This is a genomic window from Pedobacter sp. FW305-3-2-15-E-R2A2, from assembly GCF_038446955.1.
Classification (GTDB): Bacteria; Bacteroidota; Bacteroidia; order Sphingobacteriales; family Sphingobacteriaceae; genus Pedobacter.
This window is the reverse complement of the sequence record NZ_CP151803.1, coordinates 2,652,114-2,709,784: the sequence shown is the minus strand read 5'-3', so window position 1 is coordinate 2,709,784 and position 57,671 is coordinate 2,652,114. Positions and strand designations below refer to the sequence as shown.

The window sequence follows — 57,671 nt, the reverse complement described above, 5'->3', positions numbered from 1 at the left end:
AAAAGCAGCAAAGCATTTGATCGAACAGAAACATCAAAAGCCATCGGCCATTTATTTAGATCTCGGCTTCGAAAGTCTGCCCCATTTTTCGCGCTCGTTCAAACAAAAATTCGGTAAAGCACCGTCGATGATTTGAAGCGAGGTTAAGCTTATCAAATAGTCTCTCTAAGTTATTTTATAATAGCTAATGGCTTTCTCAACCCGCCTCCTATTTGATTTACGTTTAAGCGCGAACTTGACCTGCCCCCCATAAACTTGGATCAAGTCTGTTTCGGAAAATGAATAGATTGAACAAAATGATATAAAATTGCGCATTAAAAAAATATAAACGTCGTTCTTTAGTTAAAGAACAACTCTTTTTAAGTTTTATTTATAAAAATGTGATGTCGACCAAAAATCCAGTCACTTAATCTTTATAGTTACTATCATTATATTCGTTTCAGCGTTGGCCAACCTGGGCGTCTCCTGAAAAGCCTTAAATAGAGTAAGGATTTTAAATTAAAAAATCCCTAATTATGAAAAGTTTAGAATTAAAAAACCTTGGTGTTCAGGAAATGAACGATATAGAGATGAAATACGTTGAAGGCGGTGGATTAACTGAAATTATTGGCTCTGTTGGTGGAATTATAAAGCCTGTCGTTGGCACTGTTAATGCGGTAGTTGATAAGCTTAAGGATACTGCCAGTAATATAGGTGCTATAATTGGTGGCATCGTTGGATTTTAATCCAGGAGTAACTATAATAACCGGAGCTTAAAGTAACGGTTATTATTTTTAAAATAAGCTGTAGAATATCTGTTGTAGCGTATGAGGTTCCTTATATTATGCTCATTAAGCTGTCGACTGTGCTGTACTTTTCCTGCAATTACCTGATGCTCATGGTTGATTATTTTAAAGGCTGTATGGAAGAACATGATATCGACAGGTGGTCATTTTTTGCTGAGGAATATATTGAATCCAGAATAAATGTGATTCTTATGAGAATGTATACATACGCGATCTGGATCGTTTAAGATAAGTTTGGGCGTAAAGAATTCGACCTGATATTTAATCTCATTCGTAATATGGATGTATGGGGAATATTTATGAATGACCATCTTTCTGTATGGAAGGAAATAGAGGATAAAGATTCAGGCAATTGGATTATTATAAAATGCCGGCAAACAGGAGTACAATTTAGGGAGGTTTATGCCGAACAATTTAAGCAAACACTAGATCAAACATATTTGGTCATCAATAAACTCAATCTGATAGATCTGACACATCATACAGATATCGGAAAGAATGTGCTCCATTTCATTGCCGGACTTTATATCTGGACCAAGTACAGCAAGCGATATAGGGAAAGTTAGCAATTGTTATTCCCCGTCTTTATTGCGTCTTTGTCTCTGCTATTTATCAACATGCTAAAGTAGCAAAACAACATACTGACCAATGGGTGGTTCAATTTGGTTTGTTTAAAGGAGCACATTTTAAGATAAAAATCATCCTTAATCCTTAAAAAAACATTATGAAAAACCTTAAAACCATCCTCCTTAACCCATTCCCATCAAGGGTAAGTCCATACCTAACATTAATGAGAGAAAAAAGCGAGCAATGGATCAATGAAGATTATGGTACGCTGCCCGAGCCCTTTCTCAAAATGATGAAAAGACTTGATGGCGCTTCCTGGGCTGCACATTCCTGGCCGGATGCCCCCCTTCCTTTATCCATCTCGTTTACCAGAGCATTGCTTTGGGGTATTGCACAGGATGATTATTATGCCCCTTACCAGGCAGATGAATTGTCTAAGGTAACCTGCCGGATGATGGAGGTCGCAAGGGGTTCAGTACCTGATCCGGAAGAAAATCCAATCATTCATCAGTTCTCCATCCTGATGAGGGAATTCGAAGCTATTGCTACAGAAGACTGGATAAAAAGATATATATGCGATGTGTCTGAATATCTTGAAGGCATAGAAATAGATTCTTCTATCAGTTACCGTAAAAACATTAACTATCCTTCCATTCAGGAATACATCCCGATCCGCAGGAAAAATGTCGCCATGGCCACTGTAAACGATAAGATAGAACTGGTGACCGGCATTTTGCCTGATTATATCGTAGCACACCCCTTTGTCCAGCAAGCCAGAAACATTGGAGGAGACTTATTTGCATGGAGTAATGATCTGATTTCATTTGAAAAGGAAATGCGTGATGAAGAAGCTCTGAACCTGGTCCTTGTCATTCAAAATGAGCGAAAATGCCCAATGGAAGATGCTTTTGATGAAGCAGTGCAAATGTATAATTCACGCGTAGAGGAGTTTATGACTTTATATCATAATCTTCCGGATTTCGGTGTATATACACCAGTGGTGAAAAAATTTCTCGAAGGCCAGGGTTTATGGATCAGTGGTTATCTGAAATGGTTTGAGGATACAAAAAGATACAGCATGCAGGACTAGCTCCTGAAAACCAAATTCAATTGATGTTGTTATATTCATAATGAAAACAATATTTTATTCTCTGATGGCGATCCTGCTATTTAGCTCCGCAACATGCAGAAGATCCCCGTCGGGCTCTTCACTGGATAAACAGTTGATTGGTGCATGGAAGTATACCAAAAAAAGTGGTGGTTATGCCGGTAAATCTGAGAATGCTGATCCGGCAATAAATCATGTCCTTGAGTTTAAAATCGGATTTAATTATATCAGAAAAACAAACGATCAGGTTTCAGAACAGGGATCCTATGAACTGTATAAGACTAAAAGCATCTATTCGGGTAAAGAAGATCATGCAATACGGTTCAGTTCGACGTTGGATCATCCAAATCAGAACAGCGTTATTTCATTGCGAAATGACACCCTAATTATTGCTGATAATGTTAATGATGGCTTTAAGATCGAATACATCAGAATAAAATAAGGCTCAATATACAGCACCTTAAAATATCTACCAGCATCCTTCAACCCGTCCTCAAACAACAATCAACAATCTGATTTTCAGATATTTAAACTATTTGCCGATACGCAAATCACAAAATCATGAATACAAGACACTTAACTACAATAAACAACAAATAAGAATCATAAATTATCATCAATGGTTATCTCACTTGTTATGTGGAAAACCAACAACTAATTAGGTAAGAGTTGTTTAAACATTACATTTTCTTCTCCATAATGTGGTTACTACATTGATATAAACCATTCCACTTTAAACACCTAGGCATGTTCACATGGCAAATTTCCAGGATTTAAAACCGGCGGTATAATGGTAAGGCTATTAGCTTTAAATGACTTTTTTATAATGTTATTTACGCCTATCATACTTACTTTCCCAACCTTCTTTATGCCCCTAATTGTTATCGGCTTATCGGGCCATTTTGTACAGATTACATACAGTTGATTTTGATTCGTCATAAAAAACACAGACTTGTCGCTTGACTGGGGCGTTTTTCCCATGCAGAACTACCATAAATGGCCTCTCCATTCAGATTTAACCACTCGCCAATATTGAGAAGGCTCTCCTGCATTACTACTGGTATAAGGCCATTGGCATCAAGACCAATATTCAACAGTAAATTACCGCGGTTCCCAACTTTATTGATCAGTAAATCAATTATTTTTTTTGAGCTGGAATAGTCATCAGCTGTTTCAAATTTATTATATCCATAAGACATCCCGATGCCGCGGCTTTCTTTCCAAGGATATTCACTCTTTTCATCTATTCCTTTTCCATTGTGTACCATATCATATTCTGTCGTATAATAACCTCCATGTTTACTTCTGGTTTGTTGTCCATATACCGATCCTGGTAATCTGTGTAAATTTCATGCTTCAAATACAGTCCGTTAATTCCCCCGCACTCTGGTTAAACAGCAATTTGACATAACAGCAACAACTTGGTTTCAGTTTTCATAATTAACTATATCCTCCTCACGCTCTAACAATCTAAAGGTCTGTGATTTGATTTTTTCATAAAAATGGATAAAGCACCTAAAGGCGCTTTATCCATAAATCATCGACGACCAGTTATAATTGGGCTTTGTACTGTTTCAACTTAGCTTCGTAATCAGTAACTGTGTAGTCCATTATACTTCCTACCATCGTACCATCCTTTAAAGCTATTCTGGCTAATTTCAATGCCATTTCCTGGCAATTTATAGCATTTTTAAAGTCGCCGCCTTTAAAAAAACAAGTTGCCAATGCATCCAGCAACATTGGATTCGTTAAGGTATCAATATTCCCAAAACTATTCGCTGTCCACAGATAGGTATCTTTGGATAAACCATCCCTATTGTAAACATCACCGAGCACAATTGAAGAAGCTGAATTTAGTTCTTTATGCCAGTGCCTGGCAAAATTCATTGCTTTTTGTTCATCCATTTCCAACAAAACTTTGAATTTCATGCCATCCATCATCGTTTTATAATCGGGTTGCGATAGTTTTAACTGTTCAATCAACTCAAGTGCTTTTGAATATTCCTTAGCTTTCATTGCATCCTGCAGAGGGGTAAAAGCAGCCATCAATTCGGCATTCTGTTTTCTTGCAGATGCTGCACTTTTTGTAAATCTGGTTTTAAACGCTTCCATATCGTACTTACCTGCCAGCATTTCTGGCAAAATGCTATCCAGTGAATTTGGATGGCCGATCCATATAATTTTACCATCCTTTACAATAAATGTAGATGGGATGCCATTCTCTCCTGCTGCTTTCATCCAATTGTTCCCCATAAACTGCTCATTGTTATCTGCAATAACAGAATAGCCCATATTGGCATCATTGCCTTTTACAAATTTCTCTACAGCAGGCAATGAGGATTCATAGGGCTTGCCCTCAGGCACCTTCTCCCATATTCCTACGCCAATAAACGAAATTTCACCTTTGTATTGCTGCTGCAGCTTAGTTAAGTGTGGCATTGCTTGCTTACAGGGTCCACACCATGTGGCCCAAAATTCCAGCACGTACAATTGTTCTCCATTTAAGGAATTAACCGGCTCACCTTTAATCCATTTGGAATATTTTAGCGGAGGCGCCTGATCTCCTATATTTAATACACTATTTTGCTGCGCAGCTGCATTCCCAAAAATTAAGAATGTACAGATGGAAATGACCAATATACAAATGGCGTTAGTGTTCTTTTTCATAATTATAATTATTAGTAATTCTGGGTTAAGGTCTCATTAAATTGTGTTGCACTTTGAGGAAAAGGGAATATGTACAACTTAGAATCAGTCGGTAAAGTATATGTTTTGCCGTTTACTGTTCTTGTAATAGTTTGCTGGTACTTACCTTCCCTGTTCCACCTTTTGATATTGATAAAATTCCTGATCGTAAAAATAAATTCTACCCTTGAGGTTTTTTGTAGATAAGCCATCGCCTGTGCTTCTGTAGTAGCATAAAGCGTAGTATAATTAGCAGGATCTATACGACGCACACGAATTTTGTTCAGCTCAATCATGCCTTCATCAATTTTATTTGTTCTGATCAGGCACTCAGCTTTCATCAAAATCAAATCGGAAGTTGTCATTCCGGCAGAGTTTCCCTGATAATTAATTGCCAGCCAGGCGGGACTGTCAGGCAAACCGACAAACAACTGACCATACTGGTAATTGTATGTTTCAGTCCGGTCTTTAATGATGTTCCCGGTTTCGTAATTTGTCAATACCTCTGGTGATGCGGTTAGAATGGATGGATCAATGCTACTTCCATAGGCATATAACACATTATCTGAAGCACTAACACCAACTCGATTAAGAGAGCGGGCAGCTATAGGATTTATGGCTAGCAAAGGTCGGTGGTCTTCCAATGTACTATTGTATTTCAAAGCTTCATTTGCTGCATCAAGGGCAGCTGAATAGTTCCTCATAGATAGCAGGACCTGTGCTTTTACACCGTAAGCAAAGCCTTTTGCAATACGCATACTATTCTTTGGTGTGTTGAGCAGCGCTCCAGAAGAAATTCCAGCATCAAGATCACTTAATAGGTTGTCGTAAACTTCTTTTACGGTCTTCTTCTCATTAATTCTATCAAAATTAATATCTGTTACATAAGGTATACCCCCATCACTTGCCGCTGTTGCCGGATCATATGCTTTAGCATATATATTGACCAGTCGGTAATGTAAAAATGCCCTTAAAATATAAGCTTCTGCTTTCAACTGTTTGATCAGCTGAGCATCTCCAGTTGCCTGATCTCCCATGATGATGACAATGTTTGCTACTTTTGAGATGGTTCCATAAAGCCCCTCGTAGATATCATCAGTGGCAGCCAGACTTGCTCTATCTCCAGTCTCATCGTAAGTCAGCAGAATTTTACTCATGCGCTGGACTCCAGAAATCACATTTGGTACATTATCAGCGAGCAGATAATTATCGTTGATCAGCATAGTCTGCCTGATGTAATCATAAGCCGATCCGGAATAATTGATATTCATCAACAGATCGAGGTCATTTATACGGTTCAGTAAATTTTGTCCCTTAGGGGTGATATCTGTATATTTTGCACACCCAGACAACAAGGCCATGATGATCACGGCTACAAAGGATAATATTTTTTTCATGTTCATCATCATTAAAAATTAGCATTGAGACCTAAAACAAAAGAAGTTGGAATCCTTGCCCCAGCCGTCTCCGCATCGATACGGATGTCCTTCTGCTTATACCACGCAATGTTTGGATTGTCAATCTGCAAACGTAATCGTAGGTTAGAAGCTTTAATTTTCGACGCCATTTCGCGAGGGATTGCATAACCTAAGACAATGTTCCTGATTTTGAAAAAATCCGCCCTGCGTACCAGGTTATCAGATAAGTAGTATTGATTATTAAGCGGAACCTGGTAAAATTGACCACTAGCAGGTACATCTGTATTGGTATTGGTTGGTGACCATCCATCTAAAACGTAAGAAGGGGTTTGATTGTAGCCCGGACCAGGATATCCAATTGGCACCTGCCTTGCTCTAAAATAATTCCCTCCCTGGTAAATTGCAAAAACACTCAGGGTAAAACCTTTATAACTAAAATCATTATTGACTGAAAGGTTATACTTAGGGTCTTCATTTCCCATATAGGCTATAGCATCTGCATCACTTGGTCCAAGTGTGCCAGTTGTTGGCTGGCCAGCTGCATTAAAGAATTGAGGTACACCTGTAGCACTCAAACCAGCGAACCGGAATGCAAAAATGGATGCAACAGGGTAACCTACTTTGAAGGAACCGCCGGCGGCCAAAGTGAAGGGATCTTTTGTTAGTTCGTCAACGCTAGTTACCTTATTGTTGTTCAAAGACCCCGTAACATTTGAAGACCATCCAAATCCATCACGAATTTCAGGCCTGAACCAATCATATGCTAAGCTCAATTCCAAACCTTTATTCACCATACTTGCATTATTAATGGTCATTTCAGTAAACCCTTCAGAGGGATCCATACGTTTAAATGCAAACAAATCAGTCCCCACACGTCTGTACCCGTCAATTGCTCCTCTCAAGCGATTTTCAAGAAGGGAAAAATCGGTTCCAATATTAATCGTTGCAGTTTTTTCCCAACGCAGTTGCGGATTAGGTGGATTTGATACATTTGCATTTGGCAATTGGGTGATAGGATTGGTTGATGTTGTGGCAGCAAGAAATGCAGTAACATTCCTTGTATTTCCGGTGAACCCATAGGAAGCTCTTAATTTCAGATAGTTGATGGCCTTAATATCTTTCAGAAAGCCCTCTTTCGAGGCTATCCATGAAGCACCGGCAGACCACAGTGGCCTTCCCCGATATTTTTCATCACCTCCAAACAAATCAGCATAATCTTTTCTTGCAGAGCCAAAAATGTTGTACTTATGATCATAGGTATAAGTAATGTTTGCATATCCAGAACCATATCGGTGTTTTGTTTCATCTGGGTTTATTGAAGATGTGGAATTTGAAATTTGATCGAAAGAGATCTGATTGAAATGGTATTGACGGGTCGGATAGTTTACGTCCCAGATCGCTCCTTTGTTGATCGCATATAATGATTCATAATTGACCATATTTGTTCCTGTCTGCAATTGGTCTTCATAGCCTAACAAAATCCCTCTTGTTCCAGTGTGGACTAATGTCTGACGAAACTCGCTACCAATCAGCGCAATTACCCCATGCTTTCCGAACGTTTTATTGTAATTGGCCTGTACTCTTGCGGTATAATTTGTGCCTCTAAGCTGAGAAGTTCCCAGTTTACCTCCTTGTGGCAGTAGATTATCATACACATAATTCCCCGCTGTACCTGTACGGGTAGTATATGCATTTTGGATAATTCGCATCGTATAACTCTCTGGTTCTGAATAAGTCGACGATGTGCTGCGGCCATCTTCCACCTGAAACATAGGTGATATGGTAAAGCCTTGAAAAGGTTTAATGTTCAGGTTTACATAATACCTTGTATTTAACGTCGAGTTAGTATTGAAATCGCGTTCCAGCTCATCCAGGTGATTAAACATAAATGAGGCTAAGGCAGGATTTCGTTCTTTGTTAATCTCATTATAACCATTAAAACGGCTGGTATAATAATAGGCTCTTGAACCATCATCATTCAACAGCTTATAATAAGCAGGCACGTTACTCGGATCATTCGCCCACTCACTGTTATGTGTTCTTATTTTTCCAATAATACTATTTATCCCATAATCCAGATCTAACCATTTCCCAACGTTATAGGTTCCTTTGTAAAAGAGATTCAGTGTTTTATTAAAGGAATTGATGAGTGCCAGATTACTCCCGGTAGTAACACCACCTGTTGTGTTATTGTTACCCCCATTATTAAAAGTCGTGTAATTTACAACCAGGCTATTTTGATTTTTTCCATTATTGGTCCTTAACGCAAAATTATACTGTTGTGTAAGTCCGGTTTGAATAGCGTTATCTTTATATTGAGCAAGAAAATCGTTTTTCTTCAGATTATTCAACACCTCATCAACCTGAGCCTGGTTAATCGTTCCTTTTTTTTGCTGATAATAAGCGTATGCAATAGGGGTAATGAAATTCGATGTGGAGATTCTGCTTTCGAAATCGCCGATAGGGTCGTCTACAGTCGCCCCTCCGTTTCCGCCACCATTGAACCACCATTTATAATAATTGCTTTCATAATCAACCTGCTGAGCCGGGCTCATCCAGTTTTGATAGCTATAATCCGGTTTTTCAGTAATACTGACGTTACCGGAAACTTCCACCACCGTCTTACCAACTTCTTTGGCTCTTTTTGTGGTGATGACAATTACCCCATTAGAAGCCCTGGCACCATAAATTGCAGCAGCGGCAGCATCTTTAAGTACGCTCACACTCTCCACATCGTATGGGTTAATTTGATTGATCCCCCCTTCTATCGGCAGTCCGTCCACTACATAAAGAATTCCACGCATGCTATCATCTAAAGTACTTACACCTCTGATCGTTGTACGTAGACGAGTTTGTACAAGTCCAGGGATTAAGCCCTCAAGGTTCTGCATAATATTGGTACTGTTTCTTTTTTCAAGTTCAGCACTCCCAACTGTGGTTACTGAACCCGTTATTTTCTCCCTACTCAGCTTTTGATACCCTGTGTTTACTATACTTACTTCTGCTAAGCTTGCGGCAGTAGGTTTTAAATTAATTCCTAAAACGCCTTTACGAAGCAATTCTTCAGTAAGCGTAACCTCAAAATTTTCATAACCAACATACGATACCTGCAATACTTCTCCAGGCACAACACCCTGAAGAATAAAGGCCCCGCGTCCATTTGACTTTACACTTCTGTCTTGACCTTTTAATTTGACATTTGCTCCTGGCAAGGGAAGTCCTTTCTCGTCGAGCACAATGCCATTGATATCCTGCGCAGTAAATTCGCTGATTATTTTTTTCAGAAGTGAAGGTGATTTCTTCGCTAAAACAATGACCTTATCTCTTATTTCAAATGAGAGATTTTGTCCATCCAGAATTAGGGACAAGGCATTTTCCAGATCCATATTCCTTATCTCCAAACTCACTTTTTTATTGAAGTCAATAAGTTTTGAATCATAAACGAAGTCGTATCCTGTCTGTAACCTTATTTTTTTGAAGGTAGATTCCAACATAGCGTTCTTTTCATTCAATGAGACCTTTTGAGCAAACCCGACAGCAGAAACCTGCATTAGGGAGGCAATGAGAATAATTATGACTAGTTTCATAATTAGTAATAGTTTTTGAGGTAGACACAGCGGTGCCCTACCTTGGTTAAAAGCATATAATTCCATACTTTTGAATGGTTTGAGTTGATACTTGTTGTAGACTAAACATTTATTTTCCCGACTTTTCGGGACGGTCGCTCAAGCTTTGCCGGGAAGTGTTGACAGCACTTTTCGGCTCTTTTTCAACGACCTACTCTGCTTTTAACTTCTTTGTCGTAAATGTCTTTTCATGTTGTGGTTTGGTTTAGGTGTATTTAATATTTAATTCCCGAGTTGATTCTTTTTTATTGTGGCATCGCAGTAACATTACGTCCATCTATTTTAAAGCGCATTTTTCCAGCTGCTCCTAGCGTTTCCAGTACAATAGAAATTGGTTTAGTACGAGATATAATACCGCTTATGGTTATTGATTTTAACCGGGGATCACTGTATTCTACCTCGATGTTATACCATCTTGCAATTTGTTTCATGACATTCTCCATAGCCGTTTCTCTGAAATAAAAATCATTGTTCTTCCAGGCTAGTTCCAAATCTATATCCGCTGGCATAACATCCCATTTACCATCACTATTGATAGCCAGTTCCCCTGGTTTAAGTATATACTTATTATTTATCAGCACACTTCCTTCTATTAAAGTAGTTTTTGTAGCGCGCTCATTACCATAGCTATTTATATTAAAATGAGTCCCTAAAACTTTAACATCCTGATGATTCGATTTTATTATAAAAGGATGATTTTTATCCTTCGAGATCTCGAAGTAGGCCTCGCCAGAAAGTTCAACCCGTCTTTCTTTTAAATGAGAAAAAGATGAGGGATACTTTATGGAAGATCCTGCATTTAAAAAAACTTTAGAATTGTCAGGCAGGATGATCTGACTCTGTTGACCGTTGCTCGTCTCTAAGGTATTGTATTCGGTAACATCACCATATGAAGACTTCACCTTGTAAACAATCATCCCATTATCGGTTTTGGTAATCGTGATATCGGGGTCGTCAACTAACAGTCCAACCGATGCCTCAGAAATAGCTATCTTTTTTCCATTTCCCAATGTTAAAGTAGCCCCGTCTTTACCCGCAGGAATGTCTCTTGTGTAGGAAACCAGATTTGTTCCCCCTAAACTTGAACTGGTATAGTAATAAAGACCAGCTGCGAATATAATTGTGGCAACTGCAGCAGCGGCATAATTCCGAAACCACCTGAAATGATTGGGTCTGCTACTCCGATTGATTACTTCCCACATCTCGGATTCAGCCTTAAAAAATTCATCATCCGTTAAACCGGTAGAACTATCCGAATTGAACTTATGGATATACATAAGCGCCTGTTGCTCTTCTTTGGCATTAAAGCTCTCTAACGCTAGTTTATCCAATAAATCATTAATTTGACGATTATCCATCTTGTGTAGTCAGTTGTTTGATAATTTACCTGTTATATGGCATAGACAACTCAGAGGGCAGGATCAACCACAAGCATTTACTTTTTTTTTAAAAAAACTTAATTCAATGAATAAAAGTCATCTCTGTAGGATGTGAATGACAAAAATTAACAAACCCAGCTTATTCTTCAAATGCGCAGAAGCGCGCTGTAGCTGGGTAGCGACAGTATTCTCGGATATGTTCAATTCTGTTGCGATCTGTTTTACTGACAAGTATTGCTTATATTTCAAACCATAAATCTCTCGCATCCGTGGTGGCATAGCAGCAATTTCCTTTTCTACCAGGGCTGCAATATCCTTTTCCCGGATAAGAAAATCAGTTTCGACAGAATCCACATCAAGTTGCAACGCCTGGCTAAGTACATGATGCCGGATTACTCGTTTGTGTTTCCAAATATTGAGTATTTTGTTTAGAACGGATTTATAGAGAAATCCAGACAGGTAGGTTTTTAGAATGAAATGCTCCCGATTTTCCCAAAGCCCAATAAAAACTTCCTGAATCACATCCTTCGCCTCATCTTTTACTTGTAACCTCTTGAACGCGTAGGCAAACAGCAGGCCGTTATAACGATTATAGATCTCTTTAAAAGCATTTTGATTACTGTCTTTCAATAAATCAACAAGCGCTTTATCTATATGTTCGGTATAACTTGGCATCTGTAATTTTTCTTCTAAGTCAGATTGGTGTACGCTTTAATAAAATCTATTTTTTTATTAAAGTTCGCGCTAAAGCTACAAAAAAAGCAATTCAAACTATTTCATGAAGAAAAGCTACCGCCTGATGCATTTTTAAGAATACACAGATCTTAGATGATCAGCATTGAATACATTACGTCTGTAACTCACTATTTTTTTTTGTTACTTACAATGTTATTTGTAACCAACCTCGCAATAACCACGGCAGGATATAGGATACCAACTGCAGAGAGCAAAACTGAAAGCATACGTGAGGCCATTCCATCGGGGTAAATATCGCCATAGCCCACAGTAGTTAACGATACCAGGCTATAATAAACATAAGCGGCATAATCCGTATCGTTATTTTGCAAACTAATATTACCAGCTATTGATTTACCGGTTTGAATTTTTAAAATCTCAAAAGCAAAGGCACCCATTAAGGCAAATAAGAGGTAGACATTTACGGCTCCTATTACTCTAAAAATATTGCGTTCTGCATTTCGAAATAATAATCTAACATTAATAAAAATGAACAAACTCATATTAATAAGCCCAACTAAACGCTCTATCAAATAGTATTCTTTGGGCGTATCGTCAAATCTAATCATCAGCAAAATCAAATGCGCTAAGAACAGAAATGATGATAAATATATATTCCACTTGTCTTCGCTTGAAAAAATCCCAATAAAGTAGAGCGCCAGGAATAAAATATTTAAAAACAAGATGTCTACTACAGCTCCCTCTAACAAAATTGGCATAATGAATACCATAAAAAAGAGCATTACCAATAATGTGATAAAGCTGGTATCTGAGTGCCAATAATCCTTTACTTTATTGATGATCCGTTTCAATGGCAGTATAATTTAGATTAAATGAACTTAATTTTTTGTATCTCCATTAAAAGGCACCATTAAAGATACAAAAAATCTTGAAGCCAACTTATACGCTTTTAAGTCATCAATAATTACAACAGCATTGGTAAAATAATAAAACAACTGGTATCCGTAATAATGATATTAAGGAAAACTTCCCGGACTCATATAATTTAAATCATTGTTGGACTCATTAGCAATAAGTCACTTACTCAGCATTATTATGTGGTAATTACCATCGGTTATTTCCCGATACAAAATAAACTAACCACTGACTATCAATCGTTTACACAAAAACAAACACTCGAAAAGTACGTAAATTAGAAATACATAAATTACTGATTATCAGTATTTTGTAATATTTTTCCATCACTTTTCTAATTTAATATATAACATTGATATTCAGTTTTTTAAGTGAATTTAAAAATACAAATCTATCATACTTAACCTCAATATATTTTAGCCCCAGGCATCTTGTCTCAAAAAAAAATTATACTGATTTCACAGCAGCATTTATTAAAGAGGTTAAAGCCGATAAATTTGATTTCCTTGAAATAGTAGACGAAACGAAAAGCCTCTTCCATATTAAAAGCCTTCCAGACTTGAAAACATTGTGGGAATTTGATATTTATTTTACACACTTGTTATGGGTGTGGAAGTATTTACCAAAAAAAATCGATTTCTAATATTTACCCAATTACTAACTAAGTTTATTTACTTACATAACTAATTACTTGACATTTCAATCATAGTTTTAATTTCAGGAATTGCTTCATCCAGGCCAATATATCCTATGTTTTTAAATCTTATTATTCCTTCTTTATCAATAACCAGCTTTGTGGGTAAACTGGATACTTTAAAAATTGAAGCCACAGGATTCCTACCTGACTCTTTATCTTTTAAGTCCATGAAAACATCGAATGAATACTTTTTGCTTGCAATAATTTTCTTAGCATCTTCAACAGCATTTAAATTTTTCTCTGCGGTATGGATGAACATAAATACTACAGAACTGTCGTTTTTATAATAATCTACAGCTTTCTGCATGCCAGGAAATGAGCCTACACAAGGAATACACCAGGTTGCCCAAAAATCCAGGAAAACAGTTTTTCCTCTCAGGCTTTTTAAAGAAACGCTCTTGCCGTTTACATCTTTAATTTCAAAGTCTGGGGCAGGTTCATTCACCTTCATTTTGACCACTCTTTCGCGCATACGCCTATCTTGATCCATTACTACAGAATCCATTAATACCCGAAACCGCTCTTCATTCCCATACTTCTTAATGAACAATTCTTTTGCAGCAGACTTAAATTCTTCATCATGATAACCAGGTTTACGGAGTAGTTTGTTCAGCTCATCAAAAGCGAGGATTGTATCACCGGAATGAATCAAAGCAAGTACATAAATTGAAGAACCCTCCCTTTTTTGTTTTTCGGTTACAGGAGTCAGGTAAACCAAAGCTTCTTTATATTTTCTTTGTTTGTAAAGGACAACTCCATACTGATAAGCAAATTGTTGTTTTTCGGCAGCAGAAAACAGGGCTCCGCCCCCCTTTAATTCTGGGGCATTAATAATGGGCTTAATTATCCCTTCTACATCTGCAAGGCGCCCCTTTTCGATGAGTGTTCTCACAATAGCCAGACAGGTTGAATTTTTCCATTCTTTTTCTTTAATTTGATTTGCCCAATACTGGGCTTTGGCCAGATTTCCTACTTCAGCAAATGTAATTGCAGTGTTCTGGGCACTGGCATCCAATAAGTTTTCGTTTTCAGTACTCAAAGGCTTAGCGAGCATCATGTTCAACATCAATTCCATTCGCAGAGGGTCTACCTCAGACTTAATGGAATTAAAAAGCCCGGTAAAGGAAGTATCCACAGCTAAGGACTGAGCAGTAGCATTTCCTGTCAATAGAAACACAGAACAGATGCTCATGATCAATAAATTAATTCTCTTCATTTTTTTAGTTTTAAACTGCTTAAGTGTTTTGAAATTCAGGGACCATTAACTTTTTAGCGCCTGTTTGATGAATTTTGAAATCACATCAACGGGCATAATAATCGTTGATGTTCTGCTGTGTCTGGCGATATTAATTCCATAAAACTGACCCTTTATATTGAATACCGGGCCCCCACATTTTTCAGGTACGATAGCCGCATCCTGAACTAGTACACGATTAAATCCATCCGATCTTGCACTTCTGCCACCTTCAAATTGACTGGCGACATGATTCTCGCCAGGGTAAGCGGGCAGGAACATTTTCAAATGAATTTCCTGACCATCCCTTATGGCATCGATAGAAATAGAATCTCCAGCAAGATATTTTGATAATTCGGCGCCATATTCCGCGGGTTTACTAATAGGTACACCATTCACACCGATCACCTGATCGTTAAGTTTAAGATTAACAGCCGCTGCGCTTCCCTCACTGATATCAGTAATGGTAATTTTCTTATTAATGAAATTTGCATTTGCTCCAAAATACCCTACACTAAAACGCATCAGCATATTGGTATAAACAGTACTCAATACACCCACTTTTTTAAGGCCGTTACCCAAAGAGGAAACTAGAAAATTTCCAAGATTTTCATTGCTCAACTCCAAAGGCTTTAAATCAGCTTTCAATCTTATGCCAGATGGTAATTTTTCTAGAACCTTAAGTAGAATCAGGTCATTCTCATTATCCCTACTGATTACAGTTAATGGAATCTTCTTTCCATGCAACATCACACCTGGTTGGTCTGCAACCATGGAGCTTTTACTGAGGATATAGGTATCATTTGTGGAAGCGAAATCGTAGGTGATGATGGTACCTAGAATATCAAGTTGCTCTTGCCCCCTACTACTATGAATAGCAAGTGTGCTTTTGCTAAATTGCCCGGGAATTTCCGCCAATTCTTGTATTGGCGGAATAGCTGAAATGCTTACTGCAGTTGGTATAGATATTATGGTATCTGCTTGAGGAAGCTCTTTATAGTTTTTGGCCACATTTAAGGCAGACCAGTATTTTCGGTATAGATCTACAGGAACTTCAAAATTAAAATCTTCATTAGCCTCCACCCAGCTGTGAAGCCCTATTACCCTACCGGTAGCATCGAAAACTGGGCCACCTGAATCTCCTGGTTCCATTTTACAGGTAGACACGAAATAGCCCTCAGTATAATCTACCTTAGACAACACACCAACTCGTACATTCGGTTGTTTGCGGTCGAAAGACCCGGGATAAGAAATACTGACGGCTGGTTGGTTGACTTTCATTTCAGTATTCCATGCCATTTTGGAAAAAGGCCATTTCCCTGGCTTTATGATCTTGATCATCGCTAAATCTAAATCACGACCCTCCTGAGCTACAGCTATACGACCTAATCCCTCAGCAAGGTGTGTAACACCATCCGGGAAGGTAATAAGATACACCTCCTTTGGCCTTGTGGCATGGGCTACAGTGAGGATATGCCCCTCGGCAGAAACCACAACTCCGCTAAACACAGAATTGTCGGCAACCTGCTTTAGGGTATCGTAAGCGGATATCAGTACACTCGACCGAAAGCCGGAGTCTATTACGTTTGTAATCAGTTTTTCAATTTTCCTAGTCTGAGTAACTTTCTGAGCATCAGCATCAGCCGAAAAAAAGCATAGTACAGCCAGAATTATAATTAATCGTTTCATATGATCTATCTGATTTGACTAACGTGACAATTCAATCATTGCTGAAAGTTCAGCAACAGCAACCTCATTCGTTCCGCCAAAGCCACTCATCTTAAATCGGATATGACCTTCAGTATCGATCACAAATTTTGCAGGAATTCCATCCACACCAAATAAAGAGACTGCAGGATTTTTTTCCGTTTTTACATCTCTTAAATCCATATAAAGTGGTAGATTAAATTTATTATCTGCAAGATATTTCATGGCATCAGCTTGTGGATTAGGCACTGATTCCCAGGTATGAATAAATAGAAATTTCACATTAGGATCATCCTTGTATTTATCAACTGCCATTTGCATAGCTGGTAATGACCGTTTGCAGGGACCACACCAGGTAGCCCAAAAATCAAGAACAATGGTTTTACCTTTAAAATCAGTTAATGAAACTATTTTACCATTTACATCTGTCACCTTGAAATTTGGGGAGCGCTCATTTACCATCTGTGAACGCATCTCATTTTTTAATTTCTCCTCCAATCTCCGGTTAATAGAAAGCAGATAAGCATCTGCATCTTTTCCAGGATTTAATTTTGCAAATGATTTTTTGAGTTCTTCCTTGAGCTTTGCATCAGCCAAACCCTCCGTTGTGGCCTTTTCCAACTCGGGAAACGCCGTTTGATAATCCCCTGATTTACTAAGCAGATAAAAGTAATAAGCACTCAGCTCAGGGCTCTTCTTTGTGGTATGCTCATAATACTCCTTGATGGCAGCAAAAGCTTTTTGATCTTCTCCCATTTTTGACAAAATCTGACTATGTATATTTAATAGCGTCATGCGGTCTTCATTTGTAAGACCTGCGGTAGCCATTTCTTGCACAACAATGGATTCCGCTACTTTTGGGTCAAAGTCCATTATCATCCCTGGAATAGTACCCATTGCTATAGAACGTGACCTGCCCTTTAGTACAGCTAGATATTGAGAGGCTTTCCCTGAGTTCTTAGCCTTGGCAAAATTATAGGCCAAAGCAAAATTCATCTGCTCGAAATTCCCTTTTGGAAAATCACTTTTTAATTTCCCCAGTAAGCGCTCCTGAACTGTCGGATCCTGCTCTGTTCCTACCGCTCTTAACTTTAAGCCCAGCGCAATCTGACCCTTTGGGAACTTCCTGATGGCCAGTTGCGCAATAGAATCGCTAGATTTTTTTGAACCCCTGTAATAGCTCAGTAACAACCCAAAATCAGCTTCAGAACCTGAGCCTAATGTCTTTAGCTTATGACGAAGCGTTAAAGGATCTTTGATATTCATTAATGAATCTAATGCAGGATTAGATCTTGATTGTTGACTATATGCTGTAAATCCTAATAAAAGGCTAGCAGTAGTGACCATTATTTTTTTCATTTGTTTATAAATTATTTTTCATTGATACAATAAAACCGCCCCAATATTTATTTCCTATAACTCAGTTGAACGATTTCTCCAAAACCTTCGAACTTTTTAACATAGGTATTGCCCACAAAATCCCCAACGTTGCTGAGGTCAAAATAAAACACCTCACCTACAGCACCTTTATTAACTGCGACAACGATACGCTTACTGGTGGAGCGCAACATTTTGATATCCTTGATGAGTACATCGGCAGGAAACGAATAAATTAATCGGGATAAATTGGCCGTGATGTCATATAAATAAATCTTATTTCCGGCCGAATAATAAAGCTGTTTTGTAACGCTGGATGTTGCGAAAGCATTAGCAATATTGATGTCCGGACTATTATTTATGAATTGATTTATTCCGGGAAGATCCCCTTCCAGTGAATACAGGTATCGGGCGCCTGCATTATTTTGCATCACAAAATATAATTCATCATCAAAAAACACACTCTGTACGCCATAATCACAAGCGATCATGGTCATGCCCACATCAGCCATATTAAAACTATGCTGAGACTCCGAAGTTGCAGCGGCAGGCCATATGGACCTGCCAAAAAACTCAGACTGCATAAACCGCTTGTTTTTGTTGTCATAAAAATACGTTGAATTTGAAGAGCTGGAAATGATGGCTGGAAACAAGGAATAATCTCCAGTAAATCTCTCAGAAAAAGGAGTCAATACCTGAGCAGGATAAAAAGCAGGGCCAATTCCTCCATAAAGACCGCCATCCATTACAATGTATTGGTCATAAGCCCCTTTATTAAGGCCATAAGCAGCAGTAGATACGACTGCTTTTCTTTCTGAAAAAATACTGCTGGCAGTACCATTTTCTATAAAATCATTTGCATTGAATCTGTATATACCCTGATCGGTAAAAAGTAGGGTTAAAGCGATATTACGATCAATGGCGGAATAGCTGGCAATGACCTTTCCCGGGTAGGTCTTATTGTTTATATTTTCTGCCGGTGATAGGAATAGAACATCATCTGTGCGTATAAATGACAACTTGGCCTGACCATCTTTATTGTTGGAAACCATCCATCCTTGATAAAATGCACCATTTACAATTAAGCCATACAGCTGGAATGATGATACCCCCGTCTTTTTACTTGTTACTTTGTAGCGTATAGAATAATTCCCCGGAGCCAGATTAATTTTGGATTTGAGATTTTTATCAACTGATAATAACGATGCTTTGTCATCAGCGCCCTGAAGATAAACGATCCATTCATAACTAAGCCCCTCTTCTGAAGGAATAGTTTCTGTGATTTGCGGGTTGATTTTTAATGAATCAAGCTGGGTAAGTACAAATGATGTTGCCGTTGTTGTGATGGAAACCTCATTTAATTTTTCGTATGTAAAATTTTGTTCGTCCTTTTGACATGCTGAACAGATCATCAGCACCAGGATCAAAAGGTTTCTAAAAATAGATTTATGCATAAACTTTATTCTAATGTGAATTAAAAAGTTACTGGATTACCAAACTCATCCATCAATGGCCCATTATTAAGCTCATACTGTTCAAGGGCATTTCTCAATTTAACAGGAAGGTTATAATAGCCATCAAGTCCGAGTGCCTCATAAGAAAAGTCTGTTAAACCTGTTACTTGTATCATGAATTTGAATTTAACGACGCTGAAATCTCCAAATGCACTTTCCATGTCAGCCCAGTAGCTAGGTTTTAGCAACTGATTGCTCACATCTATTTTCATTTCTTTCAGGCTAATGGACTCAGCTATTTCTGTTCCTGTAGCACCAGGTTCCAAATCTTTACTTTTTGCAACTTCTACCACTAACCGGAAAGTAGTCGATAGCATTTCAGGAGAATTCAGGAAAACCACCGGATACCGCACGGTTAAAGCACCCGCAGGAAGCATAATTTCAGGAAGTTCGTAGTCTAATCCCTGACGGGCAGTAGTACCCACCCCTGCTTTCACCTTGATAAGCCGATCATGATCAGCGGCAGCCCCCACCACTCTCATTTTTAGGAAAACAGTATCTCTTAGTTTTGGATTAACAGAGAAGGCAAAGGAATAACTCAGGCTATCAGGTTCAAATTTATCAATATAGAAAGAGATACCCGGCGCGCCTGTATAGGTAGGAACCTCTTGCTTTTTACAGGCAAGCGTTAGGCATAATAGGCTAAAAATTAATAGATACTTCATCATATAAATTCATCATTAGTAGTTAGGATTAAACTCCAGTTCAGTTTGTGGGATGGGCAAAACGTATTTACTGAGCGACAGATCTGTGTTCATAAACTGCGGACGAAGGATCTTTTTACGTTTGTAATAAAAAAACAGTTGCCCTTCAGCATAAAATTCCTTCTGGTACTCTTTCGTAATTTCAGTAGTCAGCGCAGCCGGGCTAAGATCTAGTGGTAATGCCTGTAAACCGCGATTCGCTTTCAACATATTCAGGTATCCAATTCCATCTACCACTGATGGTGCCGCTTCAGCCAGGATGTAATACATCTCAGACAAACGGATAAGTGGCACATATTGGTCAAGTCGGTTTGAATCCATTGTATCATATTGATATGACTGCCAGAATTTAGAAGGAAAGGGTGTGCCTCTATCCTGTTCAATTCTATAAAGAAGTCTGAAATCTGTAGTCTCGTAAAGCGTATTAAAATTTGCCTGAGAACGCGTCAATTTTGAGCTGGTGCTACCATTTGCTTTAAAATACTCATCTTCTGCCCAGGTCTTTATATCTCTGACACGAATACAAAAGACCTGCTCGGTAAGATATAAACGGTCTCGAAAACCAGCACTTGCAGAAGCGGCGGCAGTAGTTACAAAAGGAAATTTTCCAGATCCCACCACAATTTGTGCAGCCCTTAATGCAGCTGGTTTATCCCCAGCATACAAGCGAATCCTTGCTTCTAACCCTTTCAGCGCATAGTAATTCATCTTGATTTGTCTTCCTAATGAATTGGACAGAATGGGATCTTTATCTTTCAATAAAGCTTCTGCTTCAGTCAGATCGGCAAGTGCTAAAGTCAACACCTGCGCTGTGGTAGAAGGAACAATGGCGTATTGGTCTACTGTAGTTTTATAGGGTATAGCTTTCAAATTCATACCTGTGGTATATTCGGGACCAAACATCCGCAGAAGTTCGAAATGGAGGTAAGCACGTAAACCTATGGCTTCGGCACGAATCAGTGCGTAATTCATGTCAGAGAGTACTGCTCTGTTTTTTTCTGTATTCAGAATGATTTTGTTTGCCCCGGCAATTGCAGAATAACTTGTATTCCAAATTTTGTTGGTGATACCGATCACCTCAGCCGAACTATAGTTAAGCGCCCTGGTTTCAACAAATTTCACTCCCGATCCTGATACGGCATAATTCTGGGCAAGGGCAGATACAAAACCCATGCTCAGGTTATCGCCAAATAAATCCCGTGATGCCATTTGAGAATATACGCCTGATAAGGCTTGTTGAAAACCAACCTCTGATTCGAACAACTGCTTTTCAGAAAGGCTGGATTTAGGATTTACTTCCAGGTACTTTTTACAGGAAGGTAGCAAGGCTGAAACAATCAGACACAATACAATCAATATCTTATTACTCATATTTTTAAATTTTAGAAGCCAACTCTTAGGGATAAGGAATAGGTACGGGCAAAAGGATTACTTGTTCCCCTTTCAATTTCAATGGAACTCACACGAAAAAGATCGTTGGTAATGGCGGTAAGCTGCAAACTCCTCATACCTAACCTCTTCACAAACGCATTGCGATAAAAATTGTAACCTACTGATGCAGAACTCAATGTCAAACTGTTGTCGTCCTGAACGAAGCGAGAACTGAGTTTGGTTTTCTCAGTGCCAGGTTTAATACTGGTATATTGACTGATATCTCCAGGGCCTGACCAGCCCAGATCGTAGGCTCTACGATCTACATTATAATTTGGATCCACTGATTCAACCCTGTCGATCAGCGTTTGATTGTAAAGCTGACCACCAAATTGATAATTAAAAATGAAGTTAAAATCAAAGCCTTTATACATAAAGTTAGTTCCAAAGTTCCCATTCCATTTAGGCAGACTGATGCCATAAGGCACTTTATCAGCCGCATTCCAAACAAATGTTTTCTGACCGTCTTTGCTGAGGAAAACTTCTGAGCCTGTAGTCGGATCAACACCAAGAGACCTTACTACATAGATCGTATTAATAGCCTGTCCTTCTTCTAATAAAATATTTGGCAATACCTGATCATCGTTTCCATTGTTCAATTTCTCATTAGACGCTTTTAGCTTATTAGAAAGTGATTTCAGGATATTCTTATTGGTAAATCCGTTCACATTTACAGACCATAGCAATCCCTTCGAAGAATTTTCCAGGATTTTGTATCGGGCAGAAAACTCGAATCCTGTATTTTGTATTTTCCCAAGATTCTCTGAGTAATTAGAAAACCCGGTTGATGGTGCCAGGGTAATTTGAGTAAGTGAATTTTTCGTGTTTTCACGATAGAAGTCTAATCGGATATCCAGCTTTTCCTTGAACATGATCACATCCATCCCGATGTTAGCTTTTAGTACATTTTGCCAACTCAGAAATTCATTCCCCAAACCAATGAGTGTTGCCCCTAACTCCCCGTAGTAACTGGTACTGGTACCAAAATTATAACGTGACTGAGCACTATATGCTGGGATGTTGAGAGAACCTGTAGAACCGTAACTTCCTCTAATTTTAAGCCTGTTCACCACATCGCTTTTTCTAAAAAAAGCTTCGTTATGAACATTCCATCCTAAACCTGCAGACCAGAAAGCACCAAACCTCTTTTCTGTTCCATATTGAGAGGAACCATCCCTACGAAGGGATACATTAACTAAAAAACGGTTGTCATAAGTATAGCTTCCACTATACACCAATCCAAGCCTCCGTACGGTACTTTCATCCCCTGCTGGTCGGCCATTAGCCTGGTATTGGGCAGCAAAAAGTAGGTTATCGAGGCGATCAAATGGAAAACCTTCTGTGATGATGGAGTAATAATCAGTTTTATTGCTCGATAGGTTAAAACCAAGATTTGAAAATAATTGATGAGGACCTCTACTTAGGTTGAAATTAGCAGTAGTTAAACTTTCATAACTAAAAACATTCTCATTACGCACGCTATAAGTACCTTTTCTATTCAGGTCCGTGATGTCAACAAAGCGGCTGTCCTGGGCAGAATAAAACTCATCAGAAGATCCGTTTTGTTTATTCAGACTTAAGCTGGTTTCTAAATATAAGGTAGGCGCCACATTATATCTCATTTGAAAATTATTAGAGATACCGAAGTACTGACTACGGTTGACAGAATGCAAAGTAGCATCATACACGGGATTAGTTTCCCGGAAAATGGTATTGTCAATTCTATAATCTTCTAGCATCTGTCTGGCCTTACCATTCTCGTCGTATGGTGCCCAATAAGGATTCATTTTTACATATTCACTAAAATCTCCATAAGGTGATTCATTGGAATGATTCTGAAAAATGCGGATGGAATTTTTAAATTGTATCTTTTTAACGAGGTAATTCAGGTCAAACTGTCCGGAGTAATTTTTCCTGTTCTGTCCTTTCATAACGCCTGAAGCCAGATCTCCTGAAAATTGGAGCCCATAGCGAATAGCTTCATCTCCGCCCTGTAAATACAAAGAGCTGCGATTGCTATAGCCATTTTGCGTAGGGATGGCGAGCCAGTCCGTATTGACCCCACTTTTCATTGCCTTATACCTTTCATTATACAAAACATCCTGCTTGTATTGTCCCTGGTTACTCCCCGCTTTATATACGCCTGCTCTTTGTTCAAAATTGAGTTTATCTACAGCATCTAAAAGATTATACACAGATAAATCTGGAGTAGTCAATCTAAAGTCATTGTTAAATGTGATTTGTATCTTTCCTGGCTGAGGACTGATCGTGGTAACCACCATTACGCCATTGGCACCACGTGAACCATATATTGCAGTAGCCGAAGCATCCTTTAAAAGAGTGATACTGGAAATCAGGTTCATATCCAGGTCTACAATACGCTGAAGATTGACTTCGAATCCGTCCAGGATAAACAAAGGCGCATTTGGATTGGCAGAGAGTTCCCCACTAAGATTAGGAAAAGAGTTGGATCCCCTCATCTGGATTTCCGGAAGTTTATTAATATTACCCCCAGCAATATTGTTAGGAACAATCCGGATAGAAGGATCCAATGCAGCAATAGCAGCAAAAACATTATTAGCACTTACCTGCTTCAATTCTGCTCCGGTTAGCGTTCTGGAAGCTCCGGTAAAGTTTCCTGCTTTTTGTTCAAAAATCCCTGTTATGACCGTTTCATTTAAAGTCTGCTCGTCTTCCTCCAGGTAAATGGTATAATCCGAATTTGGTTCAATTGGCATTTCAGCTGTTTTATACCCAAGATATCTGAATGACAATGATTTTGCGCCTGGGGGAACACTAATAGTGAAACGACCGTCTTTGTTGGTTTGCACAGCAGAGTTAGTCCCTTTTATCACTACAGTTACCATGGGAATTGGCTTTCTATCTTTTTTATCTCCTACAAATCCTTCTATAATGTTTTGTTTTTTTGATTTGTTCTCAGTAATGACGATTGTTTTATTCTGAATCATATAACTGATTTGCAGGTCTTCAAAGACCTCATCAAGAAGGTTTGGCAGTGCCGAATTCTTAGATTTTACCGTCACTTTTTTGGCCATATTAACCTGGGGAGTCGTAAAAACAAAGTCGTAACCTATTTGCTTCCTGACCTCAGAGAACAACTCGTTTAAGGTAAATTCATTTTTTGTTAGCGTTATATTTTGTGCATGTGCGGGTGCCTTTAAGAACAAAAGTAGCCCGACCGTAAAAATCATGCAGAGCAGGATCTTTTTTACAGATAGCTTCATTAAAGTTGGTTTTAGTTTGTTGACTGGTCTAGGTTGTTGATTTTTATTTTCCTTTTAAGGACTATGTAGATTTATGGCATAACTATTACCTTCCTTCCTTCAATTTTAAAATGGACACCATTAGTTTGCTCGAGTACATCCAGCACCTCGGATAGTTTTTTCCGCCTGGAAATTTGAGCCCAAAAACCGATTTTAGGGACCGCAGCAGCATAACTGACCTCTATGTTGTACCACCTGCTTAACTGACGCATTACATTTTCAATAGGTTGATCAACCATATAAAAAACATCGTTCTTCCAGGCCAGGGCCGCATTGATATCCCCATCAGAAATCTTTACCTGTTGCTCGTCAACCTTTGCCTGTTGTCCTGGTTTAAGGATTTTTCCATCACGAGCACCTAAAACAGAAAGCTTTACACTTCCCTCGAGGAGGGTAGTCACATAAGCATCATCATCTGCGTAAGCACTGATGTTAAAATGGGTGCCAAGTACTTGAATTTCCTGGCCGGGAATATTTCTGATCCCTGGAGTACTGACAAAGAATGGCCGATGCTGATCTTTGGCAACTTCAAAATAAGCCTCACCTTTTAACGTGACTCTTCTGCTATCCTTTTTAAAAGCTAAAGGATAAGTAACTGATGATCCAGAATTAAGTAACACCCGGGTTCCGTCCTGTAGTAAGACCTCATATTTCCCACCTAAGGGTGTCGTTATGGTATTGTATCCTTCAGAATGCTCCATTTCCTGATGACTCATTTCATACAATAATTGACCATCGGCCTTTTTTGTAATGACCAAACCATACTGATTGGCAATAGTTCCCTTTGATGCATCCGTCAATGAAATTTCAGAACCATCTGCAAGGGTCAGGGTTGCCCGGTTACCACCTGGAGCGATATCATTCTGATGTTTTGCCATAGATTGAACCACCACAGGCTGATCATTACGGCTTATGATGAAAAATACAGCAAAAAGGGAGATAAATGCAATAACCGCGGCGATAGCCCATTTCTGAACTCCAGTTGGAAAAGCAACTTTCGACCTATATGTTCCAGGGTCGGATTTTAATACCGCTTCCAGTATTTGGTTTCTTGTAGATGCGCTTACATCCTCCAAGGGCTTAGGGCGCTGAAAAGCATCAAACAAAAGTTGTTTCACACCCTCTTCCTGACTGGGGTCTTCCATCAAATTCAGCATCTCCATACGCTCCTCATCAGAGATTTCATCTTCAATAGCTTTCTGTAATAAATAAGCTAGTCTGGCATTTTCCATTATTGTATATTAAAAATCTTATCATTTGTATGCATTACTTTCTACACTGATTTTCCACCAGTATAGTTTTATAGCTGAAGTAAATACCAAACAATTCCAAAATTGCCTGGCCTACTTTAGCCGCCGCTGCTTAGCGCGTAATGGTTTTCCATATAGACTACGGAAAAAGTGATTTGGGGGGTATGAATTAGAAATATTTTGAAAAGAAATGTATGATAAAAATCAGAGGTAGGTCTTTTAAATTTGCAAGACAGTAAGCACGAACACTTCTCATCGCCTGATCCAAATTCCATTTTACAGTTTCTGCCGATACGTTGAGCTCGGCTGCAGCTTGTTCTCTTTTAAAATTTTGCTGCTTTATTAATCGAAAAGTCTCTTGTTGTTTAGGGGGTAAGCGCTTTATTGCCATCTCAAGTATTCCCTGAAACTGTTCCTCTTTATCGTTATAGGCTTCTGGATAAAAAAGGGAAATAGAGTCCTGAGCCATCCGATTGAAGTTCTGCTTTTCCTTAAATGACCTCTTGAGTGCAGTGTAAGTGACATTTCTTGCAATCTTATGCAACCAGTTCTCAATGTTCTCGATATATACTAAAGTATCTCTATTGATCCAAATTTTAACAAAAGTATCCTGTAATATCTCTTCTGTAATCCATTCATCTTTAGTAATTCGAATCACTGTGGTATAGATGTTCGGCCTATAAAGATCAAAAAAACGACTAAATGCCATTTCATCGCCTTCAGCAATGCTTTGCAACAAAGAATGGACTTTATTTTCAATGACTGACCCCATCTATTTAATTATTTCTGCGAGTAAAGGTAGTTTTTTCATTAAAAAAACCTTAAAAAAGATAAAAAATAGAGATTCCATTGTTAGGATGTAGCAAAAAAAAAGGATATTTCCATTTATATCAGCCATAATAATTAAAAAAAAACTCGGAGTACAACTAAATACAGAAGAATTACATTGAAGACACACAATTTAACCGGCTCATATTCTAAAAAACTCAACACGAATCGCATACATGCAAGTTAATTGCAATAAATCGATCTATCAGGTGGCTGTATTTATTTGCCGCGTGATTGATCGAGTTGAGGTTACAGCTCCATTTCAAGAAAAGCGGAACTTAGGGTTTTACCATGGGCATCAAGCACCAATGAAGTAGTTACCCCGCCGGAAAGCGCATCATGAAATATAAATTGCAAGGCCGAAATATTGTCTAACTCGTACCTTTCCACTTTACCTTTAGCAATCTCGATAAAATGTTCTTTCGCTTTTTGAATGGTAATTCTATCACATAATAAACGGTAATCTTCTTCCTTAATTATGCTGGGTTCATTTGATCAGGATCTTCGTGTTTTTGATCCAGGAACTACATCAGCAAAAGCAATTGAAATACGCAAATTCATTAAAAAATCCAAATTGATCCCAGCGACTTTATACCAGGATTCTTTCGGGGATGTGTGGATTGGAACAATTTCAAATGGCTTATTCCGATATAAATATCAAACAAAACAAATGGAAACTATGCCTGGTACTTACTGCAACGATATATCCAGTATCGAGGAAGATCTTCAAGGAAACGTATGGGTCAGTACACTTTATGGCCTAAGTAAATACGATAGAACAGTAAATAAATTTACCAACTATTATTCAGCTGATGGGATTGGTGGAAACCAATTCAATCCATTTAGTTCTTGCCGGCTACCGGATGGCACTATTATCTTTGGTGCTACCCATGGCTTAACTTTTTTTAATCCTGTAAATGTAGCAGTCAAGAGAAGTTTCCCACTTTATTTTGAAAACCTGAGAATTCATAGCAAAATAATTAAACCTTATCAAGGCAAGACCATCATTCAACATTTGACCTATAACCTTGATATTCAACTAAATTACGATCAAAACAATTTTACCATTTCATTCTCGGCCCTTGACTATAGTGATTTCGAGCGGGTTCAATATTCCTATATGATGGAGGGATACGATAAATATTGGATTGATGCCAATAAAAATCGGGAAGCCTATTACTCCTATTTACCAGCAGGGAGCTATAAGTTTAAGGTGAAAATGACAAACAATGATAAATCAATTATTGATGCAGAGAATTCGATAGAAGTAAGAGTATCTCCAGCACCTTGGTTGAGCTGGTGGGCATTCACAATTTATTTTCTATTGTCCAGTTGCGTCATTCTATTATTTATCCAGGCAACAAAAAGGATAAAAACTACAAAAAAGCTTGCGCTTATGGCCAAATACGAGAAGGAAAAAGAGCAAAGTATTAACAAAATGAACATGACATTTTTCGCAAATGTCTCTCACGAATTTAGAACACCCTTAACCATGGTTTCTGGCCCTATTGCAACCTTATATAATGATCATGCCATTACAGTCGAAAACAAGCAGTTACTTCAGATCGTCAATAGAAGCGTTAATAGAATGTTGAAACTGATCAATCAGCTGATGGATTTTAATAAACTGGAAAACTATAGCTTAAAGTTAAACGTCAAAAAAACAGACCTCATGTCTGAGTTGAATCAAATAGTGGATATTTTCAAAATTAATGCAGCAAACAAGCATATCATCCTCAATACGCATGGCTTTGAAGATTCATTTTTTATGTTTCTTGATGCTGACAAACTGGATAAATAATGTCCAATCTAATTTCTAATGCACTAAAATTCACAAAATCAGGAGGAAAAATAGACATTATATTTAATGTTATTAAAGGAAATGATCTTGAACAGCATTATAAATTAACTGATTCAACACAAACCCTGGACTATATCCACCTCATTGTAAAAGATACCGGCATAGGGATTCCAGAAGATAAATTAGAGAAGGTCTTTGAACGCTATTATCAGATAGATGAAGGAAATGGGGGAAACTACAATTGGGGTACGGGCATCGGTCTTTATTATGCCCAATGTCTTGTTAGCTTGCACCATGGTGCTATCAAGGCTGAGAATAATCCGGAGGGTGGAACAATATTTTCATTTATCCTACCAGTAAATGACCAGGCATACCTTCCAACAGAGCGTAGTAACAGAACTATGGAGAAAGAAGGTGAATTCAAGGAAATTCAATTAACGGAATCAGAAAATAATGAAAATTCAATTCAAAAAACGCTTTTAATAGTTGATGATGACCCGGAAATTGTTCATTATATCAAAACATTGCTATCTCCCTATTATAGAATTCTGTGTAGATTTGATGCCAGAAGTGCTTTTGAAAGTATTAGAGAAGAGGCTCCAGATCTGGTACTGAGTGATGTGGTCATGCCAGGCATAAACGGATATGAATTTTGTCAGATGATCAAACAGGACATTCAATTATCCCATATCCCGGTTATTCTGGTCACCTCAAAAGCGACGGTTGAGGAACAAATTGGTGGCCTGAATATTGGCGCAGACGCTTACGTTACAAAACCATTTGATCCTCAATATTTATTAGCAATCATCAATTCTCAGTTGAAAAATCGTGAGAACATTCGTCAGCTATTGGGGCAAACCACGCAAACTCCAGATATTGAACAAAATCTACTTTCAGCTCAAGACAGTGCATTCATGACAAACTTATACCGTTTAATGGAGAATGAATTATCAAATACGGAGTTAAATATCACCAGGATGACCGAGGTATTGCATATATCAAGAACCAAGTTTTATTACAAGGTAAAGGGGCTTACAGGTGAAAATCCGAATGTATTTTTCAAAATATATAAACTCAACAGAGCCGTTGAACTCTTAAAGCTAGGTAAATACAATATTTCGGAAATAGCAGATCTAACTGGTTTTAGTACACTCGCTCATTTCTCCACCAGTTTTAAAAAACACTTTGGTACATCTCCTTCTGAATACTATCATGGAAAAGAGCGAAAGGCGTTCAGAAACCACTAAGCCTATTGAAAAAGAATGATTTACTAACCAATTCAATAATATTTTTCTTTATGAATACAGGATATTTAGCAGACTCTTCCAAAAGCAAGTTTATTCTGAAATACTATCCAGCATACAGCAGTCAAGGAAAAATTTCCCATGTGGGACAACCTACATTTTAAATTGACAAATATTGTGTTAGGAACAATTAGGACGCTAACAATAAAAGGGACGTAATCTGCCTATGGAACCATTTAGTTTTGAAAAACTTCCTGAAGTAATCAGAATCCTATTTGAGAAAGTAGAGCGCATTGAAGAATTACTCCTGGAACTACGTCCAAAAGATCCCAATGAAAACGATATTTTAACAATCCAGGAGGCTGCTAATTTCCTCAAGATCTCTGTAGCAGCCATATACACAAAAGTAAGCAGACAGGAGATCCCAGTAAGCAAGCCAGGAAAAAGGTTATACTTCAACAAGTCCGACCTAAAAAAATGGATCATTGCTTCGAGAAAAAAAACAGTTCTAGAAATTAGAAAAGAAGCAGAAGAGCGTATGAAGATCTTAAATAAGCATAAGAACTTTGTTTGATATTCTTAGACCTATAATATTGTTTACAACCTATATCGAAGTTTGATGTTTCTCCCTATTGCTTTTAGTAGTTCAGGATGATCATTTATTGTAGCATCAGTAGCATACCAATCCCCATCTGAGTTGCAAGACAGTAAATACTCCATACCATGGAGATTAATTTGGATTTCAGTAGTAAGTTTAGTGATACCCTTGGTGATAATGATGTAAGTATAGTCTTTATCATCAAAGTTGATTCGCATGGGTAAATTCATGTCGCAAATATAGCATCAGATTAGGATTCTAATCAACAAACAATTGCACTTTCCTGATAGATCAGACTTCAAAACGTAACTAAACTTGCCGTCACGATATTTCGGAATGTTATTCCTCTTTAACAGATCCCATAATGCTTTCTCAGAAAAATTAAGTACCTCTTGCGCCTCAGTCATAGAGTAACAATACTTTGGATGTGGGTTCTTTTTACGTGCCTTCAGAACAGGCACTTGATATTCAGAAAGTACAAGCATCAAATCAATATCCACTCTTTTAATCAAAGTTTTTCGGGGAGTTAATCTTACCGCTTTTATCCTACCTGTCTGAATAATGTTATAAATACTTCTGATGGAAATATTCAACAACCTGGCAGCTTCACTGACCGTTAAAAATTCAGCGGCGACTACATCTTTAGCAGTAGCAGCTACAGTAGCTACAACTTGTTTTTCAGAAGCCTGAATCTTGAGTTCCCGGACCTTTCGTTTGCCATACCTGCTGTTACAAATATGACTGCAGAATCTGGTCACAGTCGTTCTTGCCATGAAGCTATTACCGCAGAATTCACAAATTCTTTTGACCTTAATATTCGAACTCATTCTAAGCTTGTTTAACGCAGATGCAACAGCTTTTTTGATCAAATCCACCAATAACACCTGTAGTTAACTCGCCCTTTTTAAGTGTCATTAGGCGTCAATAGGTGTTATTAAGTGTCATTAGATGTCCTTAGTCGCCATCATTTACCAGGTGAATTTTTCACAAGATTTTTAGATGAGAAAAGCTACAAATGCGCTACAAAAGTCAGAAAAACAAAAGCATATATCCAAAAATATGGACAAAAGAAATACACATAACTTATTAACAATAAGCTACTTACTTGTCATTGCTTGTCGTAACTATGTGGTATTTATCCTCGATTATTTACCGATACAGAACTTACTAAAAATATTCTCTAGCAAATCATCAGTTGTCACCTGGCCTGTGATCTCTCCTAGGTAATAAAGCGCCTGCTTGATATCCATGGCCAGAAAATCCGAAGTTACCGGATTCAACAATCCGTTCGCCACACTGCTCAATGCCACCTGCGTTTTCTGCAAGGCCTCCACGTGTCTGATGTTCGTTACCATTGTATGATTCGCTGATAACTTATCACCTACTGCCGTATTATAAATCAATTCCTTCAATTCCTCAATCCCCTGATTCTCTTTTGCAGAGATCGAAATAAAATTGATATCAGCAGGGAGATTTAATTCTTTAAGCCTGTCATTATAAGAAAGGTCCATTTTATTCGCTACCGCAACAAAAGATACGCCAGGCTTATGCAAACTTGCGATATCCTCTTTAATCTCTGAAGCAGAAAGGTTCAGTACATCAAACAAATACACCAATACCGCAGACTGACTAATCTTCTGCATCGTCTTCTCCACTCCTATCGCCTCAATCGTATCTGTAGCCTCTCTGATTCCCGCTGTATCGATCAACCTGAAGTTAATCCCATTGATATTTAAAACCTCTTCAATCGTATCCCTTGTTGTCCCCGCAATCTCACTCACAATTGCCCGGTCTTCATTTAACAGCGCATTTAACAACGTTGATTTACCGGCATTTGGTCTACCCGCAATTACCGTATTGATTCCTTCCTTAATCACGTTCCCCAATTCAAACGAACGGATCAGTTTATTGATCACCAAAGTGATCTTATTGATCAGATCCTGTAACTGGTCTCTGTTTGCAAACTCCACATCCTCTTCAGAAAAATCAAGCTCCAGTTCTATCATGGAAGCAAAATGAATCAATTGCTCCCTTAGCAAATTAAGCTCGGTACTAAAACCTCCTCTTAACTGGTTCATCGCTACGCTATGCGCTGCCTGGGAATCCGAGGAAATCAAATCTGCAACTGCTTCTGCCTGGGAAAGGTCTAATCCACCATTTAAAAATGCCCTTAAAGTAAATTCCCCTGGCTTAGCCGCCGATGCTCCTCTTCTGATCAATAAAGAAATGATCTGTTGAATGATGTAATTCGACCCATGACAGGAAATCTCTACCACATTCTCTTTCGTATAAGATTTCGGGGCGACAAACAAACTCACCACCACCTCATCAATCACCATATCTCCATCCTTTATCAACCCAAAATGTAGTGTATGAGAATCCTGCTTCAGCAGGTCTTTTCCACTAAAAACTGAATTTGTGATAGTGATTGCGTCCTTACCCGAAAGGCGGATCACACCTATAGCCCCGATTCCTGGAGGTGTAGATAAGGCAACTATGGTTTCGTTACTGATCATAAAAAGAAATATACTGTGTTTTGATTATTTACAAAACTAGCCAAACATTTCATACCTTACCGTGTTTACCTTTTGAAAAAACAAATAAACTACAATTCAAGCCGTATTATCGCTCTAAAAGCCCCATCTCCTTATGAAAGAAATGCCCCTAACCGTAAAAAGATCCATTGAACTTCTCGGAATCGTCCTCGTTGGCGCGCTGATGGTTATTGGAAAAGACATCATCATGCCCGTAATCATGGCATTTTTCATCAGCATTGTGCTTCTTCCTATATTTCGCTTTTTAAGGAAATACAAGTTTCCGGAAATTGCCGCAATTATCCTGCCCATCCTCCTTGTCGTGATTTTTGTAGGTGCCATTGTATGGTTCTTCTCCGCGCAAATCGGTGTTTTGGCGGCAGATTTTCCTCAGATCAAAAGCAATGTAAATTCGCACCTGAAATCACTCAGCGAGTGGTTCAGTACCATCAGTCACGTTTCTACCACTGAACAGATGAAATTCATTACCGAAAAGAGTGATGACCTGTTGGGAATGGCTGGAAAAGCGGCAAGTGGTGCGGCAGTAACACTGAGCTCCATTTTTGTATTTGTGGGATTACTTCCCATATATATCTACCTGATGTTGTTTTACAAAGACATTTTACTGCGTTTCATTTTCATGTGGTTTAAACCTGATCACCATCCAAAGGTAAAAGAAGCCATTTACGAGACAGAGGCCATCATCAAAAACTACCTGATAGGATTGTTGATTCAGGTGACCTATATGACCATCTTATTGGGAGGGATCTTATTGCTGATCGGCATCAAACACGCCTTGTTGATCGGTGTGATTTTCGCGATCTTAAACCTGATCCCTTATGTAGGTGCTTTAATCGGAAACATCATCGGTGTATTGCTTACCCTAACCTCCTCTACGGAATTATGGCCGGTAATTACGGTACTAGGAGTAATTGCAGTCGTACAATTTCTGGACAACAATATCCTGATGCCAAAAATTGTAGGCTCCAAAGTGAAGATCAATGCCCTCTTTGCGATTCTCGGGGTAATTATCGGAGGAAGTATTGCCGGTGTTTCCGGAATGTTTCTCTCCATGCCAATCATTGCGGTACTGAAAGTAATCTTCGATAGAACAGAGACATTCAGGCAATGGGGCGTGTTATTGGGTGATGAAAGACCTGCCAAAAGCCCGATGACTTTTGCAGCTTTCAGAAAGAAAAAACCGGTACCCACAGACCCCGGTGTAAGTAAATAAATCAACTGAATAACAATTATTTTATTATATTAACATCGAAAATTAACAAATCGAATCTATGGAAACAAACTTTAACTCATCAACAGACGATGGAAAGACGGCGGCAATTGTCAGCTACATCACCCTTATAGGATGGCTGGTGGCCTACTTTGCCATGCACAAAGACAAGAAAACAGAGCTGGGTAGTTTTCACCTCAGACAAACGCTGTTACTCTTTCTTATTGTACTTGGTTTAAATATTGGACTCAGCATTTTTGTTGCCATCATGCCTTTCGATGCAGGTCTGATCTATAAATTGGTCTATCTCGGAATATTTATCTTATGGGTAATCGGTTTTATCGGTGCGATCCAGGGAGAGAAAAAAGAAATGCCTTTGATTGGAAAAACGGCGCAAACCATGTTTCCAAATCTCTAGAATTATTAAATTCTCAAAAAAAAGCAGGGCTTAAATTAAGTCCTGCTTTTTTTATGTGTTATAAAAAGTAAACAAAAAAGGTGCACCTCTGCACCTTTCAAATAGGATAAACGGAATTTACATTCTTTCCGGAACGGTGATTCCTAAAATCCTCATTCCGGATTTAAGAATTCCTGCAGTTACCGCACTGATGTTTAAACGGTGATGTTTCAATTCCTCATCTTCTTCCTTCACAATTGGCGGAACCTCATGATAGAACTTGTTGAATAGCTTAGCCACTTCATACAGATAATTGGCCAGACTTGCAGGGCTATACACCTTTGCAGCAGCAATCAGCTCTGCAGGATATTTTGCCAGTAACATGATCATCTCACGTTCTGTAGCTGTCAGCATCACCTTTTCCGCACCACCTCTGGCCGTATCATATCCTGCCTTATTCAACAACGATTTGATACGTGCATGAGTATACTGGATAAACGGACCTGTGTTCCCCTGGAAGTCAATAGATTCCGCAGGATCAAATAACAAGCGTTTCTTAGGCTCTACCTTCAACAGGAAGTATTTTAACGCTCCCAATCCGATATTCTGGTATAAGTTTTCTTTTTCTTCTTCAGAGAAGTCGTTCACCTTTCCTAAGGCTTCGGTTTTCTGTTTGGCGGTTTCCACCATTTCTGCCATCAAATCATCGGCATCAACCACAGTACCTTCTCTTGATTTCATTTTTCCGCTTGGAAGATCCACCATGCCGTACGACAAATGGTGTAATCCTTTAGCCCAGGTTTTACCCAGTTTCTCCAGAATCAGGAACAACACTTTAAAGTGATAATCCTGCTCATTTCCAACCACATATAAGGAATCATCCATCTGGAAATCATCGTGTTTCATTTGAGCAGTTCCCAGATCCTGAGTGATGTATACGGAAGTACCATCCGCTCGTAAAACCAGTTTCTGATCTAAACCATCCGCAGTTAAATCAATCCATACAGAGCCATCCGGTTTCTTAAAGAACACGCCTTTTTCCAGGCCTTCTTCTACCGTTCCCTTACCTAAGAGGTAAGTATTGCTCTCATAATAATATTTATCGAAGTCGACACCCATGGTTTTGTAAGTCACGGCAAAGCCGTCATATACCCAACCATTCATGGTTTTCCATAAAGACATCACCGCTTCATCTCCATTCTCCCAATCCAGCAACATTTTCTGCGCTTCTTTGATTAGTGGCGCATTCTTTTTCGCTTCCTCTTCTGTCTGTCCTTCTGCTTTTAAAGCCTCAATTTCTTTTTTGTACTCTTTATCAAAGATGACATAGTATTTTCCTACCAGGTGATCACCTTTCAACAAGGAACTTTCAGGAGTTTCGCCATTTCCCCATTTCTGCCATGCCAGCATGGATTTACAGATATGGATTCCCCTGTCGTTCACCAGATTTACTTTATACACTTCATGACCGCTTGCTTTCAGCAATTCCGCCACAGAATATCCCAGCAGGTTGTTCCTTACGTGTCCAAGGTGTAATGGCTTATTGGTATTTGGCGAAGAATATTCCACCATCACCTTTTTACCATTGGCCGGTACCGCGCCAAAATCAGGGCTCAGCAGGTCCTGGTTAAACAGGTTTAACCAATAGCTATCCGCTACGGTTAAGTTCAGGAATCCTTTTACCACATTAAATGCAGTCACTTCTTCAATATGTTCTACCAGGTATTCGCCAAGCTCAGTTGCCGTTACTTCCGGTGATTTCTTAGAAAAACGTACGACAGGAAACACAACAATCGTGATCTGTCCTTCAAATTCTACTCTGGTATCTTGTAAACTAACCTGTTTTTCAGGAATCTCCTGATCGTATAAATGCTTTACTGCAGCTATCGTTGCAGTGGTAATATGTTGTTCGATATTCATAATTTACTCGTTTCTAAAAGCGTTCGTCGCTTTAATTAAAATCTCAAAGGCATGTTCTGCCATTTGATTCTCTCTGTCGAGAGTAGGGTTTACTTCTACAATTTCGAAGCAACATACCTTTTGGTTGGTGATCAGCCCGGACATTAGCTTTCCCGCTTCTCTTTCTGTCAGTCCCTGTGCAACCGGTGTTCCTGTTCCGCGGGATGCGGTAGGGTCCATAGAATCTACATCAAATGAAACATAGATCAGGTCGCAATGGTCAAGGTAGACTAAAGTGTCGATTACTGTCCGCTCTACGCCTCTTTTCCGGACATCCGCCGTCGTGTAGATCTTTACTTTGTTTTTCTTAAGTAAAAATTCTTCCGGTTTCTCCATGTCCCTTGCAGAAATCAGCACAAGATCGCGATAATTAATCTTAGGTGCTATATTTCCCACGTTTTTTAGCTGATACCAGTAGTTGATCGTCTCCTGATCCAGCTTGTTCACCTTCGACTCTAAATTATCTTCGTCGAGCGCCATCGCAAGCGGCATTCCGTGCATATTTCCGGAAGGTGTAGTGTAAGGCGAATGTAAATCTGAGTGTGCATCGATCCAGATTACCCCTAATTTCGACTTGGGATAGGCTGCTTTTATACCTGCAATAGTCCCGGCGGCAGTACTGTGATCACCTGCCAGAACCACTGGAAATTGTTTCTCATCAAGTGTAGTTTGCACCATTTCACTCACCCGCTCTACCATGGTCAAAATTCCAGAAATCCGCTTCGCATAGGGGCTCCCGGTACCTTCAAGCAATAAATGGTTCTCGTTCGGCACCTCTACAGATTTGTGTTTTTTGAAAAATCTGCTCCCAAAATCCAATGCCGCAATCTTAATTGCATCTACTCCTAAACTGGCTCCGCGGGTGCCGGCGCCGATCTCGGATTTTACCTCAATAATTTTTAAAGTCTTAGTCATAAAAAAAAATACAAGTGTATTTTATAAAGTGTTTATCTTTGGAACCGAAATTAACTCATTTTAATTTGCTACTCCTTTAAATAATTGTTCAAAAATATAAAAAATGCAGAGTTACTCCGAATTTCTTGATCTAAGTGTTGGTTTTCCTCAGGAAGGTTACAGCGTTATAGACGACGAATTATATTTTCAAGATCTCAATCTGATGGAGATGATTGAAACCTATGGTACGCCATTACGTTTCACTTACCTCCCAATGATAAGTAAGAAAATCCAACAAGCCAAATTATTATTTCAAACGGCGATCATCAAGAACAATTACCGTGGGGATTATAAGTATTGTTATTGTACTAAAAGTTCGCACTTCAGGCACATTGTTGAAGAAGCCTTGAAAAATGGCATCCATTTGGAAACCTCATCTGCATTCGATATGCCCATGATTGAGGCATTAGAGAAAAAAGGTGCCCTTACCAAAGACATCACCGTAATCTGTAATGGATTTAAGACCTACCAGTACAAACAGTATATCATTGATATGTTGCATGATGGCTATAAAAACATCATCCCTGTACTGGACAACAAAGAAGAATTTAATCTTTTCGATGATGAAGTAGAACTGGATACACCTTGTAATCTGGGCATCCGTATCGCGGCAGAAGAGCAGCCGGATTCACAATTCTACACCTCCAGATTAGGGGTCCGTATGGAAGATGTGATCGATTTCTACAACAATAAGATCTCGGCCAATCCTAACTTCAGGGTAAAATTACTTCACTTCTTTATCAACTCCGGAATCACAGACTCTCCATACTACTGGAATGAGCTGGAAAAATACGTGACCTTGTATTGCAAGTTTAAAAAGATCAATCCTGAGCTGGATACTTTAGATATCGGTGGCGGTATGCCATTTAAAGACTCCCTGGTATTTGATTTCGATTACGAATACATGGTGAATGAAATCGTAAAAAGGATTAAAGAGATCTGTGCAGAGCACGATGTGGTAGAACCGGATATCATCACTGAATTTGGTAAATACACCGTTGCAGAAGCATCTGGTATCTTATATAAAGTATTGGGTCGTAAACAACAGAACGACAGAGAGAAATGGCTGATGCTGGATGGATCATTCATCACCAACCTTCCGGATGTATGGGCATTGAACCAAAAATACATCCTCCTTCCGATCAACAACTGGGATGCAGAATATGAACGGGTAAACTTAGGTGGGATCACTTGTGATGGCCAGGATTACTACAATCAGGAAGCACATATGAACAGTGTGTTCATGCCTAAAACACGTAAAGTACAATACCTCGGCTTCTTCAATACCGGAGCTTATCAGGAAGTACTGAGTGGATATGGCGGTATTCACCATTGCTTGTTGCCAAGTCCTAAACATGTGATCATTCGCAGAAACAGAGATGAAACGTTCAACTTTGAGGTATTCGGTGAAGAGCAAAACAGTAAGCAGGTATTAAAAATCCTGGGTTACGCTTAAACGTACACCAGGTAAAGCATAATTCAAGAGGCTGTGTCATAAATCATGATACAGCCTTTTGTGTCTTGTATTTATTTCTATTCTAAAACCGTTCGACAGCCGGTTAAACCCTGACAACAACTGCTTATCCAGGTACAACGGATCAGAAAGATCAATTCACCTGTCATTTTCCATAAAAAAGAAGATTTTGAAATTGAAGCTGCAGTAGCTTCGAACACGCTACTCCATTCCTTTTTGATCAAAAAACACCTGACTTATTAATAATAACTATTTCCTGTTTTCATTTATCTAAAGTTTATTTAAGTTACGGACTTTTTTGAACCACCTGTCTGACGATCTAACCACTCATCAAATGAGTCCTGCTACACCAAACAAGAGAGCAGATTGGCTTACAAAAGTTTGTTTTGTCAAACATTTACCAAACAAAAAAAAACACTTGACAAGCACAATAAATTAATCTATTTTTACTTTAACTATAATCAATCAAATAAATCACACTTAAACTAAATCATCCCATGAACACTAAACCCTATTTCAACAAAGTATGCCTGCTCGCTTGCATCTTACTATTCTCCTCAATTGTCTCATCCTGCAAAAAAAAGGAAACCACAGCTACACCAAATGCAAAAGATGATATGGCATCTTCAATAGCTTATTTTGTTAAACAAGGATTCAAAGCGGAAAATGTCGTTTTTAAAGACGGAAAATTTATTCTTGACCACGACATTATCATCAGCGCCGAGGAAGTTGCCACAAGAATAAAAAACGAAAGTCCTGCAGGCTCCCCACAGACAGAACATTGGAGACACAATTATATTGTCAAAAACCCTTATCACAAGAATATCAGGTTGTATATCGAACCGTCTGTACCACTTGAATGGAAAACGGCTGTTCAGGGCGCAACTTCGAATTGGAACAACATGGTCAGTAATGATGGAAGTATTGAACTCGGAATGTCTACAACAGATTTTGCTTTTGCATCAGATACCCGGGTATTTATGGGTTACGAAAATGCCAATTGGATTGCACGTGCTTATCTCCCAACATCAAATGGCAGAGCTGGGGTAAGCATTGAGATTAACAGCAAGTACAACGGCCTGATCAGTAGTGAAAAACTTTTTGCAATCACACATGAACTTGGTCATACCATCGGGTTAAACCATACTGATCAGAATGTTGGTATATTTATTCAGGCTACAAATCCATGGCAAACCACTCCCCCTCTGGTAGATCCTAATTCCGTTATGAATTCTGTTGTACTTCCATGGACTGCCTTTACTACAGGAGACGTACAGGCTATGAAAATTTTATACCCACGAATACTGTAATATCGCTCCTTTGTTTACCGATATAAACTTATATTTCGATTAATTTGAAGACAAAAAGAGCCTGTATCATAAATCAATGATATAGGCTCTTTTGTTTCAACTCTATTTCTATTCTTTTGATTATTAATAACTTAATACCATCTTCTGAGCTTTAAATTATATTTAACATAGTGATTTTTTGATAAACTTATAACATCATCAGCACTGAATATGGCCAATACCTATTCCAGTAGAAAGCTCGCTGTACCTTGTTTTCCCGGTAAAATGGCATTACCACCATTTCAAAGGGAATTCAAGCTGATCTACCGAACCGACAATTAAATCCGGTTTAAAAGCGTACTCACTTAAACTTTCTTTTTTTGCAATTCCGGATAAAACCAATATCGTTTTGTAACCCATTTGTACTCCTCCCTGTATATCGGTCTCCATGGTATCCCCTATTACAGTCGTCTCTGCAGTTTCCAGTCCCAGATACTTTCTGGCCGAACGCATCATTACAGGACTCGGCTTTCCAATTACAAAAGCTTTCCTGCCGGTTGCCTCTTCGATCATTGCCGTAGTTGCTGCGATACCGAGGTTGTTCCATCCTGGTTTTTTAGGAGATGGATCCTGATTGGTCGTGATGAATTTTGCGCCTGCCAGAATCATATCTACCGCGCGTTGTACCATTTCCAAAGTAAAATTCCGGCCCTCACCCAATACCACAAACTCAGGATCAGTATTCACCAGGTTAATGCCGTTTTCATGTAAACTGGTAATCAGTCCCCCCTCGCCTAATACATAAGCCGTTCCGTTTTCGCCCTGATCACCCAGGAATTTACCGGTGGCCATAGCACTGGTGTAAACATGTTTTTCAGTCACCTCAATGCCCAAAAGTTTTAGCTTACGAACCACATCAAGCCGGGTACGTTGACTATTATTGGTCATAAAGGTAAAGGGTATGTCGTTTTTAAGCAGATTGGCAATAAACTTATCTGCGCCCTCGATTAAAGTTTCACCGCTGTAAATGACACCATCCATGTCAATTAGAAGTCCGTGTTTCATATTTTTCTGTTCGTAATTTCGTAATAATGATTTAGTTTCTTTTTGCCGCTTAATTTACAATAAAGATGCACATATAACGCAATGAATTAAAACAAGACTTAACACTTTACAGATTGATATTGTTGAAAATAATGAGATCTGTTCTGAGCACCCTCAAAAAAATAAGGACATATCTCCCGATATGCCCTTACAACCTTAAACCAAACCAATTATGAAAACCTTGTATTAAGAAACTTTAATCTCTTTAGTAGCCGACTTAGTTTCATCTTTTTTACCAATCGTGATGTTTAAAATCCCGTTGATGTATTCCGCAGCGATTTTTTCTGCATCTACACTCTCAGGCAACACGAATGATCTTGCGAAAGAGAAATAATCAAATTCCTTGCGGGTATAGTCTTTTTTCTCATCAGTTTCGCTTACTTTTTTCTCTGCCCATACCGATAAAGTGTCTTTCTTTAAGTTGATCTGAAAATCTTCTTTTGTCAAACCAGGGGCAGCCAATTCAATTTTGTAATCTGCTTCAGTCTCCAGAATGTTTACTCCCGGAACTTTGTTTACAGTTAAATTTTTATTTAATGCCTCACTAAACAAAGAGTCAAATACGTTGTTAAAGTAAGGTGCAGTGTTTCTGGTTCTGTTGTTAAATTTTACTAGTGTCATTGCTTATTTCTCCTTTTATTTAAGTTTTAATTTTATACTAAACAGCTAATCAACACTCATACCAACCCTATTTTTTATGAATTTCAAGACATTATGGCGCACAAAACCAAAACAACAAGACAAAAAGGCAGACATCATCAACCATTTAGACAGTTTTAAGTATAAAACAGAGATTGAAACCCGGTTTGCAGATTTTGATATGTTCGGCCATGTGAACAATGCGGTCTACTTTACTTATCTTGAAGTTGCGAGGTCTAAATACTGGAACGTGGCCATTAAATGGGATTGGAAAAAGACAGGGGTTGTCATTGCCCAGGCGAGTCTGGATTACATCCTCCCAATATTGGTCGACGATAAAATCAGCATGTATGTAAGAACTTCAAGAATAGGAAACAGCAGCTTCGATCTGGAATACCTGTTGGTCAAACACGAACATGGAAAAGAAGTGGCCTGCAGTAAAGGAAAAACCGTTTGTGTTGCCTTCGATTATCATACAAAAGCGGCATGCCCTATCCCGGAAAACGAAAAGGCGAGAATGATCTCTTTTGAACAATTGGAAAATAAATAGACAAAGCGGCTCAGGGGCCGAAAAATGGAGAAGCCGGTAAAGATTTCTTTTACCGGCCTCCGTTTTACAGGGCTCATTACCGCAGCGCTTAAAGAATATAAAAGATATTGGACGCTTTCAGCGCAGACTTCTCTTTCAGGTCTTCATCGTGCTTATGACTTTCTTTCAGCATCTGCTTGAGGTCTCTTTCAATCGTCCGGCAAATAGTAGTCGTAGGCGTATCCGTTGGCTTATTCTCAAATGGATCCTGCAGATGAATCGCCATTTTCTCTATTAAGAAAAAAGAACAGGAGATGGCAATTACAAGCGGACTTCAATGATTCCAAAAAACTCAATCAGGCCAAAGGGCAAAAGCATGATAAACAGAATCAGTGAAAAATGAATGTATACGGCATAGGTAGATGGGAAAACCGTATTCTTAATCCGTTCACATCCGCCCATCTCATTTGAAAAAGCAGTTAAGGTTTTATCGATCTGCACTTGCTGAAATTCATTGATCCAGCCCAGTTTAAAGGCGTTCCGTAAATCTCTCACCTGCAACTCCTGCAGCGCCAATGGAACATTGCTATACCTTTTAATGTATTCCAGATCCTCCGCGCTGATAAAGCGCTCCAATTGGAAAAGTGGATCTTCTCCTCTCAAATACCGGCTAAGACTGTAACACCATGCGATTTGTCTTTTCGCCATACGTTCACAGAATGACCGCTCATCTGAGGCCCCGAATGGCACGTCAATGAAAGTAATCAATTGCCTTGTCAAGGTTCTGGAATCATTCACGATTGCTCCCCAGAGGGTCCTCGCCTCCCACCACCTGTCGGAAGCCTGATTGGATTTAAAAGCCAGCAGCAGGGAGATCACCGTCCCTAAAATCGTAGGAACAGCAATCGGAACAGAGATCCTGGTGATGTGAAAGTTCTCGTATAAAACGGCAATCAAAATGGCATAAACCGTAACCCAGCAGTAAGGCCCCTCACAATCACAGAAACCAGGTCCGGTGTATCTTCGATCAGCAAAATCTTCGTTTTATCCATTATTTTTCTAAAATAGAACTTGCTACATCAAAAACCAATCCCAAACCCCAAGGTCTGACCCTCCTCTGACATTAAACCTCATAAAAAAAGGATGGCCCGAATTTAATCCGGCCATCCCAGGCTTATCATAGCGCTAAAAATCTTAAAAGATCTTCCCCGGATTCAGTATACCCGCAGGGTCAAAGACCGTTTTAATGCTGCGCATCAGGTTCAGGTGGATTTCACTGTATTTTATCGGCATAAAATCCTTTTGCACCAGGCCAATTCCATGCTCTCCGGAAATGGTTCCTCCCAATGCACTGGTCAGTTCAAATACCTCGACAATCCCCTCTTTCAATTTGTTTTTCCAATCTTCGTCGCTCATCCCTGCTTTAATGATGTTCACGTGGAGGTTTCCATCCCCTGCGTGCCCGTAACACACACTCTCGAAGCCATATCTGCCACCGATCTCCTTAATTCCTTTAATCAATTTCGGCAACGCCGCTCTTGGCACCACGGTATCTTCTTCTTTATAGATAGAGTTAGACTTCACCGACTCCGGCATCGTGCGCCTGATCTTCCACAGTTCGTCCTTTTGCATCGCAGTATCTGCAAAAAGCACATCCGTACAACCAAACTCCTCCAGTACGACATTCACACGCTCACAGTCTTTAAAAATGGCATCCATATCATCGCCGTCAAATTCGATCAAAAGAAAAGCATTGACCCCATCTTTAAGGTCAAATTTGATGTCGTCATATTCAATTACCCATTCCACTCCCCTTCTTTCCATAAATTCCAGCGCAGAAGGAATCACCCCTGCCCTAAAGATGGCCGATACCGCACCACAAGCCTGTTCATTTTCAGAAAAAGAAGCCATCATGAGTACACTGTGCTGAACCTTTGGAATCAGCTTGGCCACAATCTTCGTAACCACACCCAGGGTACCTTCAGAACCGATCATCAACTGTGTCAGGTTGTAACCCGAAGCATATTTCAGGGTATTTGCACCGGTCCAGATTACCTCTCCGGTAGGGAGAACCACTTCCAGATTCAGGATGTATTCCCTGATCGTTCCGTACTTCACCACCCTTGGCCCACCGGAACCATGCGCTACATTTCCGCCGATAAAGCAGGAGCCTTTACTCGAAGGATCAATGGGATAAAGCAATCCCTTTTCAGCAACGGCATCCATAAATTCCTGGGTGATCACACCCGGCTCCACTACCGCCTGCAGGTTTTCTGTATCGATGTCAATGATTTTTTTAAACTTCTCCATAGACAGCAATACGCCACCGAAGACCGGCAATGCGCCCCCACTCAAACCCGTTCCACCACCACGGGGCGTCACAGGAACATGATGTGCATTACATAATTTTAATAAGGCAGCCACTGAAGCAGTATCTTTAGGTTTAACCACTACTTCAGGGTAATATTTCAAATCTTCAGTTTCGTCATGACAATAAGTGTTTAAAGAATCTTCATCCGTAAAAACACTTTCTGCACCAACAGCTGTTTTGATCAGCTCCAGCAATTCTGAAGTTATTTTAGTGTATTCCATTATATATTTGGTTTTTTTAATCTTTAAAGGAGGGTAATTTAAAAGGATTTAAGCTTGCTTTTCAGGAGCAGTATAGCTCAGCTGAACGAAAGAATGGCCAACTTCCCCCGGCATTGGCGGGTTCATTTTTCGAATCCCTGCCTGGGCAGTCAACACAAAAGGATAATGGGCAATCACACGGTCCAGAATCCGCTTCACCACCGTTTCCAGCATCTTCTGCGTGTTTTGCATTTCCTCCAGAATGATGGTATTGATCACTTCATAATTCACCGTATGGTTCAGGTTTTCCGTATCTCCGGTATGGACAAAAGTGACCACCACATCTACCAAAAAGTAAATCCCGGTTAAATGCTCTTCCGGGTACCAGCCGTGAAGGGCGAAACACTTTACATCTCTTAACGCAACGGTCTGTATATAGCTATTTGCTGAACTCATTTGGCAAAATTAATTTTTTGGACGGTTTTTACCAGCCATTCCCCGAAATTATTACCTTTGAAGCAAAGGGCTTTGAAAAAATCCCGTTTCAAACAAAAGCAACAGCTGATCACTTAACCAAATATAGTGTAAACAATGAATAAATCTGCCAAAAAAGACCTTTACGAAGCTCCTGATTATTATTTACTCGACGAATTACTTACGGAAGAACACAAGCTGATCCGCTCTGCGGCCAGAGACTGGGTGAAGAAAGAAGTGAGCCCGATCATTGAAGACTATGCACAAAGGGCAGAATTCCCTAAACACCTGATCAAAGGGCTGGGAGAAATTGGTGCTTTTGGACCGACCATCCCTGTAGAATATGGTGGCGCCGGACTGGATTACATTGCCTACGGAATCCTGATGCAGGAAATCGAACGCGGTGATTCCGGAATCAGGTCGACCGCTTCCGTTCAGGGCTCCTTGGTCATGTACCCGATCTACGCTTATGGTACAGAAGAACAACGCAAAAAATACCTTCCAAAATTAGCTACAGGTGAACTGATGGGCTGTTTCGGACTCACCGAACCGGATCATGGATCGAACCCTGGTGGAATGGTAACCAATATAAAAGACAAAGGCGACCATTACCTGTTGAATGGCGCAAAGATGTGGATCTCCAACGCTCCTTTTGCAGATATCGCTGTGGTATGGGCAAAAGATGAATCCGGCAAAATCAGAGGATTAGTCGTAGAAAGAGGAATGGAAGGCTTCAGCACTCCGGAAACACATAACAAATGGAGCTTAAGGGCTTCCGCTACCGGCGAGCTGGTATTTGACAATGTGAAAGTTCCCAAAGAAAACCTTTTCCCGGAAATCAGTGGATTAAAGGGACCATTGGGTTGCTTAAACCAGGCACGCTATGGCATTGCCTGGGGCGCATTGGGTGCTGCAATGGACTGCTATGATACCGCATTGCGTTATTCCAAAGAACGCGTACAATTCGGTAAACCTATCGGCGGATTCCAGTTGCAGCAAAAGAAATTAGCCGAAATGGTGACTGAAATTACAAAAGCACAATTGCTGGTATGGCGTTTAGGTGTCTTGAAAAGTGAAAACAGAGCCACTGCAGAACAAATCTCTATGGCCAAGAGAAACAGTGTAGAAATCGCATTGGATATCGCCCGTAATGCCCGACAAATGTTAGGTGGAATGGGAATCACCGGAGAATACTCGATCATGAGACACATGATGAACTTAGAATCTGTAGTGACCTATGAAGGAACACATGACATTCACTTATTGATCACCGGAATGGATGTGACTGGAATAAACGCATTCAAATAACCTATATTTGCGCCAGCAATGAAAACATTTAAAAAATATTATTCCCTCCCTGCTCCTCCTGAAGAGGTGTATTGGGCGATGACAAAGGCGCAAAGCATCCAGCTGTGGACAGGTGCAGAAGCGGAATTTACAGAAGAAGTAAACACAGAATTCTCTTTTTGGGATGGCGATATCGTAGGTAAAAACCTGGAATTGGAATACGGCAAAAAGATCGTTCAGCAATGGTATTTCGGAGAAGAAAATGAACCTTCTATCGTGACCATTAAACTGCATGAAGACAAAAAAGGAACTTCGCTGGAATTCGTGCAAACGAATATCCCTGACGAAGATTACGACGAATTCACCGCAGGATTAACCGAATACTATTTCGGTGGTCTGATCGACTTTTTCGAAGAATAAAAGAAAAGACTGCTTAAATAGTAGTACTTCTATAGCTGAAATTCAAATAAAATTTAGTTTTAAAAAAAGAGGAATCTCTTTTCGTCCCCGAATCTTTGCTGAAGGGCAAATATTCGAACGTCCTCAAAGAAACACCTCTTTTTTTTAAAATCCTGCACAGGTATATTGCCTTCTTAATGGCGTACCCATGCAGGATTTCTATTTTGACGATGATTCATTGTGCCTGATTTTGACACTTAATTTCAAAAAAAAAAGAAGGTATTCTAGGAAAAGGCATAGGAATTTTGCCCCCTTCAGGGCAAAGGTTCCAGCCTTTGAGTAGTAATACCTTCTTTTTTAACCAGAATTATATTAATCAGCTATTATTCAGCAACATTAAAGCAAAAACTGCCAATTCCTGAAAGCAAAGCCGAACAAGCCTTTATCCTTCCGTATCGTATACAGAAACGATGTTCTCTCTTAAATTATAATGCGAAGCCATGACCTCTCCATAAGCACCTGTACTGCGCAAAGCAATCAGGTCTCCACGTAAGGTTTCTGGCAATTCGACCTCTTTGCCAAAGCAATCTGTGCTTTCGCAAATCGGGCCAACCACATCATATTTTACCGAATCTTCCAAAGCAAGCTTAGAAATGTTTTCAATTTTATGGTAAGCCTGATATAAAGCCGGCCTCATTAATTCCGTCATTCCGGCATCCAGAATGATAAAGTTCTTTTTCTTTCCGTTTTTTACATAAAGCACCTTGCTGATCAGTGAAGAACATTGTCCAACTAAAGCCCTGCCCAGTTCAAAATGAACCTCCTGGTTAGACCTTACTTCCAGAAACTCCTGGAACACTTTAAAATAAGCAGCAAAGTCCGGCACCTGCTGTTCCGGGTTATGGTAATCAATCCCTAAACCACCGCCAACATTTAATACTTTTACGATGAAACCACGTTCTTCGAACCATCCGGCAAATTCATTCACACGTACACATAAATTTTTATAGACATCCATGTTCGTGATCTGCGATCCGATATGGAAGTGAATCCCTATAAATTCCAGGTTCGGACTTTTCTTTAACATCTCTGCACAGGCAGGCAGGTCCCAGGAATTAACCCCGAATTTGTTCTCATCCAATCCGGTCGTGATGTTATGGTGCGTATGCGCATCTACATTTGGATTGATACGGATGGCCACTCTCGCCAGCTTTCCTTTCTTTTCCGCCAGTTCATTGATCACTTCCAGCTCCTGAACAGATTCTACGTTAAAGCAGAAAATATCATGGTCCAGTGCAGCATTGATCTCCCGGTCGGACTTACCCACTCCCGCAAAAACAACCTGTTTTTTATCAAAGCCAATCTCGATGGCCTTATTCACCTCGCCCCCGCTTACACAGTCAGCACCAAAACCTACGGCCTTGATCTTTTGTAAAACAGCAGGATTGAAATTTGCTTTCATGGCATAGTGCACATGAAAATTATATACCTTAGCGGCCGCTGCGCAATCACTTAACGTTTTTTGCAGTAAAGTAAGGTCATAATAATAAAAGGGTGTTTCTAAATTCGCGAAACGTGCTATATCTTTATCGGAAAACATAATGTTCAAGTATCTGATTATATTTTTTATCGTTGTTTTGAGTTTAATCTATATTGGCAATTATATTGATTACAGGAACAATAAGATGAATTCTGCGGAATACAACAGAAGAGTCAGGATCTTCTTCTTCCTGGTTGTCCTGATCATTGCCATTGTCGTCTGGTTAAGGAAGCGGTAAAACCGCTTCCTTATTCAAACAAACGGTTATGTAAACTCTTTAAAGCTTCTGTTTTATCTTTCGTATTGATCAGCAGGGAAATGTTGTAATTACTTCCACCGTAAGAGATCATGCGAATAGGAATGTGTTTAATGGAATCCAGTACACGGGCTGCATAACCATGCTTGTCTGCACTAAAATCTCCAACCACACAAACGATACTCTGATCATTATCGATCTCTACCGAACCGAAAGCATGAAGCTCTTCTACGATCTTATCCAGGTTATCCGTAAAATCTATTGTCAAAGAAACGGCAACCTCCGAAGTCGTGATCATATCGATTGGCGTTTTATACCTTTCAAAAATCTCGAATACCCTTCTTAGAAAACCGTAAGCCAATAACATTCTGCTCGACTGGATTTTGATGGCTGTAATACCATCTTTTGCAGCGATAGATTTGATCTTTCCTTTTTCACTATCTATAGAGATCAATGTTCCTGCCGCAGCTGGCTCCATTGTATTCAGTAAGCGTACCGGAATCTTATATTTTTGTGCCGGGAATACCGACTGTGGGTGTAAAATCTTTGCCCCAAAATAGGCAAGCTCTGCAGCCTCATCAAAAGAGAGATGAGAAATAGGTTTCGTTCCTTTTACGATCCTTGGATCATTGTTGTGCATCCCATCGATATCCGTCCAGATCTGAACCTCTTCGGCCAGGATCGCGGCGCCGATTAATGATGCGGTATAATCACTTCCACCACGTCTTAAATTATCTACTTCGCCAAAGCTGTTTCTGCAGATGAATCCCTGAGTGATGAATAGTTTATTTCCCTTATGCTGATCCAGCAAAGGTTGTAAATGTCTGGTGCTGTATGGAACATCAGGCTCATTGTCTTCATCAATCTTCATGAAGTCCAATGCAGGAAGCAATACAGAAGCAACACCGATAGATTTCAGGTAAATATGGTAGAGGGTAGTCGACAACAATTCACCTTGTGCCAAGACCACTTTCTCTTCGATTGGTGTGAAAATATCGTTCACCAATGAACTTAAAAAGCCGAAATGATAATCTACCACTTCCTGCCCCTGTCCGCGAAATTCTTCCTCAGGCAACAGCTCTATCACAAATTCATTATATTTCTGGTGCAATGCGTTAATTAAGCTTAACGCCACCTGTTTATCCTCCTTTAAAAGTTTGCCTGAAATTTCCACTAAACTATTGGTTGTACCAGACACGGCTGATAGGACCACAATTTGCTCTTCGGCTGGATTAATAATGTCCAGCAACTTTTTCATGCGCTCAGGGCTTCCTACGGAAGTTCCTCCAAACTTTAATATCTTCATTTAATTGAGGTAAGAATTTTATTTTTTGATAAATTGGCTATATACTTGTAATTGGGCGTGAAATTAAATAAATCGCCGATATATAGCACTAAATACACAAAATAAAATTTGGAATAATGCATTTTTTTTGTCCTCCTGCAAAACATGGTACAGGCAATTTTGTTTATCCCATAACCAATCAAAAGTTATAACATTATCATATGCAATTAGAAGCCGCAACCTTAAGCACCATAAACCAATGGCTTAATGGTAATTACGACACGAAAACAAAAGAAGAAATCCAACAGCTTTTAGACAAAGAAGCCTTTACAGAGCTCACAGACTCTTTCTACAGAAGTCTGGAATTTGGAACAGGAGGATTACGCGGCATCATGGGTGCAGGTTCCAACAGGATCAATAAATACACCATTGGTACTGCAACTCAGGGATTGTGCAATTACCTGCTGAAAAAATATCCGGGAGAAAAGGTCAAAGTAGCCATTGCGCACGACAGCCGTAACAATTCCGATTACTTTGCCGGCATCACTGCAGATGTATTTTCTGCCAATGGAATCCATGTGTATTTCTTCAAAGCATTAAGGCCTACACCGGAGCTTTCTTTTGCAGTCAGAGAACTGGGTTGCAAAAGTGGCGTGATGTTAACTGCTTCACATAACCCTAAAGAATACAATGGCTATAAAGCCTATGGGGAAGACGGCGGCCAATTCACCGCTCCTGACGATACCATGGTGATGGACGAAGTGGCCAAAATCAGCAGTATTGATGAAGTGAAATTCGATCGCATCGATGCCAATGTAGAATTGATCGGAGAAGAAATTGATCAGTTGTATCTGGATAAGATCACTGAACTGTCGGTTTCTCCGGAAGCCATCGCCCGTCAGAAAGACCTTAAAATTGTTTACTCTCCTATTCATGGTACCGGAATCACGCTTGTGCCTCAGGCATTGGCGCAGTTTGGTTTCACCAACCTGACCCTTGTAGAAGAACAAAGCCAACCTGATGGAAACTTCCCTACGGTAGTGTATCCAAATCCGGAAGAAAAAGAAGCTTTGACCCTGGCCCTTAAAAAAGCGGAAGAAATTGATGCTGATCTGGTATTGGCAACAGACCCGGATGCAGACAGAGTAGGTATCGCTGTAAAAAATAACGACGGAGAGTTTGTATTGCTGAATGGAAACCAAACCGGAAGCTTACTGATCAACTACCTGTTGAGTGCATGGGAAGAAAAAGGAAAGCTAACCGGTGATCAGTACATCGTGAAAACGATTGTGACGAGTAACCTGATTGAAGAGATCGCTAAAAAGAAAAACGTTACCTACTATAACACCTTAACCGGATTCAAATGGATCGGTCAGCTGATGACCAACCTGCAGGGCAAGAAAACTTTTATTGGTGGTGGCGAGGAAAGTTATGGCTACCTGATCGGTGAGTTGGTAAGGGATAAAGATGCGATCGTTTCCTGTGCTTTCATCTCTGAAATGACGGCTTTCTATAAAGATAAAGGCAGCAGTTTATACAATGCAATGTTAGACATGTATGTAGAATACGGTTTGTATAAAGAAGAGCTGGTTTCCATTACCAAAAAAGGTAAAACCGGAGCGGAAGAAATCAAAGCCATGATGGAGAAATTCAGAAACAATCCACCTGCTACCCTCGGAGGTGCTCAGGTCGTGACGCTGAAGGACTATGAACTGGGTACAGAAACCGACCTGTTAAGCGGGGAGAAAACGAAACTGGAGCTTCCAAAATCGGATGTATTGCAGTTCATTACTGCTGATGGCAGCATTGTTTCCGCAAGACCATCCGGAACAGAACCTAAAATCAAGTTCTATTGCAGCGTTAATGCGCCATTAAAAGATAAAGAAAGCTTTAAAGAAACTGATGCCAGACTTGGCGATAAAGTTAAAGCGATTATGAAAGATTTAGAGGCTTAAGCCTCTAAATCATCTTTCTATAAATTTAGTAGGTAAAATCACCTTACTTCTTTCAGACTGGGGTAATGATCGATCCGCGGAAAGTTCCTGAAGAATGATATCAATGATCTTTTCAGCAATCTGTTCTATGGGTTGATCAACCACACTGATTGGAGGTGTATGAATCCGGAACACATCCTGGTCATCATAGGCCACAATCATAAAGCCATCATTAATCGGTTTCTGAATGCTCTTCAGGAAGAACAAGCCACGCACTGCAAGGTAATTCGTAGAGAAAAATACCGCATCGATCTGAGGGTTTTCTTCAAACAGGACCTTTAACAGGTTGTTCGTATCTTCCTCGGTGGCATCGAAAGGAATTTTCACCAGTGTTTTCTCATTGGCCTTAATTCCATGATCTCTTAATGCCTTCTGATAACCCAGAAAACGATTGTTGATCTGGTCAACTCCTACGTCAACCGTTACAAAAGCAATATTCTTTCTTCCCTTATTGATCAGGAATTCCGTCGCAGAATATCCTCCTTCGAGGTTATCGACCACGACATAGTTGACATCCAGGTCAGGCAGGTTCCTATCGAAAATGACCACTGGAATCCTTTCCGCCAGCAATTGTCTGATGTCTTCTTCAATTCCCGGAACGGGTGCGATGATATAAGCATCTACTTTCCGCGACTTGAACATCTCGATTAGCTCTCTCGCTTTCACCGGGTCATTTTCCGTGCTGGAATAACTGATCTTATATCCTTTTTTATACGCTTTATCTTCAATAAGTCTGGCAATCGCAGAAAAAAACGGATTTGAAATGTCTTCTACGATCAGACCAATGGTCTTTGTATTTCCGGTCCTCAGGCTTCTGGCCACCTGGTTTGGCTTAAAGCCAAGCTCCTGAATGATCTCTTCTACCCGCTTGATGACCTCCTTACTGATGCGCATCTTTTCTGCTTTACCATTTAAGATAAAGGAAACGGTAGTGATGGATACTTCTGCTCTTTTTGCAATATCCTTAATAGATGGAGGTTTCATTTGTAAATTAATTTACCGCCAATCTATAGATTTAATTGCTAATCTCCTCAAAATATTTACCTGCAATTTTAACAAATGCATCCTCATTGAGTGGTTTATGCATATAATTAACGATTTCCTGATTCGCAGAGGCCATTAATTCATCATCAGGATTCAAAGAAGTGGTTAGCATCACTACAATTGTTCTCGCCTTATGTGCAGCATCAATTTTACGATATTCCTCCATAAAATCCCAGCCACTCATTCCCGGCATATTGATGTCCAGGAAGATAATGCCCGGTCTTTCGGTATCTTCATCGTTTTCATATTTCCCCGAAAATGTCAGATAGTCCAACGCCTCCCTTGCCGAAGTAATCGACTTTACACTCACTTCAATATTGGTATTCTGAACTATTTTACGGTGAATATAATTGGTTGGGATGTCGTCATCTACCAGCAACACACAGCTAAGGTTCTTAAATTTTTTCATCAGAATAGATCTGTTTTATTAATGGTTATGAAGCGATCATAAAATGGTTTCATTGGTATATATTACTTTTCAGGCTAAAACAAAAGGTACTGCCCTGACCTATGACAGATTTTACAAAGATCTCCCCACTGTGAAGCTCCACTATTTTTTTACAATGAGAAAGCCCGATCCCATGTCCTTCATAATCCTCATGACTATGCAGGCGCTGAAAGATAGAAAAGATTTTCTCTTTATACTGTGCTTCGATACCAATCCCATTGTCGCTGAAATCGAAATTCCAGTATTGATCATCCTCAGTCGCTCTAATCTGAACCTCCGGAAGTACATCCTTTTTCCTGAATTTCAGAGAATTGCTGATCAGGTGATGAAAAAGCTGTTTTAATTCTGCCGCATAGCCATAAACTATCGGCAGTTTATCGTATTGAATCGTCATTCCGGTAGCCCCGATCAGATCGAAAAGTTCCTGTTTCACCGATTCCACTAAAAAATTACAATCCACAGGCTCCTTAGGTGCCGGAGTTCCCAGTCTCGCATAATCCAGTAAACCTTTGATCAAATATTTCATTTTCTCTGTAGATTCAGAGATGTATTTCAGGTATAAGGCGCCGTTTTCATCAAACTGATTCCCATATTCCTTCTTTAGCAAGCCAATAAAATTGTTTACGGTGAGCAAGGGTTCCTGCAAATCATGAGAGGCAATATAGACGAATTGTTCCAGTTCTTTATTTCTGAATTCCAGTAAGCGGGCGTATTCTCTTAATGCTTTTTCTGCGTTTAACTTGTCGGTCAGATCACGCGTAAATTTACAGAACCCAATCACTTCATTCTGTTCATCATAAATGGTGGTAATGGTTACATGAGCCCAGAAAGTCTTGCCACCTTTTTTAACCCGCCATCCCCGGTGCTGCGCCTTTCCTTTGAGCAGGGCTTTTTCCAGCAACAATTCAGGGACCCTGTTTTTCAGTGCCTCTTCCGTATAAAACACTCTGAAATTACGACCAATAATTTCCTTTGAAGAATAACCTTTAATCTTTTCTGCTCCCTTGTTCAAGCTGGCTACATTTCCAAGCTTGTCAAGAAGCAGAATTGCATAATCCTCTATTCCACCGAGCATTTTTAAGAGCGGGGGTTGAGGATTGCTTAAACTATTTTGCATTTATCAGGGATGGTTTTTCCTGATGATATTCAAAATTCAAGCCATAGCCAAATAAACAGGTAATAATACCTGTATGCAGGTATTCACCTATAATTATGAGGAAAATATTGTCCTTCTTTTTTCCCCAAGTGGGGAAATAAAGAACTAGCAGCTAATTTCTGGTTTGCCCCGCTCCCCTTACGATCCATTTCTCTGTCACCAGTTTTTCCAGGGCAAAAGGACCTCTGGCATGAAGCTTTTGCGTAGAAATCCCAATCTCTGCACCCAGTCCAAACACCTGTCCGTCAGTAAATCTCGTAGACGCATTCAGGTAAACTACGGCGGCATCCACTTCTTCCAGAAAACGCTCCGCCTGTGCGGGATCTTCGGTGATGATGGCCTCGGAATGTTTCGATGAAAACTCCGAAATATGTGCCAGTGCTTCCCCTATATTTCTGACAATCTTAACGGAACATTTATAGTCCAGAAACTCCCGTCCGAAATCTTCCTGAGCAGCAAGAACGAGCTGAGGATAGTTGTTTTTTTCCAATATGCGGAAAGCGATCTCGTCGGCAAAGATTTCTACGTTTCCCTCCACAAGTAAAGGAGATAATAGCCTCAGAAAATCATCCGCCACTTCCTCATCTACTAAAACCGTATCTAAAGCATTGCAAACCGATGGACGGGAGACCTTTGCATTGCATACGATCTCTGCTCCTGCAGTCAGTTTCGCTGTTTTTTCAATATAAGTATGACATACTCCTGCACCAGTTTCTATCACCGGAACAAGCGCGTTTTTACGCACAAAATCAATCAGTTCATTGGAGCCCCGGGGAATGATCACATCGATGTATTTCTCTGCTCTCAGAATGTCCAGGATATATTTCCGCTCTGCAGGCAATTGCTGTACGACATTTTTATCCAGTCCCGATCTGTCCAGCACTTCCTGTATGATGGAAACGAGGAAAAGATTGGTATGGTAAGCATCCTGTCCACCTCTCAACAGGCAAACATTTCCTGAGCGGATGCATAAGGAAGCCACGTCGATGGTTACATTGGGTCTGGATTCATAGATCACACCCACCACCCCTAAAGCCACCGTTTTCTTTTGGATAAAAAGGCCGTTGGCCATGGTCTGTTCAGAGATGATCTTATTGGTGGGGTCTGGCAAAGCAGCCACATCTTTCAGGCTCTCTGCCAACGCAAAAATTCGCGCTTCGTTTAACAGCAGGCGGTCCTTTTTAGGGTCCGTATCCGGCATCTTTTGCAGGTCTTTTAAATTTTCTGCAATGATCTCTGCCGATTGGGCAAGGATTGCTGCAGCCAGAAGAACCAGGATTTCCTGTCGCCCGTTATCACTTAAAGAAGCAATGGAGTACCTGGCTTTTTTCGCATTGATCAATTGATTTTCTATAGTTTCCATTTGCTGCTTATAAAATAACGATGTCACTGGCATTGGCAATTTCCAGGTTATGCTGTTTTGAGTCTTTCAATATGGCCGCCGACGATGCCTTTGCCCTGGCTACTGCGACGATATTCTTTTCTGCATCAATCACCTCAAAGATCTCTCCGTTACCGAACTGTTCGACCACATTGATCACACCTACAGCGAGCAGGCTCTTGCGCTTTCTGATCGCCTCGCAGGCCCCTTCATCGACCATCAGTCTGCCCGTTACCAGGCTTCCGCTGGCCAGCCACTTATTCCTCGCAGAAATAGACGCGTTTTTAGGGGTACAGGAAGTTCCTGTTTTTTCCTGAACCGCATCAAGAATTCCGTTAACGGTCCGGATTCCAAAGATCACCACCTTAATCCCCATCGTCGAAGCGAGATGTGCAAAGGTCAGCTTGGAAACCATGCCACCCAATCCAAGGTCCGAAGTTTTCTTATTGGCGAGTGAAAAGACATCGCTATTGATGGAATCAATCTTGTCAATCACTGTTCCTTCTTTATCTAATACTCCGGGAACAGACGTCCCGAGTAAAATCATCGAAGCACCGAAACCAACACCTAATAAAGTAGCGAGCTCATCGTTATCGGAAAATTTAATCTCCAGATCGCTCACCACATCGTTCTCATTGGCAATAGGAATCACCCCGTTTTTCCACAATTCTTCATAAGTATCTTTCAATTGAAGAAACTGAGTTCTGTTCGAAAAATGCCGGCGCTCGCAAAGACTCTGCGCCATCTGAATGCCGTAGGGGTAAAAATATTTTGAATAGGTGTTTAACAGAATGGGGTTTCCGATTGCCGCAGCGGCCTTTCTTTCGGAGATTTTACCTTTGTAATTTTTGATGTATTGCTTTCCGGCAGCAACTGCA

50 protein-coding genes (2 of these 50 cut by a window edge) are annotated in these 57,671 nt (G+C 39.7%); 16 read left to right on the top strand and 34 right to left on the bottom strand.

All coding sequences use genetic code 11. The features are described 5' to 3' along the window. The 4 genes from AAFF35_RS11380 to AAFF35_RS11365 form a co-directional block, all read left to right on the top strand. On the top strand, window positions 1–136 hold the 3' portion of the coding sequence (locus tag AAFF35_RS11380) for an AraC family transcriptional regulator (protein ID WP_342332602.1). 671 nt of this gene lie to the left of the window's left edge; only the last 136 of its 807 coding nucleotides appear in the window; its start codon lies beyond the left edge, outside the window; its stop codon occupies window positions 134–136. Window positions 137–515: 379 nt separating this feature from the next. Continuing rightward, on the top strand, window positions 516–725 hold the full coding sequence (locus AAFF35_RS11375; protein WP_342332601.1) for a hypothetical protein: 210 nt from the start codon (window positions 516–518) through the stop codon (window positions 723–725). Window positions 726–1,509: 784 nt separating this feature from the next. Next, window positions 1,510–2,442: a hypothetical protein gene (locus AAFF35_RS11370; RefSeq protein ID WP_342332600.1), complete on the top strand. Its 933-nt coding sequence runs from the start codon at window positions 1,510–1,512 to the stop codon at window positions 2,440–2,442. A gap of 40 nt (window positions 2,443–2,482) precedes the next feature. Next, window positions 2,483–2,902 (top strand): hypothetical protein, encoded by a 420-nt coding sequence (locus AAFF35_RS11365; RefSeq protein WP_342332598.1) that lies wholly within the window; start codon window positions 2,483–2,485, stop codon window positions 2,900–2,902. A 493-nt stretch (window positions 2,903–3,395) separates the two neighbouring features. Here the strand turns inward: AAFF35_RS11365 and AAFF35_RS11360 are convergent, their stop codons facing one another. The 17 genes from AAFF35_RS11360 to AAFF35_RS11280 form a co-directional block, all read right to left on the bottom strand. After that, window positions 3,396–3,728: an alpha-L-fucosidase gene (locus AAFF35_RS11360; protein WP_342332597.1), complete on the bottom strand. Its 333-nt coding sequence runs from the start codon at window positions 3,726–3,728 to the stop codon at window positions 3,396–3,398. A gap of 283 nt (window positions 3,729–4,011) precedes the next feature. Continuing rightward, a complete protein-coding gene (locus AAFF35_RS11355; RefSeq protein ID WP_342332596.1) occupies window positions 4,012–5,127 on the bottom strand; it encodes a TlpA disulfide reductase family protein in 1,116 nt (371 codons plus the stop codon). Between the two features lie 11 nt (window positions 5,128–5,138). Further along, on the bottom strand, window positions 5,139–6,542 hold the full coding sequence (locus AAFF35_RS11350) for a RagB/SusD family nutrient uptake outer membrane protein (RefSeq protein WP_342332595.1): 1,404 nt from the start codon (window positions 6,540–6,542) through the stop codon (window positions 5,139–5,141). An 11-nt stretch (window positions 6,543–6,553) separates the two neighbouring features. Then, the gene (locus AAFF35_RS11345; protein ID WP_342332593.1) at window positions 6,554–10,150 is read right to left on the bottom strand and encodes a SusC/RagA family TonB-linked outer membrane protein; all 3,597 of its coding nucleotides are present in this window, start codon (window positions 10,148–10,150) and stop codon (window positions 6,554–6,556) included. A 284-nt stretch (window positions 10,151–10,434) separates the two neighbouring features. After that, window positions 10,435–11,547, bottom strand: coding sequence for a FecR family protein (locus tag AAFF35_RS11340; protein ID WP_342332592.1), 1,113 nt, complete (start codon window positions 11,545–11,547; stop codon window positions 10,435–10,437). Window positions 11,548–11,664: 117 nt separating this feature from the next. Further along, window positions 11,665–12,243, bottom strand: coding sequence for a sigma-70 family RNA polymerase sigma factor (locus AAFF35_RS11335; protein ID WP_342332591.1), 579 nt, complete (start codon window positions 12,241–12,243; stop codon window positions 11,665–11,667). 188 nt (window positions 12,244–12,431) lie between these two features. Further along, window positions 12,432–13,115 carry a potassium channel family protein gene (locus AAFF35_RS11330; RefSeq protein WP_342332590.1) on the bottom strand — a complete coding sequence of 228 codons (684 nt, stop codon included), beginning with the start codon at window positions 13,113–13,115 and terminating at the stop codon, window positions 12,432–12,434. A gap of 747 nt (window positions 13,116–13,862) precedes the next feature. Next, on the bottom strand, window positions 13,863–14,951 hold the full coding sequence (locus tag AAFF35_RS11325) for a TlpA disulfide reductase family protein (protein WP_342332589.1): 1,089 nt from the start codon (window positions 14,949–14,951) through the stop codon (window positions 13,863–13,865). A 186-nt stretch (window positions 14,952–15,137) separates the two neighbouring features. After that, window positions 15,138–16,799, bottom strand: a complete 1,662-nt coding sequence (locus AAFF35_RS11320) for a trypsin-like peptidase domain-containing protein (RefSeq protein WP_342332588.1) — start codon at window positions 16,797–16,799, stop codon at window positions 15,138–15,140. Between the two features lie 18 nt (window positions 16,800–16,817). Further along, window positions 16,818–18,176, bottom strand: coding sequence for a TlpA disulfide reductase family protein (locus tag AAFF35_RS11315; RefSeq protein WP_342332587.1), 1,359 nt, complete (start codon window positions 18,174–18,176; stop codon window positions 16,818–16,820). A 47-nt stretch (window positions 18,177–18,223) separates the two neighbouring features. Beyond that, complete coding sequence (locus tag AAFF35_RS11310) at window positions 18,224–19,648, bottom strand: PKD-like family lipoprotein (RefSeq protein ID WP_342332586.1); 1,425 nt, start codon at window positions 19,646–19,648, stop codon at window positions 18,224–18,226. 20 nt (window positions 19,649–19,668) lie between these two features. Further along, window positions 19,669–20,376, bottom strand: coding sequence for a DUF4843 domain-containing protein (locus tag AAFF35_RS11305; protein WP_342332585.1), 708 nt, complete (start codon window positions 20,374–20,376; stop codon window positions 19,669–19,671). Window positions 20,377–20,388: 12 nt separating this feature from the next. Next, window positions 20,389–21,783, bottom strand: a complete 1,395-nt coding sequence (locus AAFF35_RS11300) for a RagB/SusD family nutrient uptake outer membrane protein (RefSeq protein WP_342332584.1) — start codon at window positions 21,781–21,783, stop codon at window positions 20,389–20,391. An 11-nt stretch (window positions 21,784–21,794) separates the two neighbouring features. Beyond that, the gene (locus AAFF35_RS11295; protein ID WP_342332583.1) at window positions 21,795–25,088 is read right to left on the bottom strand and encodes a SusC/RagA family TonB-linked outer membrane protein; all 3,294 of its coding nucleotides are present in this window, start codon (window positions 25,086–25,088) and stop codon (window positions 21,795–21,797) included. Window positions 25,089–25,159: 71 nt separating this feature from the next. After that, window positions 25,160–26,359 (bottom strand): FecR domain-containing protein, encoded by a 1,200-nt coding sequence (locus tag AAFF35_RS11290; protein ID WP_342332582.1) that lies wholly within the window; start codon window positions 26,357–26,359, stop codon window positions 25,160–25,162. A 187-nt stretch (window positions 26,360–26,546) separates the two neighbouring features. Then, window positions 26,547–27,149: an RNA polymerase sigma factor gene (locus tag AAFF35_RS11285; RefSeq protein WP_342332581.1), complete on the bottom strand. Its 603-nt coding sequence runs from the start codon at window positions 27,147–27,149 to the stop codon at window positions 26,547–26,549. A gap of 305 nt (window positions 27,150–27,454) precedes the next feature. Beyond that, complete coding sequence (locus tag AAFF35_RS11280; protein ID WP_342332579.1) at window positions 27,455–27,595, bottom strand: hypothetical protein; 141 nt, start codon at window positions 27,593–27,595, stop codon at window positions 27,455–27,457. 280 nt (window positions 27,596–27,875) lie between these two features. On the opposite strand from AAFF35_RS11280, the gene AAFF35_RS11275 reads away from it, so the two are divergent. The 3 genes from AAFF35_RS11275 to AAFF35_RS11265 all read left to right on the top strand — a co-directional run bounded on the left by AAFF35_RS11275 (window position 27,876) and on the right by AAFF35_RS11265 (window position 30,824). Further along, window positions 27,876–29,006: a triple tyrosine motif-containing protein gene (locus AAFF35_RS11275; protein WP_342332577.1), complete on the top strand. Its 1,131-nt coding sequence runs from the start codon at window positions 27,876–27,878 to the stop codon at window positions 29,004–29,006. Beyond that, window positions 29,006–30,253, top strand: a complete 1,248-nt coding sequence (locus tag AAFF35_RS11270) for a response regulator (RefSeq protein WP_342332576.1) — start codon at window positions 29,006–29,008, stop codon at window positions 30,251–30,253. The genes AAFF35_RS11275 and AAFF35_RS11270 overlap by 1 nt, the downstream gene beginning before the upstream one ends. A gap of 223 nt (window positions 30,254–30,476) precedes the next feature. After that, window positions 30,477–30,824: a helix-turn-helix domain-containing protein gene (locus AAFF35_RS11265; protein ID WP_342332575.1), complete on the top strand. Its 348-nt coding sequence runs from the start codon at window positions 30,477–30,479 to the stop codon at window positions 30,822–30,824. 269 nt (window positions 30,825–31,093) lie between these two features. Here the strand turns inward: AAFF35_RS11265 and AAFF35_RS11260 are convergent, their stop codons facing one another. Beyond that, on the bottom strand, window positions 31,094–31,675 hold the full coding sequence (locus AAFF35_RS11260) for a helix-turn-helix domain-containing protein (protein WP_342332574.1): 582 nt from the start codon (window positions 31,673–31,675) through the stop codon (window positions 31,094–31,096). Between the two features lie 318 nt (window positions 31,676–31,993). Beyond that, the gene (gene mnmE, locus AAFF35_RS11255; protein WP_342332573.1) at window positions 31,994–33,364 is read right to left on the bottom strand and encodes a tRNA uridine-5-carboxymethylaminomethyl(34) synthesis GTPase MnmE; all 1,371 of its coding nucleotides are present in this window, start codon (window positions 33,362–33,364) and stop codon (window positions 31,994–31,996) included. A gap of 133 nt (window positions 33,365–33,497) precedes the next feature. Between mnmE and AAFF35_RS11250 the strand changes: the two genes are divergently transcribed. Both AAFF35_RS11250 and AAFF35_RS11245 read left to right on the top strand, forming a co-directional pair. After that, complete coding sequence (locus tag AAFF35_RS11250; RefSeq protein ID WP_342332572.1) at window positions 33,498–34,616, top strand: AI-2E family transporter; 1,119 nt, start codon at window positions 33,498–33,500, stop codon at window positions 34,614–34,616. A 58-nt stretch (window positions 34,617–34,674) separates the two neighbouring features. Next, window positions 34,675–35,031 carry a DUF4870 domain-containing protein gene (locus tag AAFF35_RS11245; protein ID WP_342332571.1) on the top strand — a complete coding sequence of 119 codons (357 nt, stop codon included), beginning with the start codon at window positions 34,675–34,677 and terminating at the stop codon, window positions 35,029–35,031. 117 nt (window positions 35,032–35,148) lie between these two features. Here AAFF35_RS11245 and argS read toward each other — a convergent pair whose 3' ends face one another. Then, window positions 35,149–36,930: an arginine--tRNA ligase gene (gene argS / locus AAFF35_RS11240; protein ID WP_342332570.1), complete on the bottom strand. Its 1,782-nt coding sequence runs from the start codon at window positions 36,928–36,930 to the stop codon at window positions 35,149–35,151. Between the two features lie 3 nt (window positions 36,931–36,933). Then, window positions 36,934–37,884 carry an arginase gene (locus AAFF35_RS11235; RefSeq protein ID WP_342332569.1) on the bottom strand — a complete coding sequence of 317 codons (951 nt, stop codon included), beginning with the start codon at window positions 37,882–37,884 and terminating at the stop codon, window positions 36,934–36,936. 103 nt (window positions 37,885–37,987) lie between these two features. On the opposite strand from AAFF35_RS11235, the gene AAFF35_RS11230 reads away from it, so the two are divergent. Then, the gene (locus AAFF35_RS11230; protein WP_124587357.1) at window positions 37,988–39,379 is read left to right on the top strand and encodes an arginine decarboxylase; all 1,392 of its coding nucleotides are present in this window, start codon (window positions 37,988–37,990) and stop codon (window positions 39,377–39,379) included. A gap of 515 nt (window positions 39,380–39,894) precedes the next feature. Further along, window positions 39,895–40,707, top strand: a complete 813-nt coding sequence (locus AAFF35_RS11225) for a M57 family metalloprotease (protein ID WP_342332567.1) — start codon at window positions 39,895–39,897, stop codon at window positions 40,705–40,707. A gap of 270 nt (window positions 40,708–40,977) precedes the next feature. Here the strand turns inward: AAFF35_RS11225 and AAFF35_RS11220 are convergent, their stop codons facing one another. Then, the gene (locus AAFF35_RS11220; protein ID WP_073225927.1) at window positions 40,978–41,751 is read right to left on the bottom strand and encodes an HAD-IIA family hydrolase; all 774 of its coding nucleotides are present in this window, start codon (window positions 41,749–41,751) and stop codon (window positions 40,978–40,980) included. Between the two features lie 225 nt (window positions 41,752–41,976). Continuing rightward, window positions 41,977–42,411: an Hsp20/alpha crystallin family protein gene (locus tag AAFF35_RS11215; RefSeq protein WP_342332566.1), complete on the bottom strand. Its 435-nt coding sequence runs from the start codon at window positions 42,409–42,411 to the stop codon at window positions 41,977–41,979. A 76-nt stretch (window positions 42,412–42,487) separates the two neighbouring features. On the opposite strand from AAFF35_RS11215, the gene AAFF35_RS11210 reads away from it, so the two are divergent. After that, window positions 42,488–42,979, top strand: coding sequence for a thioesterase family protein (locus AAFF35_RS11210; protein WP_342332565.1), 492 nt, complete (start codon window positions 42,488–42,490; stop codon window positions 42,977–42,979). Between the two features lie 88 nt (window positions 42,980–43,067). Here the strand turns inward: AAFF35_RS11210 and AAFF35_RS11205 are convergent, their stop codons facing one another. From AAFF35_RS11205 to AAFF35_RS11190, 4 genes are all read right to left on the bottom strand, one after another. Next, window positions 43,068–43,244, bottom strand: a complete 177-nt coding sequence (locus AAFF35_RS11205; protein ID WP_342332564.1) for a hypothetical protein — start codon at window positions 43,242–43,244, stop codon at window positions 43,068–43,070. 35 nt (window positions 43,245–43,279) lie between these two features. Next, a complete protein-coding gene (locus AAFF35_RS11200) occupies window positions 43,280–43,915 on the bottom strand; it encodes a bestrophin family ion channel (RefSeq protein ID WP_342332563.1) in 636 nt (211 codons plus the stop codon). 237 nt (window positions 43,916–44,152) lie between these two features. After that, the gene (locus AAFF35_RS11195) at window positions 44,153–45,550 is read right to left on the bottom strand and encodes an FAD-linked oxidase C-terminal domain-containing protein (RefSeq protein WP_342332562.1); all 1,398 of its coding nucleotides are present in this window, start codon (window positions 45,548–45,550) and stop codon (window positions 44,153–44,155) included. A 48-nt stretch (window positions 45,551–45,598) separates the two neighbouring features. After that, window positions 45,599–45,985: a dihydroneopterin aldolase gene (locus AAFF35_RS11190; RefSeq protein WP_342332561.1), complete on the bottom strand. Its 387-nt coding sequence runs from the start codon at window positions 45,983–45,985 to the stop codon at window positions 45,599–45,601. 135 nt (window positions 45,986–46,120) lie between these two features. Between AAFF35_RS11190 and AAFF35_RS11185 the strand changes: the two genes are divergently transcribed. Next, the gene (locus AAFF35_RS11185; protein ID WP_342332560.1) at window positions 46,121–47,311 is read left to right on the top strand and encodes an acyl-CoA dehydrogenase family protein; all 1,191 of its coding nucleotides are present in this window, start codon (window positions 46,121–46,123) and stop codon (window positions 47,309–47,311) included. An 18-nt stretch (window positions 47,312–47,329) separates the two neighbouring features. Further along, complete coding sequence (locus AAFF35_RS11180) at window positions 47,330–47,710, top strand: SRPBCC domain-containing protein (RefSeq protein ID WP_342332559.1); 381 nt, start codon at window positions 47,330–47,332, stop codon at window positions 47,708–47,710. Window positions 47,711–48,131: 421 nt separating this feature from the next. Here the strand turns inward: AAFF35_RS11180 and lysA are convergent, their stop codons facing one another. Continuing rightward, window positions 48,132–49,289: a diaminopimelate decarboxylase gene (lysA, locus tag AAFF35_RS11175; RefSeq protein WP_342332558.1), complete on the bottom strand. Its 1,158-nt coding sequence runs from the start codon at window positions 49,287–49,289 to the stop codon at window positions 48,132–48,134. 1 nt (window position 49,290) lies between these two features. Here lysA and AAFF35_RS11170 point away from each other — a divergent pair, with 1 nt between their 5' ends. Then, window positions 49,291–49,467 carry a hypothetical protein gene (locus AAFF35_RS11170; protein WP_342332557.1) on the top strand — a complete coding sequence of 59 codons (177 nt, stop codon included), beginning with the start codon at window positions 49,291–49,293 and terminating at the stop codon, window positions 49,465–49,467. 10 nt (window positions 49,468–49,477) lie between these two features. Here AAFF35_RS11170 and AAFF35_RS11165 read toward each other — a convergent pair whose 3' ends face one another. Then, window positions 49,478–50,791, bottom strand: a complete 1,314-nt coding sequence (locus tag AAFF35_RS11165; protein ID WP_342332556.1) for an aspartate kinase — start codon at window positions 50,789–50,791, stop codon at window positions 49,478–49,480. A 200-nt stretch (window positions 50,792–50,991) separates the two neighbouring features. On the opposite strand from AAFF35_RS11165, the gene AAFF35_RS11160 reads away from it, so the two are divergent. Beyond that, a complete protein-coding gene (locus AAFF35_RS11160) occupies window positions 50,992–52,725 on the top strand; it encodes a phospho-sugar mutase (protein ID WP_342332555.1) in 1,734 nt (577 codons plus the stop codon). Window positions 52,726–52,734: 9 nt separating this feature from the next. Here AAFF35_RS11160 and AAFF35_RS11155 read toward each other — a convergent pair whose 3' ends face one another. From AAFF35_RS11155 to proB, 5 genes are all read right to left on the bottom strand, one after another. After that, a complete protein-coding gene (locus tag AAFF35_RS11155) occupies window positions 52,735–53,748 on the bottom strand; it encodes a LacI family DNA-binding transcriptional regulator (protein WP_342332553.1) in 1,014 nt (337 codons plus the stop codon). A gap of 31 nt (window positions 53,749–53,779) precedes the next feature. Beyond that, window positions 53,780–54,217 (bottom strand): response regulator, encoded by a 438-nt coding sequence (locus AAFF35_RS11150; RefSeq protein ID WP_342332552.1) that lies wholly within the window; start codon window positions 54,215–54,217, stop codon window positions 53,780–53,782. A 49-nt stretch (window positions 54,218–54,266) separates the two neighbouring features. Continuing rightward, on the bottom strand, window positions 54,267–55,373 hold the full coding sequence (locus tag AAFF35_RS11145) for an ATP-binding protein (RefSeq protein ID WP_342332551.1): 1,107 nt from the start codon (window positions 55,371–55,373) through the stop codon (window positions 54,267–54,269). Between the two features lie 151 nt (window positions 55,374–55,524). Further along, on the bottom strand, window positions 55,525–56,775 hold the full coding sequence (locus tag AAFF35_RS11140; RefSeq protein ID WP_342332549.1) for a glutamate-5-semialdehyde dehydrogenase: 1,251 nt from the start codon (window positions 56,773–56,775) through the stop codon (window positions 55,525–55,527). Between the two features lie 7 nt (window positions 56,776–56,782). Further along, on the bottom strand, window positions 56,783–57,671 hold the 3' portion of the coding sequence (gene proB / locus AAFF35_RS11135; protein WP_342332548.1) for a glutamate 5-kinase. Its footprint extends 146 nt past the window's final position; 889 of the gene's 1,035 nt are visible here — the last part of the coding sequence; its start codon lies beyond the right edge, outside the window; it ends in the stop codon at window positions 56,783–56,785.

Excerpts from the sequence above, each read along its gene's own strand:
- AAFF35_RS11375 (WP_342332601.1), top strand. The coding sequence starts at position 516 with ATGAAAAGTTTAGAATTAAAAAACCTTGGTGTTCAGGAAATGAACGAT.
- AAFF35_RS11370 (WP_342332600.1), top strand. The coding sequence starts at position 1,510 with ATGAAAAACCTTAAAACCATCCTCCTTAACCCATTCCCATCAAGGGTA.
- AAFF35_RS11365 (WP_342332598.1), top strand. The coding sequence starts at position 2,483 with ATGAAAACAATATTTTATTCTCTGATGGCGATCCTGCTATTTAGCTCC.
- AAFF35_RS11360 (WP_342332597.1), bottom strand. The coding sequence starts at position 3,728 with ATGGTACACAATGGAAAAGGAATAGATGAAAAGAGTGAATATCCTTGG.
- AAFF35_RS11355 (WP_342332596.1), bottom strand. The coding sequence starts at position 5,127 with ATGAAAAAGAACACTAACGCCATTTGTATATTGGTCATTTCCATCTGT.
- AAFF35_RS11350 (WP_342332595.1), bottom strand. The coding sequence starts at position 6,542 with ATGAAAAAAATATTATCCTTTGTAGCCGTGATCATCATGGCCTTGTTG.
- AAFF35_RS11345 (WP_342332593.1), bottom strand. The coding sequence starts at position 10,150 with ATGAAACTAGTCATAATTATTCTCATTGCCTCCCTAATGCAGGTTTCT.
- AAFF35_RS11340 (WP_342332592.1), bottom strand. The coding sequence starts at position 11,547 with ATGGATAATCGTCAAATTAATGATTTATTGGATAAACTAGCGTTAGAG.
- AAFF35_RS11335 (WP_342332591.1), bottom strand. The coding sequence starts at position 12,243 with ATGCCAAGTTATACCGAACATATAGATAAAGCGCTTGTTGATTTATTG.
- AAFF35_RS11325 (WP_342332589.1), bottom strand. The coding sequence starts at position 14,951 with ATGGAATTGATGTTGAACATGATGCTCGCTAAGCCTTTGAGTACTGAA.
- AAFF35_RS11320 (WP_342332588.1), bottom strand. The coding sequence starts at position 16,799 with ATGAAACGATTAATTATAATTCTGGCTGTACTATGCTTTTTTTCGGCT.
- AAFF35_RS11315 (WP_342332587.1), bottom strand. The coding sequence starts at position 18,176 with ATGAAAAAAATAATGGTCACTACTGCTAGCCTTTTATTAGGATTTACA.
- AAFF35_RS11310 (WP_342332586.1), bottom strand. The coding sequence starts at position 19,648 with ATGCATAAATCTATTTTTAGAAACCTTTTGATCCTGGTGCTGATGATC.
- AAFF35_RS11305 (WP_342332585.1), bottom strand. The coding sequence starts at position 20,376 with ATGATGAAGTATCTATTAATTTTTAGCCTATTATGCCTAACGCTTGCC.
- AAFF35_RS11300 (WP_342332584.1), bottom strand. The coding sequence starts at position 21,783 with ATGAGTAATAAGATATTGATTGTATTGTGTCTGATTGTTTCAGCCTTG.
- AAFF35_RS11295 (WP_342332583.1), bottom strand. The coding sequence starts at position 25,088 with ATGAAGCTATCTGTAAAAAAGATCCTGCTCTGCATGATTTTTACGGTC.
- AAFF35_RS11290 (WP_342332582.1), bottom strand. The coding sequence starts at position 26,359 with ATGGAAAATGCCAGACTAGCTTATTTATTACAGAAAGCTATTGAAGAT.
- AAFF35_RS11285 (WP_342332581.1), bottom strand. The coding sequence starts at position 27,149 with ATGGGGTCAGTCATTGAAAATAAAGTCCATTCTTTGTTGCAAAGCATT.
- AAFF35_RS11275 (WP_342332577.1), top strand. The coding sequence starts at position 27,876 with ATGGAAACTATGCCTGGTACTTACTGCAACGATATATCCAGTATCGAG.
- AAFF35_RS11270 (WP_342332576.1), top strand. The coding sequence starts at position 29,006 with ATGTCCAATCTAATTTCTAATGCACTAAAATTCACAAAATCAGGAGGA.
- AAFF35_RS11265 (WP_342332575.1), top strand. The coding sequence starts at position 30,477 with ATGGAACCATTTAGTTTTGAAAAACTTCCTGAAGTAATCAGAATCCTA.
- AAFF35_RS11260 (WP_342332574.1), bottom strand. The coding sequence starts at position 31,675 with ATGAGTTCGAATATTAAGGTCAAAAGAATTTGTGAATTCTGCGGTAAT.
- mnmE (WP_342332573.1), bottom strand. The coding sequence starts at position 33,364 with ATGATCAGTAACGAAACCATAGTTGCCTTATCTACACCTCCAGGAATC.
- AAFF35_RS11250 (WP_342332572.1), top strand. The coding sequence starts at position 33,498 with ATGAAAGAAATGCCCCTAACCGTAAAAAGATCCATTGAACTTCTCGGA.
- AAFF35_RS11245 (WP_342332571.1), top strand. The coding sequence starts at position 34,675 with ATGGAAACAAACTTTAACTCATCAACAGACGATGGAAAGACGGCGGCA.
- argS (WP_342332570.1), bottom strand. The coding sequence starts at position 36,930 with ATGAATATCGAACAACATATTACCACTGCAACGATAGCTGCAGTAAAG.
- AAFF35_RS11235 (WP_342332569.1), bottom strand. The coding sequence starts at position 37,884 with ATGACTAAGACTTTAAAAATTATTGAGGTAAAATCCGAGATCGGCGCC.
- AAFF35_RS11230 (WP_124587357.1), top strand. The coding sequence starts at position 37,988 with ATGCAGAGTTACTCCGAATTTCTTGATCTAAGTGTTGGTTTTCCTCAG.
- AAFF35_RS11225 (WP_342332567.1), top strand. The coding sequence starts at position 39,895 with ATGAACACTAAACCCTATTTCAACAAAGTATGCCTGCTCGCTTGCATC.
- AAFF35_RS11220 (WP_073225927.1), bottom strand. The coding sequence starts at position 41,751 with ATGAAACACGGACTTCTAATTGACATGGATGGTGTCATTTACAGCGGT.
- AAFF35_RS11215 (WP_342332566.1), bottom strand. The coding sequence starts at position 42,411 with ATGACACTAGTAAAATTTAACAACAGAACCAGAAACACTGCACCTTAC.
- AAFF35_RS11210 (WP_342332565.1), top strand. The coding sequence starts at position 42,488 with ATGAATTTCAAGACATTATGGCGCACAAAACCAAAACAACAAGACAAA.
- AAFF35_RS11205 (WP_342332564.1), bottom strand. The coding sequence starts at position 43,244 with ATGGCGATTCATCTGCAGGATCCATTTGAGAATAAGCCAACGGATACG.
- AAFF35_RS11195 (WP_342332562.1), bottom strand. The coding sequence starts at position 45,550 with ATGGAATACACTAAAATAACTTCAGAATTGCTGGAGCTGATCAAAACA.
- AAFF35_RS11190 (WP_342332561.1), bottom strand. The coding sequence starts at position 45,985 with ATGAGTTCAGCAAATAGCTATATACAGACCGTTGCGTTAAGAGATGTA.
- AAFF35_RS11185 (WP_342332560.1), top strand. The coding sequence starts at position 46,121 with ATGAATAAATCTGCCAAAAAAGACCTTTACGAAGCTCCTGATTATTAT.
- AAFF35_RS11180 (WP_342332559.1), top strand. The coding sequence starts at position 47,330 with ATGAAAACATTTAAAAAATATTATTCCCTCCCTGCTCCTCCTGAAGAG.
- lysA (WP_342332558.1), bottom strand. The coding sequence starts at position 49,289 with ATGTTTTCCGATAAAGATATAGCACGTTTCGCGAATTTAGAAACACCC.
- AAFF35_RS11170 (WP_342332557.1), top strand. The coding sequence starts at position 49,291 with ATGTTCAAGTATCTGATTATATTTTTTATCGTTGTTTTGAGTTTAATC.
- AAFF35_RS11165 (WP_342332556.1), bottom strand. The coding sequence starts at position 50,791 with ATGAAGATATTAAAGTTTGGAGGAACTTCCGTAGGAAGCCCTGAGCGC.
- AAFF35_RS11160 (WP_342332555.1), top strand. The coding sequence starts at position 50,992 with ATGCAATTAGAAGCCGCAACCTTAAGCACCATAAACCAATGGCTTAAT.
- AAFF35_RS11155 (WP_342332553.1), bottom strand. The coding sequence starts at position 53,748 with ATGAAACCTCCATCTATTAAGGATATTGCAAAAAGAGCAGAAGTATCC.
- AAFF35_RS11150 (WP_342332552.1), bottom strand. The coding sequence starts at position 54,217 with ATGAAAAAATTTAAGAACCTTAGCTGTGTGTTGCTGGTAGATGACGAC.
- AAFF35_RS11145 (WP_342332551.1), bottom strand. The coding sequence starts at position 55,373 with ATGCAAAATAGTTTAAGCAATCCTCAACCCCCGCTCTTAAAAATGCTC.
- AAFF35_RS11140 (WP_342332549.1), bottom strand. The coding sequence starts at position 56,775 with ATGGAAACTATAGAAAATCAATTGATCAATGCGAAAAAAGCCAGGTAC.